The following is a 56623-nucleotide window of genomic DNA, read 5'->3' as shown; positions in this document are numbered from 1 at the left end:
GCGCGTACCGCGGGGCCGATTCCGGGGACCGTGAACCAGAGCAGGATGAACCCGGCGAGCGCCGTCACCACCGAGGAGAACGGCAGACCCCGCCGACGGCTCATACCGGGACGGGGACGGCGCAGGTGCAGTTCATCTGGGCCCGCTCGGTCCGGTTGGGACGGCGGTGCAGGATCATCGCCACCACCATCGGGGCGAAGACGACGGCGTTGTAGAACAGGTGCAGCTCCACCCGCGGCACGATCAGCTGCAGGATGCTGGTGGGGGCCGGGCGGCCGAACAGGTTGGCGGCGAACAGCGCCTGCAGCAGCAGGATCAGGTGCTCGAAGTGGTGCCAGACCTGGACGCCGAGCGAGATGTTCCACCAGGTCCTGGCCCGGCCTGTGAATCCCTTGCGGAGGATGATGAGGCCGGCCAGCATGAACAGCGCGTACCCGTAGTGCATCCACTCCGACTTGACCAGCCACGGGAAGGGCACGCCCAGGACCCCGCGCGCCTCGGGCAGCGGCCAGCCGAGCGCGTAGATCTGGATGGCCTGCGCGATGTGCTCGGCCCAGTGGGCGACCACGATGAACAGGAAGATGTTGAGGCCGAGCTTGTGGTAGCGCGTGTTGAGCGCGCCGTTCTGCACCGGGAACGAGCCCGCCGCGGCATGGGTTGCCATCGATGCCCTCCGACTCTCAGGAGTGTCACCCCATCGTTTCGTGCAGGCGAGCGCGATTCTTCTTCCAGATTGCTCCGTTAGCGCACGTTGAGAGAAGACACCCGGATCACGCCCGGGGCACGCTAATCCCCGACGAGGGGGGTTACAGATGCTGGTGTGCGTGACCGGCGGCACGGGATTCGTCGGCTCCCATTCGGTTCAGGCCCTCACCCGGGCGGGGCATCGGGTGCGGCTGCTCGCTCGCGATCCCTCCCTGGTGGACGTGGACGCCGAAACGATCGCGGACGTGGTCGCCGGAGACGTCACCGACGAGGCGGCCGTCGCCCGGGCGGTGAAGGGCGTGGACGCGGTGCTGCACGCGGCGGCCGTCTACTCCTTCGACAGCAGGCGGCACGCGGAGATGCGCCGGGTGAACACGCGCGGCGCGGAGGTCGTGCTCGGCGCGGCCCGGCGGGCGGGGGTCGGCCGGATCGTGCACGTCTCCACGGTGGGCGCGCTCTATCCGGCGCCGCCCGGCGTCATCGGCCCGACCTCTCCGGTGGGCCGGCCGCGGGAGACGTACCTGGCCAGCAAGGCGGGGGCGGAGGAGGTGGCGCGCGGCCACCAGCTGGACGGCGTGCCGGTGGTGATCACCTATCCGCCCGCGATGGCCGGGCCGGCCGATCCCCATCTGGGCGACCAGAACGCCAGGATCAGGGACGTGCTGCGGGGGCTCATGCCGATGTGGCCGACCGGCGGGTTCCCGCTGGGCGACGTCCGCGACACGGCGGAGCTGCACCTGCGCGCGCTCACCGCGCCCGACGTCGGCGGGCGGCACTTCGGGCCGGGACGCTACGTGGCCACGCGGGAGTTCCTCGGCGCGCTGCGCGAGGTGACCGGGCGGCCGCTGCGGGCCGCGTACCTGCCCGCCCGCGCGATGCTGCCCGCCGCCCGCCTCGCCGACCTGGCCCAGCGCTGGTGGCCCTGGCACATCCCCGCCCAGTACGGCGCCGTCTACACCTGCGCGGTCGCGACCCCCGTGGACGCGAGCGCCTCCACGCTCGGCGTCGAGGCCAGACCGCTCGCCGCCACCATGCGGGACACGGTGCGCTGGCTCCGCGAGACCGGGCGGATCACCGCCCGCCAGGCCGGCGCCGGACGGGCGGCCGCCCGATGACGGTCTCGCGGGAGGACCTCAGACCGTTTCCAGAACCTCCGGGAAGAGGAGTGCGAGCCGTGGGCAGTTCGGTGCGGAGGGTCAACGGCCGTGCCGTGGTGGACGTGCCCGTGCCGGAGGTCTTCACCGATCCGCCGCCGCCGGAGCCGCGCACCATGGAGCGGCTCCGGCGCGAGCACGGCGGGCTGCGCGAGCGCATCACGGCGGGCGACGCCGACGCGGCCGCCCGGCAGCGCGCGCTCGGCAAGCGCACCGCCAGGGAACGCCTCGCGGCGCTGCTGGACGAGGGCTCCTTCGACGAGCTGGACCGCTACCGCCGTACCCAGGCGCACGGCCTGAAGATCGGCGAGCACCGTCCGCACACCGACGGCGTCGTGGCCGGGTCCGGCACCATCTTCGGCCGCCGGGTCTTCGTCTACGCGCAGGACTTCACCGTCTTCGGCGGTTCGCTGGGCGAGGCGCACGCCTCCAAGATCCACAAGGTGATGGATCTGGCCATCGCCACCGGCGCGCCGCTGATCGCGCTCAACGACAGCGGCGGCGCGCGCATCCAGGAGGGCGTGATGGCCCTGCACGGCTACGGCGGCATCTTCCGCCGCAACGTGCAGGCGTCCGGGGTGATCCCGCAGATCAGCGTCATCCTCGGGCCGTGCGCGGGCGGCGCCGCCTACTCGCCGGCGCTGTCGGACTTCACCTTCATGGTCCGCGACATCGCCAAGATGTACCTGACCGGGCCCGACGTGGTGGCGGCGGTGAGCGGCCAGCGGGTCACCCACGAGCAGCTCGGCGGCGCGGCCGTGCACGCCGGGACGGGCGTGGCCACCTTCGTCCACGACGACGAGGAGAGCTGCTTCGCCGACGTGCGCTACCTGGTCTCGCTGCTGCCCGGCAACAACCTGGAGCCGCCCCCCGAAGGCCCGGCGCGCGGCGCGACCGCGGACGTGCGCCCGGCCCTGGCCGGGATCGTTCCGGTCGAACCCAACAAGCCGTACGACATGCGCGCCGTCGTCGCCGAACTGGTCGACGACGGCGAGTTCATCGAGCTGCACGAGGACTGGGCGCCGAACGTCATCTGCCTGCTGGGCCGCGTGGACGGCCAGACCGTGGGCGTGGTCGGCAACCAGCCGATGGCGCTGGCCGGCGTGCTGGACGTGCAGGCCGCCCAGAAAGCCGCCCGTTTCGTACGGTTCTGCGATGCGTTCTCCATCCCGCTGGTGACCCTGGTGGACGTGCCCGGCTTCCTGCCCGGCACCGACCAGGAGCAGGCGGGCGTCATCCGCCACGGCGCCAAACTGCTCTACGCGTACTGCGAGGCCACCGTGCCCCGCGTGTCGGTGATCCTGCGCAAGGCGTACGGCGGGGCGTACATCGTGATGGACTCGCGTTCCATCGGCTGCGACCTGGCGCTGGCCTGGCCGACCAACGAGATCGCGGTGATGGGCGCGGAGGGCGCGGTGAACGTGCTGTTCCGCAAGGAGCTGGCCACCGCCGCCGACCAGGAGGGCCTGCGGGCCGAACTCGTCACCGAGTACGCCGGGCAGCTCATGCACCCGTACTACGCGGCCGAGCGCGGCCTGGTGGACGACGTCATCGACCCCGGGCAGACCCGCGCGGCCATCGCCCGCGGCCTGGAGATGCTGCGCACCAAACGCGCCGTGGCCGTGCAGCGCAAACACGGCAACGTGCCGCTGTAGCGGTCACGCCGTCTCGATCTCGCCGATCCTGGTCAGCGACCGCGCCACCGACTCGCTGGCGGCCTGCCAGTCGTCGCCCGCGCTCACCATCAGCCCGACCAGCTGCGCCTCCACGCAGGTGTCCGCGTCGTACGGCGGGATGAGGTAGCCGCCCAGCTCCAGGGTGACCAGGCCGTGGATGGCCGTCCACATCTGGTGCGCCACCAGGATCGCGTCCCCCGGCCGGAACCGGCCGCTCGTCAGGCAGCGCTCCGCGCACTCGGCCACGTTGCCCAGCGTGTACCGGCCGTGCTGGCGGTCCTCCTCGGAGAGGGAGAAACCGGCCAGCGACGAGCCGCCGAACATCACCGCGTACAGATGCGGGTTGGCCAGCGCGTTGATCCGGTACGCCCGGCCGAGCAGGGCCATGTCGGCCACCGGGTCGTCGGTGGAGCGCACGCTGGTCAGCCGTTCCTGCAGGCGGGCGAAGCCCTCCCTGACCATCTCGCGGACCAGCCCGCTCATGCCCCCGAAGTGGGTGTAGACGGTCATCGTGGAACTGTCGGCCTCGGCGGCGATGCGGCGGGTGGAGAGCGCCTGCGGGCCGTTCTCGGCGAGCAGGCGGGCCGCGATGTCCACGAGGGCGGGCTTGGTGGCGGGGTCCGAACGTCGAGGGCTCACCTTGACATTGTTGCATAACAGCGATATCTATTAACCACAACGCTGTTATGTTTTCAGATTTCCTCTCCGGGGAGGCGTCGGTCATGACCGCATACGACGTCGAGCTTCTGGTCGAAGACCAGCTGGTGGTGGAGGGCGAGCTGCCCCGTGAACTGACCGGCTCGCTGGTCCAGGCCCTGGCCGATCCGCGCGCCCCGCACCCGCTCGCCGGCCCCCTCCTGCACACGGGCGTGCGGCTCCGCGACGGCGTCGCGCGCTGGTACCGCTCGGCGGCCCCCCTCTGCGGCAGGCCCCCGCTCGGCCCGATCCCCGCGCTCGCGCCCGCGTTCTGGCTGGGCCGATCCGACCTGCCCGACATGACCGTGGCCCGGCCGGTGCGCGACCCGCGGACCGGGTGCTGGCACACCGTCGCCACGTACCCGGAGCTGGGTTACGGGGAGCACCTCACGGCCGGGCCCGACGGCACGGTGGTGCGGGCGGCGCCGTTCGCGCTGGCCGACCCGGTGCCGTACATCAGCGGGGTGGAGCTGACCGAGCGGTACCTGGTGATGATCGAGTCGCCGATGGTCTACTCCCGGGCGGCGGCCCTGGTGGGCAACCGGGCGCCGTTCGTCGCCCGCCCCGAGCGGGCGGTGCGCGTGGGCCTGCTGCCGCGCACCGGCGACGCGGAGCCGACCTGGCTGCCGGAGGCGGTCGTGCCGGGTTCCCCGGAGAACGGCCCGGTTCTGGGCCCCGGCTGGGTGGCCGGGCGGCCGGTGCAGGTGGGGGAGTGGCTGCTGGTCTTCGGCCACCATCCGGTCGGGCGGCGCGGCGCGGCGCACGTCTTCAGGATTGCTGACCTGTCCAGCCCCCTCGCAGTGGTCCAGCTGCCGGTCAGCGTGGGTGCGAGCGACCGTGTGGCCTGGCTGCCGGAGTAGGTGCGCAAGACAAAAGGTGCGACAGCGGCAGGCCTCTCGTGACCATGAGACGGACGGGTCTTGCGACGCGAGAGGACACCGGCAATGACCGACCTGAGACTTGTGACCGCCGCGCTCACCGCCGACGGCGAGGACGTGGACCGCATGGTGGCCGACCTGCCCGCCGCCAAGTGGGCGCTGGAGACGCCCTCGCCCGGCTGGACGATCGCGCACCAGATCGCGCACCTGTCGGCCACCTTCCGGATGGCGGGCCTCGCCGCCTCCGACGGGCAGAAGTTCGCGGCGCTGGCGGCCACGCTGTCGCCCGACTTCGACGCCAACGTCCGGCACGCCATGGCGGGCTACCTGGCCGAGCCGCCCGCCGTGCTGCTCACCCGGTGGCGGGCCGAGCGGGACGGCGCCATCCGGGCGCTGGCCGCCGCGCCGCCGGACCAGATGGTGCCCTGGCTGGTCAACCCGCTGCCCCCGGCCGTGCTCGGCATGGCGGGCATGATGGAGCTGTTCGGTCACGGTCAGGACATCGCGGACGCGCTGGGCATCAAGCCGGAGCGTACCGACCGGATCCAGCTCATCGTGGCGTTCGCCATCAGGACCTGGACGTTCGGCTACCTGGCGCGCGGGCTCACCCCGCCGGAGACGGAGTTCCGGTTCGAGCTCAGCGGGCCTTCCGGGGCGCTGTGGACGTTCGGGCCCGAGGACGCGGCGAACCGGGTCACGGGGTCGGCGGCGGACTTCTGCCTGCTGGTGACCCGGCGGCGGCACCGGGACGACCTGGACCTGGCGGCCGAGGGCGCGGAGGCCGACCGCTGGATGGACATCGCGCAGGCGTACCGCGGCCCGGCCGGGGACGGTCGCCGGCCGGGGCAGTTCAGCTGACTCCGCTGAAGTCCCGGCCGAAGTGATCCTCTTCGAGCCGCCCGGTGCCCTCGGCCAGGACGTTCGCGCCTGGACCGGGGGCATCGGCGCGTATGACGTACCGGTGGGGGGCGACGGCGACCCGTACGCCGGGCAGCGCGTCCACGCAGGCGGCGTGGACTTTCCGCGGGTCGGTCCAGCGGGAGCCTGTCAGGGTCGCGACGAGTTCCCCGTCGTGCACGGCGACGTCGGCGGTTCGGGCTCCGGTCGCGTCTCTGACCAGGTCGGCGACGCTGGGCAGGTGGGCCCAGCCCGCCTCGGTGAGGCGCCAATCGGCGTCCCTGCGGGCCGGTTCGAGACCGGTGTGCTCGCCGACCTCGCCGGTCCCCATCTCGGTCGTGGTGGCTGCGCAGAGCAGGCGTTCCACCCCGCGCAGCCAGGCCAGCGCCTCCTCCGGGGGCAGGAGGGCCGAGTCCAGCAGCAGCGTGAGCCTGAGCAGGTCGCCCGCGTCGTCGGCGAAGACGAAGTAACTGCTCGTGCTGCTGTCCAGGCCCTCCAGCCATCGCCAGACGGTGCGCTCCAGCGCGGCCGGTCCGATCCTGCCCAGGCCGGCGGCCCGGGGCGGCCCCAGCTGGCGGTAGTTGAGCCAGCAGGACAGGTCGAACGAGACGCCGCGCCGGTGCTCGATCTCGCGCCGCCGCTCGGCCAGCTCGCCGGGCGGATGCGGCCCGAACCGCGCCGCCCGCGTGAGCGCCGTCCCCGACCGCCGGATCAGATCAGCCACCGATATATCCGATAACTCCACGCAGACCGGTACGTCCTGCGTGTGCATGCCGACCGCGAAGCGGGTCCTCGGGGCGATCCTGTTGCCCACGGTCAGCTGCAGGAAGGACCGGTCCAGGGCGCTGACGTGCCCGGCCACCGCGCTGATCCCCGCGAACAGCACGCCGGCCGGGCTCACGTCCAGCCGGGCGGACAGCGCCGCCACCGCCGCCGACAGCGCGGGCGAGTCGAACTGGAGATACCGCCAGCGCGGCCCCTCGCCGGGAGTCTCCCGGCGCGGCAGCATCGTCTGCGGCATCATCCGGTACGTCTCCGCGTGGAACCGCACCGCCCGCTCGCCGTGCCGCCGTCCCGCGTCCGACTTCTCCCACTCGGCCTCGTCCAGCGGGCGGTGCGCGCTGTCCGGCACCTGGGACGACGTCAGCGGCTGGGCCAGGGCGGGCGGGTGCGCCAGCAGCCCCCGCAGGTGATGGCGCACCCAGTGCCCGCCGGTCTGGTCCAGCACCAGGTGGGACGCGACCACCACCAGCTGCTTCGGCTCGCCGTCCGAGGTGACCAGCGCGAACCGGATCGGCCACTCGCCGCTCACGTCGAACGGCAGCGCCCACATCGCCGCGGCCGCCTCCGCCGCCGCCGTGGCCGCCTTCCCGGCCGCCACGACCGGCACCGTCAGCACGCCCTCGCGCAGCACCCGCTGGGCGGGCCCGCACGGCGGCGGCACGTACACGGTGCGCAGCGCGTCGAAGCCGGTCAGGAGCGCGCCGAGCGCCTCCAGCACCTCCCGCTCGCCGATCCCGCGCCGCAGCGCCCAGGTGAAGCGGAGGTTGACGCTGCTGGTGTCCGGGCCGAGCTGCTCCATCAGCGCGGACATGTGCTGCTGGGCCCAGGTCAAGGGGCCCTGGGCGACCTCGGTCTTCGCCTCGAACGTGACCTCGCGGGCCGGGAACCCGGCCAGTTCCACCGGGATCTTGCTGTGCACGGCCGCTCCTTCGCCGCAGCGCCCGCCTGCCTCCGCCGACCAGGGGCAGGAAGGGCGCCGCCGACCACCGGAGGATGCGGGATTCGTTCGAAAACTTTCGTAAACCTCGCTACATCCGGGGCGTCTTTCGCCGTGCTATTTGCTCTTTGTGAGACTAGTCACGCACAAGAACGCAGACAAGCAAGTGCCCGATATATCTCGGATTGTGACCGAAATATTTCGGGACGAATGGGCACGGCCGCGCCGTCCTGAGACGACGCGGCCGTGTGACGGCGAGCGCTAGGCGCAGGCCTTCCCGTTCAGCGTGAACAGGCCGGGAGTCGGGTTCGCCCCGCCGGCGCTGTCGCCGAGGAAGCCGAACGTGACCGTGCTGCCCGGCATGATCTTCTTGTTGTGGCTGAGGTTGGCAGCCGCCACCGACGCCCCGGTCTGCGTGATCGAGGTCAGCCAGTGGTCGGTGACCTTCTGGTCGCCGATCCACGCCCACCGCAGCGTCCAGCCGTCGATCGGCGTCGTCCCGGTGTTGGTGATCGTGGCCTGCGAGGTGAACCCGCCGGCCCACTGCCCGTGCCGGACGTAGTCCACCCGGCAGGACCCGGCCGCCGGAGCCCGGCCGTCACCCTGGTCGGCCAGCGCCGACGCGATCCAGCCGAGCGCCGAGTTCCAGTTGATGGCCACCTCGTTGGTCGCGTACGACTCGATGTGGTCCACGTAGCAAAACTGCGGCCGGCACCCCGACAGCAGACCCGACGCGTACGGATCGTCCAGGCTGGCGTTGGCGCCGCCCGCGATCGAACCCGCCGGGGGATTGGGCAGGGTCTCGTCGAGCTGGTGGCCGAAGATCCGGCTGTGCTGGTTCTGCGGGTTCTTCTCCCCCCAGCCGGTGACGTAGGAGTGGTTGAGCGCGTTCCTGCCGAAGATGTAGTCCATCCCCTGGAGGGCCCCGGCCTGGTACTTGCGGTCCCTGGTCAGGTCGTACGCGGTGGCCAGCACGATCACGTTGTTGATGATGTTGCTGTTGGAGCCCCAGAAGTAGTTGTTCGCGCCGCCCGGCAGCGGCAGCCCGTACGCCTGGGTGGCCAGCGTGGCCAGGTACGCGTCCGCGGCCGTCGCCACCGACTGGCGGATCTGCTGGCGCTCCGCGGCGGGCAGCTCGCTCGGGACGGTGGCCAGGTCCATCCGGCCCAGCGCCGCCGTGGCCGGCCAGCCGAAGCCGGTCTGGGTGAACACGTTGCCGGTGTGGTGCGGCGAGGCCCGCAACTCCGTCAGGTAGGCCGCCTCCCCGGTGGTCAGGTACAGCTCGGCCGCCGCCCAGTAGAACTCGTCGCTCACGTCGCCGTCGCTGTAGGAGCCGCCGCCGTTGCCGTCGTTCGGGTCGGCGTACCTGGCCGGGTTGGCCTTGGCGGCCGTCCAGGCGCGCTTGGCCGAGGTCAGGCACTTGGCCGCGAACGCGGCGTCGTAACGGGCGAACAGGCGGGCGCACTGCGCGGCCGTGGCCGCCAGGTTGAGGGTGGCCGCCGTGGACGGCGGGTGCAGCTCGCGCAGCTGCGGGTCGTCCTCCGGCTGCAGGGGCAGGCCGGTCCAGTTCTGGTCGTGCATCTTGTGGTGCGCCATGCCCGCCAGCGGCTTGCCGACCGGCACCTGCATCCGCATCAGGAACTCCAGCTCCCAGCGGGCCTCGTCCAGGACGTCCGGCACGCCGTTGCCGCGCTCGGGCACCCGCAGCGTGCTGTCGCCCAGCTCCGCGCCGCCGAAGCCGGTGATCGCGGTCTTGGTCCGCTCGAAGGTGTTGAGCAGCTGGTAGGCCGCGATGCCGCCGTTGACGACGTACTTGCCGTGGTCGCCCGCGTCGTACCAGCCGCCGCGCACGTCCAGGCGATAGTCGCAGACGCCCGGCTGGCAGGGCACGTCGGTGTCGCCCTGGTTGGGCGCGACGCCCAGGTGGCCGGCCGGTCGCGCGTACTGCGCGCCGAACAGCGCGCCGTCGATGGCGATGCCGCTGCGCTGGATCGCGAAGAACTGGAGCGAGTCGGAGCGCAGCTGGTCGTAGACGTCGGCGGAGATGTCGAACGGATAGCTGGTCTGGTCGTCGGCGACCAGCGTGAGGCCGGTCCCCGTGCCCGTGTAGGAGCTGAAGTCGATCGTGTGCACGTTCTGGCCCGACGCCTGGTCGACGCCGCGCGGCGTGCTGTTCCCGCTGGCCAGTACGGTGCCGCTGCCGTTCTTGAGCTGCCACGGCAGGGCCGCGACGGCGTCCGTCACCACGGTGGCGTTCTTCGGGCCGTGCGGCAGGTAGCCGACCTGGTTCACCCGGACCCGCGGCCCGGTGTCCGGCACGTACGGCGGTTCCTCCTCGCCACCGCGCAGCGACACCTCGTCCACGCACAGCCGGTACTCGGCCGCGTTGGCGCCCACGTGGAAGACCACCTGGGCCCGCTCGGTGTCCGCGCTCGCGGTGAAGGTGTACTCGAAGGTCTGGGTCTGCTCGGTCAGCGGCACCGTACGCCCGAAGAAGGAGGTGAACGGCGCGTCGCCGAGCTGCACGTTGGCGTTGACCGAGGAGCCGGGCGAGGCGGACGCCTCGAACGAGAAGGTGTAGCTGGCGCCGTTGACGAGGGGCACGTCGTTCTGCCCGATGCCGGCGTCCCACGGATTGGCCAGACCGGCCGGGACGGTGGTGCACAGCCGCCCGTCCGCGGTGCTGGTGGCGTTGGTGCCGTAGGTGAACCAGCCGGCCAGACCGTCGTCGAAGCCGCCGTTCTCCAGCTGCTCCGGGCCGCCGGCGGGCGGCTCCGCGTCGGTGTCGCTGGTCAGTGAGACGTCGTCCAGGCAGAACGTGAACGCCGAGGCGCCGCCGCCCAGCTGGAAGGTGAAGGTGCCGTTGGCCGAGTCCAGGGCGCTGTCGAACTCGTAGCTGAAGGTCTGCGGCGTGGTGGTGAGGGCCACCTCGCGGGAGATCGCGGTGCTGAACGGCGCCTCGTTCAGCTGCACGTTCGCCCGCACCGTCACCGGCGCGCTGGCGGAGGCCGTGAAGGTCAGTGTGTACGGGTCGCCGTCGGCCAGCGTGATGTCGTTGTGGCCGAGACTGGCGTCCCAGGGGTTGGCGGTGCCCCCGGGCACCTGCGCGCACAGTTCGCCGTCCACGGCCGAGATCGGGGTGTTCCCGGTGGACCACCACGGGGTGGTGCCGCTGTCGAACGTGCCGTTGTCGATGTGCTCGATGATCTCGGCGTGCGCCGAGGAGGCCGTCAGGCCGGTGAAGGTGAGTACGGCGGCCGCACAGCCCGCGACGAACGCGTGCAGGCGCCGACCAGGCGATCGGGTCACGACGGTCCTTCCAGGATCGCGTGGGAGGAATGTGGGAGCGCTCCCGCGCGAGGCTAGGGGAACTCGTGACCGCCGAGAAGACATCCCCCGGTCCTGTCCTGGCCCGGGGTGGCCGCCGGTCTTCAGCCGCAGGTCGGGCGGGTGGTCCGGCCGGGTCGCGGCGTCGGCTCGCGATCGTGGATGAACATTTCACCGCCGACCTTGCGCCGCGATCCCATTCCTCGCGGTCACTTGCATCGCGGTCACTTGCATCGCGGTCCCATTGGATCGCGGTCGCGTTGGATCGCGGTCAGTTGCATCGCGGTCGCGTTGGATCGCGGTCCTGTCGCCGCGGCATGGCGGGCATGCCGCGGCGGCCGGTCAGGGCGCCAGGCTCAGGCGCCCGACATCTTGCGGTACTTCGCGTACCGGTTGGTCGGGGGCAGCCAGATCGTGATGAGGACGGTCAGCGCGGCCAGGCCGCTCGCGAAGGCGAGGAGCACGATGAGGGAGCTGAGGTTGTCGTTCAGGGCGATCAGCATGGTCAGCAGCGAGCCGAGGGCGAACAGGGTCAGCACCACGCGGGCCCATGTCGCGGCGGAGCGCAGCGCCAGTGCCAGCAGGCCGACGATGAGGCCGGTGACGAGGAAGATGACGCCGCGGGTCGTCACGATGGAGGTGTCCACCGACTCCAGCGCCAGCTGCACCAGCTCCTCGCTGAGGCCCAGCGACTTGGCCTGCTCGATCAGCAGGTCCTCGCCGGAGACCAGGTAGATGACGCCGTTCACCAGGTTGGCCAGGGCCACGACCAGGGCGCCGATGAGGGTGATCGTGAGCGTCACCGGGGTCTTCTGCGGGGCCTGGGGCATGCCCGCGTGGCCGGGGTTCTGCTGGTAGCCCTGCTGCGGAGGGTAGCCGGGCTGCTGGCCCGGGTACTGGCCCTGCTGGCCCGGGTGCTGGCCTTGCTGGCCGTACTGGGGCTGCTGGCCGTACTGGGGTTGTTGCTGGCCGGGGTACTGGCCCTGCTGCTGGCCGGGCTGGGTGGGCTGGCCCGGCTGGTAGCGGACGGTGGGCTGTTCGGACGGGTACTGCTGCTGCGGGTACTGCGGATTCTGGGGGTACTGGGGATTCTGCGGGTACTGCGGGTTTTGTGGGTACTGAGGGTTTTGCGGGTTCACGGAGGGCCCTTTCATAGCACGACATATCCGGCATGCGTGTGGGCGTTGCCATCAAATGGGCAGCTGGGACACGCACCAAGGTGATCAGTGAATTCCCCGGACGTCGACCAGCGGGAAGATCAACGAGGCGCCGGAGGGCGCGCGACGGGTAACGCTAATACCTTGGCGTCGCCTCTGAGTGAGGTCAAGAGGCCACTTACCACCGAAAAAATATTCAGAGTGGTCCTTTCCAACAGGCGGCAGCAATGTTCTTGGCGTCCGAAATATCCGACAAATGCCGACATAAAGGTTTTGTGTGGCGGCGTCTCGGGGGTCTTGAGGGGCGTTTCCCGATCTCGGATTCCGCGTGATCGTCCGGGGTTCCCGCCGGTAGGCGCCGTGGATCATGAGTCTGGCCGGTGCCCTCCGTGGAGCGATACCCTTTTCGCTGTATGTCATACGACACGAGGGCCGTAACATATGGATTCCGTATCATCTGAGGTCGCGGTTCGCCATCGGCGGCGGCTGACTGGGGAGATCCAGGAGTCGCTCCGCGAGCTCGGCAACCAGTTGTCGCTGCTCAGCCACCACGTCGGCCTGCACGCCGGGCTCAAGGACGTGGACCTCGACTGCCTCGACCTGATCACCCGGCACGGCCCGCTCAGCCCGAGCGCCCTCGCGCGCCGGGCCGGTCTCCACCCGGCCACGGTGACCGGCATCATCGACCGACTCCAGCGCGACGGCTGGGTGGTCCGCGAGCGCGCCCCCGAGGCCTCCGACCGCCGCGCGGTCGCCGTCCGGGCACTGCCCGACCGGGACGGCGAACTGGCCCACCTCTACCAGGGCCTGAACGCCGCCATGGCGCGCATCTGCACCGGCTACGACGACACGGAACTCGAACTCCTCGCCGGCTTCCTCCGCCGCACCACCGACGCCGGCCGCGAAGCCACCGACACCCTCGCCGAAGACGACTGAAAGTCTGGTTTCTCGCCGTTATCCGGCGCCGTTGACGCAGGCGACGCTGCTCGCCGCACCGGCGCCAAGAACGGCGCTTCCCGGGACGCATGTCCTGATCGAGATTCTGGTCACGTGATTGGCGTCCGGGAATGGCGGTGCCGGCCGCCGTCAGCGGGGGTGACGCTTCTCGCCGCGCTGGCGTCGGGAGCGGTCTTTCTCGGGACGCATGATCTGAGCGAGGGTTTGGTCAGGCGATTCGTGTCCGGGGATGGCGGTGCCGGCCGCCGTTGTCGGCGGCCGGCACCTGGTGATGACTTACGCCGTGGCCACGGGTTCCTGGTTGGTCGCGGTGGTGCGGGCGGTGACGAGGACGGGGCGTTCGACCACGCCGACGTCCACGCGCAGGCCCGGCGCGAGCCGTACGGCGTCGTGGCCGGGGACGTCGGCGAGGACCTGGCTGTCGTCGGCGAGCTGCACGCGCAGGCGGGCGGTGGAGCCGCGGAACGAGGAGGCCAGGATGAGGGCGGAGCCGGACTCGGCCGGGGTGACCAGGACGGCCTCCGGCCGGACGAGCACGTCCACGAGCTCGCCGGGAGCGGTGCCGTCCACGGGCAGGAGCTTGCCGAGCACCTCCACCCGATCGCCGGTCACCCGGCCGGGCAGGTGGTTCATGGTGCCGACGAACTCGGCCACGAACGGCGTGGCCGGGCGGTCGTAGATCTCGGCGGGCGCGCCCACCTGCTCCAGGCGGCCGTCCTTCAGCACGGCGACCCGGTCGGCGACCGACAGGGCCTCCTCCTGGTCGTGGGTGACGAACACGGTGGTGATGCCCAGCTCCAGCTGGAGCCTGCGGATCTCCTCCCGGAGCGACACCCGGACCTTGGCGTCCAGCGCGGACAGCGGCTCGTCCAGCAGCAGCACCTGCGGCTTGAGCGCCAGCGCGCGGGCCAGCGCCACCCGCTGCTGCTGCCCGCCGGACAGCTGGTGCGGGTAGCGGTCGCCCCGGCCGGCCAGGCCGACCAGGTCGAGCAGCTCGTCGGCCCGGCTGTGCCGCTCGGCCACCGGACGGCCCCGCACCCGCATGCCGAACGACACGTTGTCGCGGGCGTTCAGGTTCGGGAACAGCGAGTACGACTGGAACACCATGCCGGCGTCGCGGCGGTTGGCCGGCACCCGGGTGACGTCCTTGCCGTTGATCAGCACCATCCCGGAGTCCGGCCGCTCGAACCCCGCCACACAGCGCAGCGCGGTCGTCTTGCCGCAGCCGGAGGGCCCGAGCAGCGCGATGAACTCGCCCTGCTCGACGGTGAGGTCCAGGCCGTCCAGCGCGACCGTCTGCCCGTACGTCCGCCGCAGCCCGCGGAACTCGACGGTCATGATTTCTTCCTTCCGGCCCGGGAGAGCGTGAGCAGGAGCAGCCAGATGAGGGTCAGGCTGAGAATGGAGAGCGCCACCGACAGCTGCCCGTCGTTGCCGGAGATCGTGACGATCCAGACCGGGAACGTCTGGTAGCCGAGCAGCGCGGCGATGGTGTACTCGCCGAGCACCAGCGCCAGGGTGAGGAACGCGGCGCCGGCGAGCGCCGACCGCAGGTTGGGCATGATCACCCGGAGCATCACCTGCGGCCAGGACGCGCCCAGGTTCCTGGCCGCCTCGACCAGGGTGACCACGTCCATCGCGCGCAGGCCCGCGTCCAGCGACCGGTAGGCGAACGGCAGGGCCAGCACCACGTACGCCAGGACCAGCACGAACGGGAAGTTCTCGTCCTGCAGGGAGATGAGCGTCTGCCAGAACGGCGTGGCCGCCAGCGCGTCCGCGCCCTCCCGCAGCGAGGTGCTGATGCCCACCACGTAGGTGATGGGCGGCACGATCAGCGGCAGCGTCGTGATCGTCTCCAGCACCGGCCGCAGGCCGGGCGCACCCAGCCGCACCGCCAGCATGGCGGGCAGCACGAGCACGAGAACGAGCACGATGGTGGCCGCCGCCAGCGCCAGCGACTGCAGGAAGCTCGACACGAAGCCGGGCGCCGTCAGGATCCTGCCGTACGCGCCGAGCGAGAAGCCCTGGGCCTCGTTGTACACGGTGAACGTCACCGCGATCACCATCGGCACCAGGAAGTACGCCGCCGCCACCAGCAGCACCACGCGACGGCCCCAGCCGCCGCCCGACACCGGCAGTGGACCTGCGGGGGTCGCCGCGGGGGCCGGCGTGGCGGCAGGCGTCACCGCAGCCATCGTGAGCTCCTTCGTTGCAGCGGCAGGTAGACGGCCATCACCAGCAGGGCGACGACGACCATGTCCAGGCTCAGCGCCAGCGCCACGTTCTCGAAGCCGACCAGCACGTTGCCGGTCAGCGCGTCCGCGATCTGCAGCGTCACCAGCGGCACCGAGGCGCCCACCATGGCGGCGGCCGTCGCGTACGCGGCGAACGCCCCGCCGAACAGCAGGACCACGCCGCCCAGCAGCGCGGGGGCCAGCACCGGGATGCCGACCAGCCGCCAGAACTGCCAGGTGGTCGCGCCGTTGTTCAGCGCGGCCTCCCGCCACTGCGGGCGCAGGCCCTCCAGCGCCGGCGCGATCACCAGCACCATCAGCGGGATGGAGAAGTAGAGGTAGACCAGGGCCAGGCCCCAGAAGTTGTAGAGCAGCCCCGAGCCGAGGCCCAGGCTGGTGGTGATCACGCCGGAGTTGCCGAGCGTGGCGATCCAGATGAAGGCCAGCGGCACGCCGCCGAAGTTGGCCAGCACCCCCGACACGCTCAGCACGGCCTCACGCAGCGCCGAACTCTTCGAGGTGAGCACGGCGTGCGCCAGGAACGTCCCGGTCAGCGCGCCCGCCACGGCGACCACCGCGGACAGGCGCACACTCGTCAGCAGCGTCCCCAGGTACGGCTCCCGCAGGCTCGCCGCCAGGTTGTCGAAACCGTACGAGCCGGGCTCGCCGGGCGCGCCCTTCACGGTGAACGCGCCGACGGCGAGCATCACCGCGGGGATGCCGAACGCGATGGCCACCACCAGGAGAAGGGGCACGGCGGGCGCCCACCCCTTCCCCCAGGTACGGCGGGCTTTCACGACGGTCATCCCGCGACCGCGGCGCCCCAGCCGGCCGCCAGCGCCTCCTGGGCCTTCTTGGTCTGCTCCTCGCTCGGGAACGTGGGCGTGCCGTCGACCGGGGGCAGCGCGGCCGACGCGGCCTGGTCCACCGAGCCGTCAGCGATCATCGCGGGCAGCAGCACCGGGCGGGCGAAGCCCTTCAGGTACAGGTTCTGGCCCTCGGGGCTGTAGAGGAACTCCTGCCAGAGGCGGGCCGCCGCCGGGTGCGGGGCGTCCTTGTTGATCGCCTGCGCGTACAGCTGGAAGTACTTGCCGTCGGTGGGGATGACGGTCTTCCAGTCCAGGCCCTTGGGGGCCATGATCGGCGCGTAGGCGGCGTTGTTGTAGTCCCAGTCGATGCTGATCTGGGTCTCGCCCTTCTCGATCGTGGCCGGGGTGGTCTCGACGGGGTTGAAGTTGCCGGCGTCCTTGAGCTTCTTGAAGAACTCGATGCCGGGGGTGATGTCGTCGAAGGAGCCGCCGTTGGCCAGCGCGGCCGCGTACACGCCGGCGAAGGCCGAGCCGGCCTTGGTCGGGTTGCCGTTCATCGCGACCTTGCCCTTGTACTCGGGCTTGAGCAGGTCGGCGAAGGTCTGCGGGCAGGGGTCCACCTTCTTGGCGTCGCAGCCGATGGAGACGTAGCCGCCGTAGTCGTTGAACCAGAGCCCGCTCGGCTCCTTCTGACCCTCGGGGATCTTGTCCCAGTTCGCCACCTTGTACGGCGCGAACAGCCCTTCGGCGGCGCCGCTCACCGCGAACGCCTGGCCGATGTCGAGCACGTCGGGGGCGCGGTCCTGGCCCTTGCGGGTCTTCACCGCGTTGATCTCGTCGGAGGAGGAGGCGTCGGGGGTCTCCTCCTCAATCGTGATCTTGGGGTACTTGGCCTTGAAGGCGGCGATGATCTCGCCGTAGTTGGCCCAGTTGTGCGGGAGCGCGATCACGTGGAGCTGGCCCTCCGCGTTGGCGGCCTCGACCAGCTTGTCCAGGCCGCCGAAGTCGGCCGCCGAGGTGGCGGTCCTGGCGTCCACCCCGCCGCCGCTCGGCGCGGCAGAGCCGGAGGCGCCGGTGGCGCCGGGCGCGGCGCCGCACGCGACGGCGCCGAAAATGAGAACGGCCGAGAGGCCGGCGAGGGGCAGTCGTGCAGAGGTCACAGCAGATCTCCAGATGGAACGAGTAGTGCTTCACCGGACAAACTAGGGATTGCGTCTCTTCGCTCAGTGACGCGCGCGTGAACGGGGGCGGGCGATCTGGAAACCGCTCGTACCATCCGGCCGCCCATCGGCTCAGGTCCCGGCCGTAGCGACCGTGACATGGTCTGCTTTACTGCTGGATACCGCTTGATAGTGGTCAATATCGGCCAAGAAGGTCTCCATTCGATGCCGAACATGCTGCGTACGGGGCACAAGCCACGTACATCCTCAGAATTCGGTGGCCGCGTCCAATAGCCAGGCGCCGAGGTACGCGGCGAACGACGCCCGGACAAGCACCAGAAAGCCATCGGATTCGGCAATCAGAATGATCTGCGTACGGGCCAGCAGCGTCTGCGCGCACCTGCCGGGCGGGAAAACGTCCGGGTGCAGATCGAGCGCGCAGCCGTGCGCCAGCAGGTCCCGCGCCCGGGGCCCGGTGATCCTGATCGCGGTCCGCTGCGCCGAGACGTCGACCCCGCGCGCCGCGCCCGGGCCCACGGTCAGCCACTCGTCCGGGCCGAGCCACACGGTGGTCGTCTCGCCGTCCGTGACCGCCGTGCCGGGCGGGGTGAGCGGGGTCCCGGTCCGGACGTTGACCTGGGTCAGGAACGGTGCCTCGGCCAGGCGCAGCCCGTCGAACTCGGCTTCGAAGCCCGCCAGCGGGCTGCGGCGCACGGGCGCCTCGAAACCGCCGGCCGGGGGAGCCGCGGTCTCCGTCTCCGCGCCGTCGCGGCGGGTGTTGCCCGGGTCGTAGAGGACGGACGAGGTCACGTCGGCCGCCACGCCGGAGCGGGTGGTCAGCGTGGTGTGCGTGCCGGACACCAGGGCGAGGGCGAAGGTCCTGCCGAGGGCGGCGCTGGGGTAGCTGGACGTGACGTGGCCGGCCATCCGGTCCCCGGCCAGCAGGGCGGCCCCCTCCGGCAGCAGGGCCTCGGGATCGCGGGGGAGCAGGCCGACCAGGCGGCGGCGGTCGGGCCGGGCCGTGTCCCGGCGGGTGAAGGAGCGTTTGCCGAGGAAGTCGGGCTTCTTCTTGGAGACGATCCACTCCATGCCCAGGTCCTGGGGCGTGGTGGTGCCGTCGGTGTCCTGGCCGACGATCGGGTAGCCCTTCTCGGCCCGCAGCACGTGCATGGTCTCCGTGCCGTACGGGGTGACGTCCCGGGACATGACGGCTTCCCAGAGGCTCAGGCCGTACCAGGAGGAGACGTTGATCTCGTAGGCGAGTTCGCCGGAGAAGCTGATGCGGCAGACCCGGGCGGGGATGCCCGCGACCTCGGTCTCGCGCCACGTCATGAACGGGAAGCCGGCCCTGTCCACCGCGAGGCCGGGGGCCAGGTCGCCGAGGACCGCGCGGGAGCCGGGGCCGACCAGGGCCACCGTCGCCCACTGCTCGGTGACGGAGGTGCAGGTGACGCGCAGGTCCGGCCATTCGGTCTGGAGCCACTCCTCCATCCAGTCGAGCACGGCCGCCGCGTTGCCGGTCGTGGTGGTGATCAGGTAGTGGTCCTCGGCGAGGCGGATGGCGGTGCCGTCGTCGAAGACCATGCCGTCGGGGCGGCACATCACGCCGTACCTGATGGAGCCGACCGCGAGGGAGCTCATCAGGTTCGTGTAGAGGCGGTCCAGGAACTCGGCCGCGTCGGGGCCGATGACGTCGATCTTGCCCAGCGTGGAGGCGTCCATCGCGGCGACGTGCTCCCGCGCGGCCCGGCACTCGCGGAGCACGGCCGCCGCCATGTCCTCGCCCGCCCGCGGGTAGTACCAGGGGCGTCTCCACTGGCCGACGTTCTCGAAGAGCGCGCCGCGGGCGGCATGCCAGTCGTGCAGCGCGGTGATCCGCACCGGGTCGTGCAGGGCTCCCCGGTCCCGCCCGGCCAGCGCCGCGAACGACACCGGCAGGTACGGCGCCCGGAACGTGGTGACGCCCGCCCCGCCCGGCGCGACGCCGGTGGCGTGGGCGACCAGGGCCGAGGTCAGCGCGCCCGAGGTCTTGCCCTGGTCGTGCGCGGTGCCGGCGGTCGTGTAGCGCTTGACGTGCTCGACCGAGGTGAGGCCCGCGCCGGTGGCACGCCACACGTCGGCCACGGTCACGTCCCGCTGGAGGTCCACGAAGTGGCGGGAGTAGTCGCCGGCGGGCACGAACCAGAGCGGCTCCCCACTGCCGTGGCCGAGGTCACCGCCGGCCGCGCCGACGACCTCGACGGCCTGCGGCGACTCGCCGGGCACGAGCGCGCCGAGGCGCTCGTCGTAGCGCAGGGTGCCGCCGGACTGGCTGAACAGGTGCACGACCGGGTTCCAGCCGCCCGACACCAGCAGCAGGTCGGCGGGCAGTTCGCGCGTGCCGACCAGTACGGAGGCGACCTCGCCGTCGCCGCGCGCCTCGGTCACCAGTTGCCCGGCGAGGACCTCGATGCCGGCGGCCCTGGCCCGGTCCGCCCAGTCCTGTGCGGGTTCCGGGCGGGAGTCGGCGATCGCGGCGATCGTCAGGCCGGCCGCCGCCAGGTCGAGGGCGGTGGCGTACGCGCTGTCGTTGGTGGTGAAGACGACCGCGCGGTGGCCGGGGAGCACGCCGTACCGGTGGAGGTAGGTGCGGGCGGAGCCGGCGAGCATGACGCCAGGCAGGTCGTTCCCGGCGAAGGCGATCGGCCGCTCGTGCGCGCCCGTGGCGAGGACCACACGCTTGGCGCGGATCCGCCACACGCGCTCCCTGGCCAGGTCCGGGGGCGCGTCGAGGCCGAGGTGCGCGGTCCTGCGCTCCACCGCGACCAGGTAGTTGTCGTCGTAGTAGCCGACCACGGTGGTGCGCGCCAGCACCCGGGTCTGCGGACCTGTGCCCAGCCCGTGGGGGTCGGGCGCGGAGTACGCCCTCGTCCGGTCGGCCGCCGGAGGTCCCGAGTCGGCGATGATCACGCGGGCTCCGGTGCTTTCGGCCGCTCGGGCCGCCGCCGCGCCGGCGGGACCCGCGCCGACCACCAGGACGTCGCAGTGCGCGTGGACCGCGTCGTAGCGGCACGGATCGGGCCGGTCGGCGAGGCGTCCGCGCCCGGACAGGCTCCGTGCCACCAGCCCGTCGTAAAGCTCCGTCGTGGTGGCGAGCACCATCGGCTCGGGGAAGGGTTCCTCGATCTGCACCACCGCGTTGGGCTCCTCGGCCCCCGCGGAGAAGATCCCCCGGGGGCGGCCCAGCAGGGTGCTCGTGCCGACCCGGCGCACGCCGTTGGCCAGCAGCGCCGACGCGAGCGTGTCGCCGGGATGCCCGTGGTACTCCCGGCCGTCGAAGACGAACCGGAGCGTCCGCGACCGGTCGATGTTCCCCAGCTCCGGGTGGCGGCTCATGGGGTCACCGGCCGGGGCTCGCCGGGGAGATAGACGTGCTTAATGCGATTACTCCGGGTGTCCCGTACGACATTGAACCAGCGGCGGCATCCCGCCGAATGACTCCACCGTTCGGCGAAATCCCCCTCCGGATTCTCCCGGAAGAACAGATACCGCCCCCACTGCTCGTCGGAAAGCGCCGAGGGGTCCTCCGGATAAGCCACGTGAGCCTGCCCCCCGTAATGAAACTCGACTTCGTCACGCGCCCCACACCAGGGGCAGGGAATCAGGAGCAACACGTGCCTCCGCGGAAAGAACAGGGTTTTGCCGGGAGAACGGATTCGCCGGTGTCGTTCACCTGAGCGTCACCGTCGGCGGCCATCGGCGGCGTCATCGGCGTGGTTTCTCCGTGGGAATCTCGGGGGTATCTCGGGGGCATCTCAGGAGGTTTCTCTGGGGGGGCTCTCAGTGGGCCACGGCGGCGGCGCCGTGCTCGTCCACCAGGGCCCCGGTGGTGAACCGGTCGAGGGTGAAGGGCGCCACCAGCGGGTGGGGTTCGTCGTGGGCGATCGTGTGGGCGTAGCACCAGCCGACGCCGGGGGTGGCCTTGAAGCCGCCCGTGCCCCAGCCGCAGTTGAGGTAGAGGTTCTCCACCGGACTCAGCCCGATGACGGGCGACGCGTCGGGGGAGACGTCCACGATCCCGCCCCACGTCCTGAGCACGTGCGCCCGCGCGAACACCGGGAACAGTTCGAGCGCGGCGGCCATCTGGCGTTCGATGATGTGGAACGCCCCCCGGCGGCGGTACGAGTTGGCGGCGTCGATGCCCGCCCCCATGACCAGTTCGCCCTTGTGCGCCTGGCTCACGTAGACGTGCACCGCGTTCGACATGACGACCGTCGGGTGCACGGGTTCGAGGAGCTCGGAGACCAGCGCCTGGAGCGGGTGCGTCTGCAGCGGCAGGTCGATGCCGGCCGTCGCGGCGACCACCGAGGTGTGCCCGGCGGCGGACAGCGCGATCCGGTTCGCGGCGATCCGTCCGCGTACGGTGTCGACCGCGACCGCCCGGCCGCCGCTCACCTCGATCCCGGTCACCTCGCAGTGCTCGATGAAGTCCACGCCCAGGGCGGAGGCGGCCGTGGCGAGCGCCCAGGCCACGTTGTCGTGCTTGGCGATGCCCGCGCGCGGCTGGTAGGTGGCGCCGAGCACGGGGTACCGCACCTCGGGGCTGACCTCCACGATCGGGCAGACCTCCTTGACCCCGGCCGGGTCCAGCCACTCCGCGTCCACGCCGTTGACCCGGTTGGCCTCCACCCGCCGTACGCCGTCGCGCACGTCCTGGAGGCTGTGCGCCAGGTTGAGCACGCCGCGCTGGCTGAACAGCAGCGGATAGCCGAGGTCCTCCTCCAGGCCCTCCCAGAGCTTGAGCGCGTGCTCGTAGATGCCCGCGCTCTCGTCCCACAGGTAGTTGGACCGGATGATGGTGGTGTTCCTGGCCATGTTCCCGCCGGCCAGCCAGCCGCGCTCCAGCACCGCCACATCCGTGATGCCATGATTTTTCGCGAGATAGTAGGCGGTGGCCAGGCCGTGGCCGCCCGCGCCCACGATGACCACCTCGTAGGACTTCCGCGGCTCCGCCGACCGCCACAAACGATCCGGATGCATCATTGCCTCTCTATCCGCGCAGGCGTTCCATGGCCGGATCGAACAGGGGCTCCGCCGCGACGACCGCGTCCACCAGCTGGTCGAAGTAGCCGATCCGCACCGCCGTGCCCGGCACGGACAGCTCGGCGGGCAGCCAGGCGTACGCGATGCCCCGGCCGATCGTGTAGCCGTAGGCGGCGCTGGTGACGTAACCGGCCGGTCGGCCGTCGTGGTAGACGGGCTCCTTGCCCATGACCGTGGTGTGCCCCTCGTCCAGCAGCAGGCAGGTCAGCTTCCTGCGCACCGACTCCTTGCGTTCCAGGAGCGCGTCCCTGCCGATGAAGTCGCCCTTGCCCAGCTTGACCGCGAACCCCAGGCCCGCCTCGTACGGATCGTGCTCGAAGGTCATGTCCGTCCCGAAGGAGCGGTAGCCCTTCTCCAGCCGCAGGCTCGCGAACGCGCCCCGGCCCGCCGCCACCGCGCCCTCCCGCAGGAGCGTGTCCCACAGCTTGAGCCCCATGTCGGCGCTGGTGTAGACCTCCCAGCCGAGTTCCCCGACGTACGACAGCCGCAGCAGGGTCGCCGGGACATTCCCGATGTATCCCCGGGCGGCCCGGAAGTAGCGGAGCGCGGTCAGGTCCACGTCCGTGAGCGGCTGCACCAGCTCCCGCGCGCGTGGCCCCCACACGCCCAGGCAGCAGGTGCCCGCCGTGACGTCGCGGACGAACACGTCGGCCGGGCGATGCCGCTCGAACCAGTCCAGGTCCAGCTCCCCGTTCGCGCCGACCTGGTAGCGGTCCGCGCCCAGCCTGGCCACCGTGACGTCGCTGCGGATCCCGCCGTCCACGTCCAGCAGCAGGCAGTACGTCACGGACCCGACCGACTTGGCCACGTCGCCGGTGGTCAGCCGCCCCAGGAACGCCGTCGCGCCGGGGCCGCTCACCTCCAGCCGCTTCAGCGCGGTCATGTCGTAGAGGGCGACCCCCTCCCGGGTGGCCCTGGCCTCCGCGCCGACGATGGGGGACCAGTACCGGGAGGCCCACGCGTCGGGGGTGACGGCGGGGGCGGGGAGCGTCTCGTTGGCGGCGTACCAGTGGGGGCGTTCCCAGCCGGAGGCCTCCAGGAAGTACGCGCCGAGTTCGCGCTGCCGTACGTGGAAGGGGCTGGTGCGGAGCGGGCGGGGGTCCTCCATGGGCTGGAGCGGATGGATGATGTCGTAGACCTCGACGTAGTTCTGGCACCCGCGGGCCACCACGTACGCGGGGGCGAGCTGGTGGGGCTCGAACCGGTTGACGTCGCATTCGTGCAGGTCCACGGTGGAGTGCCCGTCCACGAGCCATTCGGCCATCGCGCGCCCGACGCCCGCCGAGTGCGTCACCCACACCGCCTCGGCCACCCAGAAGCCCCGGACGTCCCGGGACTCGCCCATCAGCGGCATGTTGTCGGTGGTGAAGGAGAAGAGCCCGTTGACCCCTTCCTCCACCTTCGCGTTCCGGGTGGCGGGCAGCAGGGACTGCGTCTCGGTCCAGGCGTCGGCGAAGTCGTCCGGGGTGAAGGCCAGCAGCGAGGGCATCACCTCGGCGGCGTCCACGGACAGGATGTCGTCGGCGGAGACGGGCATCGGCCGGTGGCCGTAGTAGCCGACCCCGAGCGTGCCGTTCCGGTCGCGGTAGTAGAGGTCTGCGTCCTGGTGCCGCAGGATCGGCAGGCTCGCGGTCGCGTCCGCGTCCAGTTCCGGCAGCCTGCCGGTCCACGCGAGCTGGTGGGCCAGCGGCGTCAGCGGCAGCTCCATGCCGGCCATGCGCGCCACCCGGGGACCCCAGATCCCCGCACAGCAGACCACGATATCCGCTGATATTTCGCCCTGGTCGGTGAGGACGCCGGTGACCCGCCCGTCCGCGGAGAGCACGTCCAGGACCTCGTGCCGGGGGAGCACCCGCACACCCCGGGCCTGCGCTCTGTCCAGCTGCGCCGCCACCGCCGGCACGGCCAGCGCCAGCCCGTCGGTGCGCAGGAACAGCCCGCCGAGCACCCGCTCGGGGTCCAGCAGCGGATGCCGGGCCGCGCACTCGGCCGGGCTCAGCAGCTCCGCCTCCAGGCCCCACGCGGTGGCCCACCCGTGCCGCCGGCGCAGCTCCCGCAGCCGCTCCGGCGTGGTGGCCACCTCCAGGCCGCCGACCTGGAGGAACGTCCCCAGCTCGACGAACTTCTCGACCGTGTAGCGGGCCATCTCGGCCATCGCCTTCGAGCCGTTGGTCTGGAAGACCAGCCCGGGAGCGTGCGAGGAGGAACCGCCGGTCGCGGGCACGTCGCCCTGGTCGACCACGGTCACGTCGGTCCAGCCGCGCAGGGACAGCTCGTCGGCGAGCGCCGCGCCCACCACACCGGCGCCGATGATGACAACGCTCGCCATAGCCACCTCCGCTGTTGCAATATGCGCAACTGACCGCGTTTGCCGCAACAAGCGTCCCGTGCTGCTCAAATGGTGTCAAGCAGCACGGGACAGCCCGTGCTCAGCTGGTCGGCAGCCAAGCCTTGATCTTGGCCTCGTTGTCGGCCGCCCACTTCGCGGCGGCCTCGGCCGGGGCCATCTTGTCCTCGGAGATGTACTTCGCCACCAGGTTCTGGTCGTCGTTCGTCCAGGTGAAGTTCTTGATCAGCGTGTACGCCGGGCTGCCGGAGTCCGCGAACCTCTTGCTCACGATCTTGTCCAGCTCGTACAGCGGGTAGTCGCACGCCACCTTCGCCGCGTCCGCGTCACAGCCGTCCGTGTACGCGGGCAGGTTGATCTTCACCAGTTTCAGCTCGGACAGGAACCACTGCGGCTCGTAGAAGTAGCCGATGACCGGCTTCTGCTCCTTCTCCGACTGCCGGAACGCGGTGATCAGCGCCGCCTCGCTGCCGGCGTAGACCACCTTGTAGTCGAGCTTGAGGTTCTTCACCAGCGCCTCGTCGTTGGTGACGAAGGACGGGTCGCCGTCGAGCAGCTGGCCCTTGTCGCCGGACTCGGAGGTCTTGAACAGCTCCGCGTACTTGTTCAGGTTCTGCCAGTCGGTGATGTCGGGGTACTTGGCCGCCATCCAGGGCGCGACGTACCAGCCGATCACGCCCTTGTTGCCGGTCAGGCCCGCGTCCACGGCGGTCTTCTGCTCCTCGATGTACTTCTTCTTGAGGTCGTCGTGACCCCAGTTCTCCACCACCGCGTCGACTTCGCCGGTCCCGAAGCCCTGCCAGGCGACCTCCTCCTTCAGGTCCTTCTTGACGACCGTGCAGCCGAGGTTCTTCTCGGCCACGTGCGCGATCACGGCCGCGTTCGCCTCGTACCCGACCCAGGGGTTGATGGCCAGGTTGAGGGTCCCGCAGGCCGCGCCGGACCCGGCCGCTCCGGTGCCGGGCGCGGCGCTGGGCGCCTCGCCGACCTTGGCCCCGCCGCATCCGGTCAGGATCAGCGCGGCCCCGGCCACCAGAGCTATTCGTCGAATTGCCATTAGTCCTCCTTGATCACCCCGAGTCGATCCGTTCTGGCCTGGGCCGCCCGTGTCACACGGTCCAGGACGATTCCGAGCACGACGATGGCCAGCCCCGCCGCCAGGCCCTTGCCGCGCAACTGGTGCTGGGAGAACCCGGCGACCACGTCGTAGCCCAGCGCCCCCGCGCCCACCAGGCCGCCGACCACGACCATCGAGAGCACGTAGATCAGCCCCTGGTTGGCGGCCAGCGCGACCGCGCCGCGCGCCATCGGCAGCTGGACTTTGGTGATGACCTGCCAGGGGCTGGATCCCGCCGAGCGGGCCGCCTCGACCGTGGTGGCGGGCACGCCGCGGATGCCCTCGGCGACCAGCTTGATCGCGACGGGGGCGGCGAAGACGACGGCCGCGATGATGGCGGTGAACCTGGTCGGCCCGAACAGGCCCAGGATCGGCACCAGGTAGACGAAGGCGGGCATGGTCTGCCCGGCGTCCAGGACCGGCCGCAGCACCGCGTCGGCGCGGTCGCTCCTGCCGATCCACACGCCGGCGGCCACGCCCAGCGCCATCACCAGCAGGGTGGCCACCAGCGTGGCGGCCAGCGTGACCATGCTGTCCTGCCAGAGCCCCAGCCCGATCAGGGCGGCCAGGCCCACCGCGGCCGTGATCGCCGCGCGTACGCCGCCGACCAGCGCGGCGATGGCCACCCCCGCCGCGAACACCAGCCACCACGGCGACCCGGCCAGCAGCGACTCGAACGGGTTGAGCAGGCCGTACGTGACCAGGTTCTTGAGCGCGTCGGTGAACCCGGCCAGGCTGTCCTGCACCCAGGCGCTGGCCGCGTCCGCCGCCCGCCGGACGTAGGACCCGATGTTCGCCTCGGCCGGGAACACCGCCGCCCACACGTATGTATAGGACAGGTAGCTCAGCACCGCCGCGATCCCCAGCGCGACCGTCACCTCTACCCGCCGGAAGAAGGCCGATATTTCACGTCCTGTACGGCGCTGCGCCTCCACCCGCCGGCTGGCCGCCGTGGTCGCCCGGTCGAGCACCACCGCCATGATCACGATCGCCAGCCCGGCGTTGAAGGCCGCGCCGATGTCCAGGGTCTGGAGCGCCTTCAGTACGGTCTTGCCCAGCCCCGGCGCGTCGATCAGCGCCGCGATGGTGGCCATGGAGAGCGCCGCCATGATCGTCTGGTTGACGCCGACCACGATGGTGCGCCTGGCCAGCGGAAGCCGTACGTGCCGGAGCGACTGCGCGGCCGTGGCGCCCAGGGAGGCGCCGGCCTCCAGTGTGACGGGGGAGACCTCGCGGATGGCGTGCGCGGTGATGCGGATGGCGGGCGGGATCGCGTAGATCATCGTCGCGATGGTCGCGCTGGCCGGGCCGATCAGGAAGAACAGGGTCAGCGGCGCGAGGTAGACGAACGTGGGCATGGTCTGCATGAAGTCCAGCACCGGCGTGACGAACCGGTTGAACCGGTCGCTCAGCCCGGCCCAGACCCCCAGCGGGATGCCCACGGCCAGCGAGTACGCCACCGCCGTGAGCGTCAGCGCCAGCGTGTCCATGCTCTCCGCCCAGAGCCCCAGCAGCCCGAACGACACGAACCCGGCCACCGTCAGCAGCGCCACCCGGATGTTCCCGAACAGGTACGTGATCGCCGCCGCGAGCGCCACCACGCCCAGCCAGCCGAGCAGCGGCACCGGCCGCCCGAACGACGGCTGGCTGATCAGCGCCTGCACGAAACGCACCGACTCGTCCAGGACGAGCCGGATGTAGTTGACGAAGTACAAGAAGAACGGATTGCTGTTGCGGTTGTCGTCGACGGTGTCCCACGCCTCGTTGGCGCCTTCGTGCAGGGGCGTCAGCTCGGCCCCGCCCAGCGGGAGGGTGTCCCGGCCGGACAGCAGGGCGTGCCCGAGCACCCAGGCGGCCAGGACCGCGCCGATCAGGTAGCGCCGGGCGGGCAGGCGCGCGGTCACGGTGAGGGCGGTCATCGCGCGATCATTTCCAGGATCTCGGCGCTGGTGACCACCCCGAGTAACGCGCCGTCGCGGACGACCCGGACCGGCCGGTCGGCGGAGAGCACCACGCGCACGGCGTCGCGGATGACCAGGTCGGGATCGAGTTCCGGGCCGTCGAGCGGCTCGCCCTCCATCGCGTCCCGCATGATCCAGCGCAGGGTCAGCACGTGCGAGCGGGGGACGTCGCTGACGAAGTCGCGCACGTAGTCGTCGGCGGGCGCGCCCACCACCTCGTCGGCGGTGCCCATCTGCACCAGCTCGCCGTCCCGCATGATCAGGATGCGGTCGCCCAGCTTGAGCGCCTCGCTCAGGTCGTGGGTGATGAAGACCATGGTCTTGCCGACCTCGCGGTGCAGCCGGATGACCTCGTTCTGCATCTCCCGCCGGATCAGCGGGTCCAGCGCCGAGAACGGCTCGTCGAACAGGAGCAGGTCGGGATCGACGGCCAGGGCCCGCGCCAGCCCCACCCGCTGCTGCATGCCGCCGGAGAGCTGGTCCGGGTAGGAGTTCTCGAATCCGGTCAGACCGACCAGCTCCAGCACCTCGCGGGCCCGCTTGTACCGCTCCGCCCGCGCGCTGCCCCGGATCTCCAGCCCGAACGCGACGTTGTCCAGCACGCAGCGGTGCGGCAGCAGCCCGAAATGCTGGAACACCATCGCCAGCCGGTGCCGCCGCAGCTCCCGCAGCCGCCGCTCGTCGGCCCTCCGGATGTCGTCGCCGTCGAAGAGGATCTCGCCCGAGGTCGGCTCGACCAGCCGGGTCAGGCATCGGACCAGCGTCGATTTGCCCGACCCCGACAGTCCCATGACGACGAAGACCTCGCCGGGCCGGACCGTGAAGGACACGTCGCGGACGGCGGCCACGCAGCCCGTCGTCTCCTTCAACTCCTGCCGCGACAGCGTGGTGCCGACGGCACGTTCCGGCCGGGGCCCGAAAACCTTCCACAGGCCGCGTACGTCGAGGACGGGCTGATCTCTCATGGGCACCTAGGGTTTGCGATAGAAGGGGGTGTGCTGAGGGGCTAGGGGGGTGTTGCCGAGAATGAGGTCGGCCGCCTTCTCGGCCAGCATCATGACCGGGGCGTAGATGTTGCCGTTCGTGACGTACGGCATCGCGCTCGCATCCACCACACGAATTCCATCCAAACCGTGCACCCGCATGGTGGCCGGGTCAAGCACGGACATCTCATCCAGGCCCATGCGGTTCGTGCACGACGGGTGGAGCGCGGTCTCCCCGTCCCTGGCCACCCAGTCCAGGATCTCCTCGTCGGTCCGTACGTCCGGGCCTGGCGAGATCTCCCCGGTGCTGAACGGCTTGAGCGCCGGCTGCTCCAGGATCGACCGGGCGACCCGTACGGCCTCCACCCATTCGCGGCGGTCCTGCTCGGTCGAGAGGTAGTTGAAGCGCAGCGCCGGGTGCCGCCGGGGATCGTTGGAGCGGATCTTCACCGATCCGCGGGCGTCGGAGTACATCGGCCCCACGTGGACCTGGTAGCCGTGGCCGCCCGCCGGCGCGGAGCCGTCGTACCGTACGGCGAGGGGCAGGAAGTGGAACATCAGGTTCGGGTAGGCGACCTCGTCGTTGCTCCGGACGAACCCGCCCGCCTCGAAGTGGTTGGTCGCGCCGGGCCCGCTCCGCAGGAACAGCCACTGCGCCCCGATCCACGGCCGATGCCGATATTTCAGGTACGGCTGCATCGACACCGGCTGGCCGCACCCGTGCTGGATGTACACCTCCAGGTGGTCCTGGAGGTTCTCGCCCACCCCGGGCAGATGGTGCACCGGCGTCACGCCCGCCTCGCGCAGTTCGTCCGCGTTGCCCACGCCGGAGAGCTGGAGCAGCTGCGGCGAGTTGATCGCGCCCCCGCAGAGGATGATCTCCCTGCCGCGAACGCTCTCCCCGTCGCATTCCACGCCGACCGCCCGGGTGCCCTCGAACAGCACCTTCGTGACGAGCGCCCGGGTCCGTACCGTCAGGTTCTTCCGCTTCCGCGCCGGGTCCAGGTACGCCCGCCGGGCCGACCACCGCCGCCCGTTCCGGATGTTCCGGTCGAACGCCGCGAACCCCTCCTGCCGGAACCCGTTCACGTCGTCCGTCAGCGGATATCCGGCCTCCTGCACGGCCTCGAAGAACGCCGGGAACAGCGGGCTCGACACCGGCCCGCGCTCCAGCACCAGCGGCCCGTCGTGCCCCCGGAACTCCGTCCCCGGATCCCCCAGGCAGTTCTCCATCCTCCTGAAGTACGGCAGGCAGTGCGCGTAGTCCCAGGTCTCCATGCCCGGATCGGCGCCCCAGCGCTCGTAGTCGAGCGGGTTGCCCCGCTGGAAGATCATCCCGTTGATGCTGCTGGATCCGCCGAGCACCTTGCCGCGCGCGTGGTAGATCCGGCGGTTCCGCATGTGGGGCTCGGGCTCGGACTCGTACTTCCAGTCGTAGAAGCGGCTGCCGATCGGGAAGGTCAATGCGGCGGGCATGTGGATGAACACGTCCCACGGGTAGTCGGGCCTGCCCGCCTCCAGCACGAGCACCCTCGTCCCGGGATCGGCCGACAGCCGGTTCGCCAGCGCACACCCGGCCGAGCCGCCGCCAACGATGATGAAGTCATATGTCATGACCCCTCCACTTTTGCCGAATCGTAGCGTCATACGCACCACGTTTCACTAGTAGCAACAGAGATTTAATCGATCGTGATCGACGGCTACAGTTGCGCCATGGGCAACGAAAGCGGGGGCGTGCAGTCCGTGGACCGCGCCATCTCCGTGATGGAGATCCTCGCCCGCAAGGGCGAAGCCGGCGTCAGCGAGATCGCGGCCGAGATCGAGGTCCACAAGTCCACCGCCTTCCGGCTGCTCGGCGCCCTCGAAGCGCGCGGCCTGGTCGAACAGGCCGAGGACCGCGGCAAGTACCGCCTGGGCTTCGGCCTCATCCGCCTCGCCGCCGGCGTCGACACCCAGCTCGACATCGCCCAGCGCGCCCGCCCCACCTGCCAGCGCCTGGCCGAGGAACTCGGCGAAACCGTCAACATCGCCGTCCTCCGCTCGGTCTACGCGGTCAACCTGGACCAGGTCAGAGGCCCCTCCGCGGTCACCGCCCACAACTGGGTGGGCCAGCTCACCCCGCTCCACGCCACCTCCAGCGGCAAGATCCTCCTCGCCCACGCCGACCCCGCCCTGCTCTCCCAGATCACCTTGGAACGCTTCACCTCGCGCACCATCACCACGATCCCCGACCTGGAAAAAGAACTCACCACCGCCCGAACCCGCGGCTACGCCACCACCCTCGAAGAACTGGAGGAGGGCCTGAACGCGGTCGCGGCCCCCGTACGCTCCTTCCACGGCGAAGTGATCGCCGCCGTCAGCGTCTCCGGCCCCGCATATCGCCTCACGGAACAGCGCGTCCACGATATGGCCCCCACCTTGATAGGAGGTGCCACGGAAATCAGCACCCGCCTCGGCCACAGCTCCTCCTAGCCCGCCGGACAGCGGTCTGCCCTGTTCGACATGCGGGGGTGAGGTCCGCGGTCGCTTCGCGGGAGCGGGCGGAGCCCCGAAGCCGTTTCGCGGGAGCGATGTGGAGTTCGGAGGCTGTTGCGGAGGCGGAGTCCCAGGGGCATTCGCGGGGGCGGGGCGGAGCCCCGGGAGGAAACAAAGGGTGGGTGGGTGGGAGAACCACCTAGCCGATCTTTTCGAGCACCCACTCGTGGAAAGCTCCGATGTGATGTTCGCTCGGCACCAGAACCCCTCCTTTGGCGTACAGGCGGGAGCTCATTCGGGGCTGGCAGCGTTCGCAGGCTTCGAAGTCCTGTTCGTTGACCCGGTGGAAGAGTTCGACGGACTTGTCGAGGTCCTTGCCAGAGGCGACCACGTCGGCGGTGTAGAGCCAGTCGCACTCGACGATCGTGCGGTCGGCGGCCAGCGGGTACATGCGGTGCAGGATCACATGGTCGGGCACGAGGTTGATGAACACCTGCGGCTTGATGGTGATCGCGTAGTAGCGCCGATCCTGCTCCTCGGCCAGTGACGGAATCCGGTCGAGACCCGGCGACCCGTCGACCGTGAACCCCTGGATGTCCTCGCCGAACAGCGCGCCATGCCCGACGTAGTACTGCGCCGCGTACCCGTCCGCGAACTCGGGCAGCACCTCGACCAGCTCCGGATGGATGGTCGCGCAGTGATAACACTCCATGAAGTTCTCGACGATCAGCTTCCAGTTGGCCTTCACGTCGTAGACGATCCTGCGCCCGAGCCCCAGCGCGTCCGGCGAGTAGTTGTCGATCAACTCCAGCGCCCCGAGCCGCTCGGTCACCGCCCCCATCACCGTCTCCTCGAACGACGGCGGCTCCTCGGCCAGACACACCCAGACGTACCCGAGCCACTCCCGCACGTGCACCCTGGCCAGCCCGTACGCCACCCGATCCAGATCCGGCATGGCCGACATGTTCGGCGCCGCGACCAGCGTCCCGTCCAGGTCGTAACTCCACGCGTGGTACGCACACGAGAACGCCCGCTTGACCGACCCCGACTCCTCCACGCACAACGTCGCCCCCCGATGCCGGCACACGTTGAAGAACGCCCGCACCCCACCCCGGCTACGCGTGATCAGGATGCTCTCCGTCCCCACCTGCACCGTACGGAACGCCCCGGGCGTCCCCACATCCGAGGACCTGGCCGCGCAGAACCACATCGCCTCGAAGATCTCCCGCTGCTCCGCCGCGAAGATCTCCGCATCGGTGTAGTAGCGGCCGGGAAGGGTGGGAATCACGCTGCTCACCGCTTGCACCCCTGTTTCGCGAAACGGAACATCATGCGCTATGCGCAACAGCGTGAAGCCGCCCGAATCGGATGTCAAGGGTTCAACCGGGTCACATCGGTCTCATGAGACCCTCACTCGAACAACGAATGCCCGTCCCCGCGCTCTCTTCTCTTCCGTTCCACCACGACCAGGTTGACGATGGAGATCAGCGCGACGACCCCGAGCGCGACCGCCGCCACCCACCATCCGGCCAGCCACGACAGCGCCCCGAGCGCGATACAGACCACCAGCCCGAACGTGGCCAGCGCGATGCGCAGGTTGAGCGCCGACTCCGGCCGCTCCATGGTCGGCGAGACCTCCGACCAGAAACGATCCCGGATGCGATGCGTCTTGTTCATTCAGACTCACCTCCAAAAGTCACATCCGAAATGTCACGTTGTACGACACCAGGTGATACCCGCCTCCGGCCCCTCGCCAGCTGGTGAGCGACCCGTTGTGCGCCAGCCCGTCGGCCGCGACCGCCAGCACCTCCTCGTCGCTCAGCCCTTCGAGGATCTGCCGGAGGAACAGCACCACCGCGTCGTGCGCGACGATCAGCACCCGCCGGTGCCCGTCGCCTTCGATCTCGGCCACCACCTCCCGCAGCCGCGCCGCCACGTCCCGGAACGATTCCCCCTCAGGTGGTCTGTACCCCAGCGGATCCCGTTCCTCCGCCCGGGCCTCCGCCGGAAACCGTTCCCGCACCATCCACGGCGTCTTGTGACTCAGCTGTCCGCGATCCCGGTCCTTGAGCCGGGGGTCGACCCGATGGCAGGGCCGCTCCGGGAGCCGGCTCTCGATCCGCTGCCAGGTCTGCGCGGCCCGCAGATACGGCGAGCACCACACCATGTCCGGCGCCTCGCGGGGACCCAGGCCCGCGATCCATTCGCCGACCGCGTTCGCCTGGCGGTGCCCCAGCTCGGTCAGGCCGATCGCCATGTCGTCACCGGGGATCACCGTCGCCGGGTCCTTCTCGGCGGCGAGGTACGCGGCGTTGGACGTGCTCTGGCCGTGGCGTACGGCGTACACGAACTCGACCGGTCCGGATCGTGCGGCATGCGGGCAGTTCATCTGGCCTGACCTCCTCGTCGATAGAACGCGGAGGGCCCTGCCGCCCATTTCGAAAGCCCTGATGTCTAGGGTTCGAGGCAGGCCGGGATGGAGTCCGAACGCCCGGTGGGCCGCTGGGTGTGCCCGGCCGGATCGTAGATCTTCACCCACCGCACGGACGCGAACTGCTTCAGCGTGGGGTTGATCTCGTTGGCGACGGTGAAGGTGGAACCACCGCTGGAGCACCCGCCGGTGAGGTAGACCCGCGCGACCCCGTTATTGATCGTCACCTTGCTGAACCCCGTCGCCCCCGACCCCACGAAACGCAATCCCGCCGCGGCCTCACCCTGTGTCGGCCCCGCGAACAGCCGCTGCAACACCGCCGCCGCCGTCCCCGGCACCACCACAGGCCGCACCACACCCCGCACGTACGGCGTGCGCCCCGCATTGAAGTTCAAACTGTTCAGGAAGTACGCCTTCGCCCGCACAGTCCGGTACGGCGTGGCGATGTCCACCACCACCCGGCTCGGATTCCGCAGCGTGTACAGCCGGACGGCCGACTTCTTCGCGACCCCGACCCCGAACGACAGCACCGCCTCGAAGTCCCCGGTGTTGACGACCTGGATGATCCCCGGCAACGCCAACGTCCGGCGCGTGGGGCCGTACGTGGTGTTCCCGCCGGCGTGCCCGGTCGCGCCACCGAACCGCACCAGCAGCCGCGCGTTCCCGGCGACCGCGATCGGCAGCCCCGATCCGTCCCCCACGAGACCGGCCACGTACCGCACGCTGCGCTGCGCCGGGAGCCCGCCCCGGAACTGGAACACGAGCCGGTCCAGCCCCGGATGATGGGCGGCCCTGATCGCGACCAGCGTCGGAACCACTGCCTGGGCGTTCGCCGGAACACTGAACCCGGCCGCCACGAGGACACCCGCCGTGAGTACGGCGGCGAAAGCACGTAAGGAGACCACACGTAAAGAGACCATGCGACACGTCCGATCCTTCGTCTCCCATGGTGACGGGCCGCCACGCGAAGTCAACAGCCCCGGAAAATCCGGATGAGCCCGCTTGCCCCGCCTGGATAGGCTGCGAGGATGAGCACCAAGGACCTCCAGGTCTCCGACGTCCTCGGCCGTTTCCTCGTCAACGGCCGCCTGGTGAGCATGCCCGCCAAGCACGCCAGACGCCGCATCGTCCTGGACCACATCGCCGGCTCCTTCGAACCGGGCGTCCGCTACCCGGAAGCCCAGGTCAACGAGATCCTGCGCGCCTTCCACGACGACTACGCCGCGCTCCGCCGCTACCTGATCGACGGCGAGTTCCTCTCCCGCGAGGACGGCGTCTACTGGCGCAGCGGCGGCACCGTCGTCTGATCCGCGAGCGCCGACGGGGTTGGTGAAAGTCGTAATCCGGATATTCCGGTCGCGATAGCATCCGGCGCGTGCGACAGAAGCAGCCCGTTGTCCTCGCCGCCCCCAGTGTTCTCAGCGTCGTTCTCGGCGTCGTTCTCGGCGTCTTCACCCCGTTGCTCGTGCCGCAGGCCGCCATGGCCGCGCCGGGCAACCCCGCCGGAGGCGCGTACGTCCCGGCGGAGGCGCGGGCCGTCACCACCTCGCGGCCGGACAGGGTCGTCGGGAACGGCACACCCGCCAGTTGCACGTCCAGGGCCGTGGTCGCGGCCGTCGCCAAGGGCGGCGTGATCACCTTCAACTGCGGCCCGCGGCCGGTGGTGATCCGCATGACGGCCACCGCCAAGGTCCGCAACACCAGCGCGCGGGTCGTGCTGGACGGCGGCGGCAAGGTGACGCTCAGCGGCATGGGCCAGCGGCGCATCCTCTACATGAACACCTGCGACAAATCGCTGGTGTGGACGACCTCGCACTGCGACAACCAGAGCCGCCCGCAGCTGGTGCTCCAGAACCTGACGTTCGCCGACGGGAACGCGACGGGGGAGAAGCTGGAAGGCGGCGGCGGAGCCGTCTTCGTCCGGGGCGGACGGGTGAAGGTGGTCAACTCCACCTTTATAAGGAATCGCTGTGACTCGACCGGGCCCGATGTGGGCGGGGCGGCTCTGCGGGTGCTGAGCCAGTACCGGAACCTGCCGGTCTACGTGGTCCGCAGCACGTTCGGCGGGGCGAAGGGCCAGGGCGGCGTCTGCTCCAACGGGGGAGCGGTGAGCAGCATCGGCGTCTCCTGGGTGATCCTCAACAGCGTCATGTCGTACAACAAGGCGATCGGCAGGGGAGCGAACCCGGCCAGAGGCGGCACGCCGGGCGGCGGCAGCGGCGGCGCCATCTACACGGACGGGAACCGGTTCACCGTCCGGGTCGCCGGATCGGTCATCCAGAACAACACCGCCCGGGAAGGCGGCGGCGCCGTCTTCTTCGTCAGCAACGACATGACCGGGACGCTGCGGATCGAGAAGTCCCGGCTGCGGAACAACCCGAGCGCGGGGTTCGAGACGCGCGGATTCCCCGGGATCTTCTTCAAGGGAGCTGGGAAGCCGCAGGTCGTCGCGTCGACGCTCAGGTGATCTGGCTACGGCTCCGGGAGAGGCGGTCGGCCAGGCGGATCGGTTCCGGGAGGCGGAAGGCCGGGGTCGTACGGAGCACGTGGGCGCAGGCGTTGTCGAGGCTGACGCGGTGGCCCTGGGAGACGTAGACCGGTTTGACGTGGTCGCGGGTCCGGAGGGCGCGGCCGACCGTGTCCTGGCCGAGGGTGATCGGGGTCCAGCTGCCCCGGGCGGGGGCGGGGTCGTCGCAGGCGCCGACGAAGGCGGTCTTGGCGACGCCGATCGTGGGGAGGCCGGTGAGCACGCCCAGGTGGCAGGCGAGGCCGAAACGGCGGGGGTGGGCCAGGCCGTACCCGTCGCAGATGAGCAGGTCGGGGGTGACGCTGAGCCGGTCGAGGGCGGTCAGCAGCGGCGGAAGCTCCCGGAACGCGAACAGCCCCGGGATGTACGGAAATTTCGTTTTTTCGCGGGATGTTGCTTGGTCCACGATCCGCAGGGTCTCGTCGAGGACGACGACGGCGCCGGTCACCTCGTCCCGGTCAGGGGCGTACCCGACGTCGAGCCCGGCGACGAGGCCGACGACGGGCGGCCCGGGGTCGGTGAGGTCGACGAGCGGCCGCAGGCGTTCCTGCACGGCCTCCGCTTCGGCGACCGTGGTCGGCCAGTGGTTCATCCGGCGGCCTCCGAGACGGTGTCCATCCGGTACAGTCTGCCGCCGCCGCGAGGCGGGCGCGAGCCGTGGCCGGGCACGGCGCGGCATGATCACGTGAGACCCGCCGGGAGCCGAGAACACCCCACGACATGTCCGTTATGTATGGATATTCCGTAGATGCTAGCTGCGCGACACACGCAGTCCATCTCGCGGCATGGACGGGTTCACCGCCCCGGACTCCCTTTCACACGCGTCACACCAATATTTCGCCGGGAACCCGCTAGGGCGTAACCCGAGGTCGTCAGCCTTTCGCTGCTGCCTCGCCCGCCCTCCGGCGAGGGGCCCTCGTGAAAGGCCGTGCAACCGTGCCCAAGCTGTCGGCCTGGTCCGGCGTCGTCGTCCTCCTGCTGACGGTGGCCGGAGTTCTCCGCGTCCAGGACGCCGCCGCGGCCGGCACCCGGATAGCCGACGTGCCCTACACGTGTGGCGGAAAGGGCGCCGAACTCGACGTCACCTTGCAGGCGCCCACGACGGCGTTTGTGGCGGCTGGTGCGGCCCTCCCCGGCCGCCGGATTTGGAGGCGGACATGAACACGTCCGGGAAGCAGTCACCGGGGCACGAGCGTCAGCCGGCCGGGTGGTCGGCCCGGCGCCGACGGAGCGCCGTCGCGCCGGCCTCGGGACCGCTGGGGCCCGTGCGCCTGGTCCTGATGCTGGGGACCGTGGCGGCGGTCGTCACCGCGCTGGTGGGGGTCGTGCTGGCGGCCTCGGAACCGAGCGAACTGGCCGTCCGGAAGTCGCTCGGGGTGGTGAATCCGCCCGGACCCGCGGGAGTGCTGAGCTTTCCGAACGAGGTGGGGCCGGGCGGGCCCGGGGCGGTGCTGACCGCGGCCGTCGCCGACGCCCCGCCGCCGGAACCGGCGGGGCCGCCCGCCGCGCCCGTCGGGGAGGCCAATCCGACCAGGCTGGTCATCCCCGGGATCAAGGTGGACGCCCCGTTGCGGGCGGTCGGGGTGACGGCCCGGCGGGAGATCGAGGTGCCGCCGCTGTCGGCCCGCAATCTGGCCGGGTGGTTCAAGTACGGTCCGACCCCGGGTGAGGCGGGGCCGGCCGTCATCGTGGGCCACGTCAACACGCGTACCGGACCCGCGGTCTTCCAGCGGCTGCGCGAACTCGCGCGCGGGCACCTCGTCAGGATCGGGCGGGCGGACGGCTCGGTCGTGACGTTCACCGTGGACGGCGTCGAACAGGTCTCCAAAACAATGTTCCCGACCGAGCGCGTGTACGGCGACACCGCCCATCCCGCGCTACGCCTCATCACCTGCGGCGGCGTGTACAACAGAAAAACGCACAGTTACACCGACAATCTAATCGTCTATGCCACGCTCACATCTGTGACATTTAATTAACATTGCTAATTATTTTTTGATCAGGGTTTCGGTTAATCGGTTTTGGGTGGTCATTGATGATGAGGGTGCGGCACAGACGGCTGGCGACCCTGGGAATCGCGCAGATCTGGCTCGGGGCGGCACTGGCCGTGGGCGCGGTCGCCGCGACCCCGCCGAACGCGGTGACCGCCCGGGACGTGACGGCGGGGACGCTGACGATCGGCCTGGCGGCCCTCGCGGACGCGGACACGCGGGTGTCCGTCGACGGCGGCGCGGAACTCACGCCCGAGGGCGGGGTCCGCTTCCACGCGGCGGGCGGCGCGTTCGACCCGGCGACGGGCGACGCCGAAGTGGAGTACGAAGGGTCTGTCCGTCTCGTCGACGGCCCCCGGACGGTGGTCGTCAGCCGGCCCTGGCTGCACATCGACGGCCGCGACGCCGTGGTACGCGCCGAGCGGGTGACCACGGTCGCGGACCCCACCCCCAGGCCCTCCCCGACACCCACCCCGACACCCACCCCGACGCCGAGTCCGTCCGCCGAGCCCAGCCTCAGCCCGTCCCCGTCCCTGCTCACCGACCCGCCCGCCACCACCGACCTGGTACGGCTGGCCGTCGGCGCCCCCCACCTCAGCGGCCTGACCGTGAGCTGGACCGGGACGGCCACGGCGGCGACCCCGTCACCGAGCGCCGGATCGACCCCCGGGCCGACGGCGACGCCCGGCTCCACCCCGTCCGAAACCGCGACCGCGACCCCAACCGGTAGCCCTTCGGCGAGCACCCCGCAGGCGGCGCGCCTGTCCGCCCAGGACGTGCCCGCGTCGGTCTCGGTCCTGCTCACCCTCAGCCAGGTCGTGCAACCCGACGCCCACCTGCTGCTCACCGAGTCGAGCACCCCGAGCCCCACGCCCAGCACCTCCGCCGGCGGCTCCGGGAGCCCGAGCGCGAGCGCGTCGTCGACCCCGTCCCCCCGCCCCTGTCCCACACCTTCGGCGAGCGCGTCCGCCAGCGCCTCGGCGTCGGCGAGCGCGTCGGCCTCCGCGAGCGCCTCGGCCAGCGCGTCCGCCAGTGCCTCGGCCAGCGCCTCCGCGAGCGCCTCGGCGAGCGCGTCCGCCAGCGCGAGCGCCTCCGCCAGTGCCTCCGCCAGTGCCAGCGCGTCGGCGAGCGCCTCCGCCAGCGCGAGCGCGAGCCCGTCCCCCAGCGCCTCCCCGTGCGTGTCCCCGTCCCCGTCGCGCTCGCCCTCCGCCTCGCCCTCCCGCTCCGGCGGCGGCACCACGCCGTCCCCCTCGCTCAGCCACACCCCGAGCAGGTCCACGTCCACCTTCTACGAGACGGTCACCGCGGTCCCGGCCGGCGACGACGAGGAACTGCCCAAGACCGGGGACGGTTTCGTCGCCCCGCTGACCATGCTGGGCGCGTTCCTGGTCGTGGGCGGCGCGTTCACCCTCCGGGCGGCCAGGCGCGGCGGTTACGTCACGGGCGAGCTCTGACGGTGGTCACCGGTCAGACGGCCCCGCCGTACCAGCACCGGCAGGACGACGACCTCTGGGAGCCGCCGTCGAGGCGGCTCGCCAGGGGCGCGGGCGAGCTGATGGTCACGCTCGGCGTCATCGCGCTGCTCTTCGCCGCCTACGCCGTGTACGGCAAGGCGTGGCGGATCGAAGCCGAGCAGCGCCTCGTGGACGAGCGCCTCGACCGGATCTGGACGGCCGCGAACGCGCCGTCCGCCCCGGCGCCCGGCCTGCCGCTCGCCCGCCTGCACATCCCGAAACTGGACAGGAGATGGGCCGTCGTCGAAGGCGTGACCCAGGCCGACCTGCGCAAGGGCCCCGGCCACTATCCGAAGACGGCCCGCCCGGGGGAGATCGGCAACATGGCCGTGGCCGGGCACCGCATTCCCTCGGTCTTCTGGGACCTCGACCGGCTCCGCACCGGGGACACGATCGTCGCGGAGACCCGGAACGCCTGGTTCGTGTACCGCGTCACCGGGCACCGGGAGGTGCTGCCGAGTTCGGTCGAGGTCGTCGCCCCCACGCCCAACCGCCCGGGAGTGCCCCCGGAACGGGCGATGCTCACCCTGACCACGTGCAACCCGAAGCTCCAGAACTGGCAGCGCCTGGCGGTCTTCGCGGAACTCGCCCGCTCCCAGGCGAAGACGGACGGACGGCCCCCCGAGCTGGAGCTGAAGAAATGATCTATCCCTGGATCTGGGACAAGCTGCCCGGCGGCCGGCTCACCAGGACCGTGTGCGCGATCCTGCTGCTCGCGGCCGCCGGAGGCTTCCTCTGGTACGTGCTCTTCCCGCTGGCCGACTCGCTCTTCGGCCTCGACGAGGTGACCGTGGAACCGTCAGCGGGCCAGCCGTAGGTAGAGCTCCTCGGTCAGGTCGGTGGCGCGGTCCCAGGAGTAACGCCGCAGGACGTCGTCGCGGCGGGTCAGCGCTCCCGCGCGCTCCCGTTCCCGGTCGGCGAGCACGTGCGCGAGGGCTTCCCGCAGCCCGGCCGGGTCGCCGGGGCGGAAGATCCGGCCGCCGGGCCCCTCCGCGGCGATGATCTCGCGGTGGCAGCCGAGGCCGCTGGCGACCAGGGGGAGGCCGTGCGAGGCGGCCTCCAGCAGGGCCAGCGGCAGACCCTCCAGGTGTGAGGGTTGCACGTACACGGCGGCGTGGTGGTACAGCGCGGCCAGGTCGTCGCCGTACACGTAGCCGAGCAGGTGGATGCGCGGGTCCCGGGCGGCCAGCTCGCGCAGGCCGGCGACGTACGCGTCGGTGTAGGCGGAGCCGCCGGCGACGGCGAGCCGAACATCGCCCGGCAGCCGGCTGAACGTCCGGAGCAGCAGGTCGACGGCCTTCTCCGGGACCAGCCGGCCGACGAACAGGATGTAGCCACCGGGCCGCAGGCCGCGGGCCAGCACGGGTTCCGGGCTGATGTCGTCGGGCGGGCGTTCGACACCGTTGGAGATGTAGGTGGCCGCTTCGCCGTACTCGTCGGTGATCTCCCGGGACACGCCGATCACGGCGTTCGGGACCCGCCGGCTCATCCACCGCCCGGCGCGCAGGACGCGCTGCGCGAGACCGCCCCATTTGGCCCGCAGGTCGTCCCAGCCGTGGATCGTCTGCACCACCCTGGAGCCGGTCAGGTAGCGCGGAACCGGCGCGAACAGGCCGGGTCCGAGGGCGTGGTAGTGCACGATGTCGTGGCGTCCGGCGGCGGCCAGGGTGGACGTGAGGCTGTGGGTCAGGGCCTCCATGTGCTTGGTGCCGATCGTGGGCAGGTGGCGCAGGCGGATGCCGTCGAGGCGGTCACGGCGCTCGCCGGAGTAGTTGCCGCGGCAGTACACGGTGACGTCGTGGCCGCGGGCCGCGAGCCGCCGGCCGAGCTGGGCGACGTGGTGCTCGATCCCGCCGTACGTGGCGGGCAGGCCACGCTGGCCGATCATGGCGATGCGGAGCGCACGTCCCGGGCGCCCGGCGGTGGTCGTTGAAGTAGAAATCTTTACGGCACGCATGGACGGCCCCTATAACAACGCAAATAACGCGCTTCCGGGCTGGACGCTAAGGAATCGCCGTCTGGGCGAAAAGGGGTGGCGGTGGTATTCCCGCACTCTTAACGTCCGGTTGGCCTCTTCGTCCCGCTCGCCGGAGGGCAACCCGTTCGTTTACCTGGAATTCATTATCAGGAGCACTCGCGTTGGTGCTAAGCGCACTGATTCGTAAGCCAATAAACAGGTATAAATATCCAGCCAATCGGATATAGCCATATCTCATGACCTGGCGGGGGTCTGATGAAACCGTCCACGACAACCCCTCTCGTCGCCACCGGTCTCCTGCTGGCGTCGGTGATCACGCCGCTGCCCGCCGTCGCGGCGGCCCCGGCCGTGGTGATGAGCGAGCCGGTCACGGGAGCCTCCGTCAAACCCGGCCCGATCGCGCTGCGGGGCACGGCGACGGACGACGCCGGCGTCACCGAACTCTGGCTCGGCATCCAGGACCGGGTCACGCTGCTCTGGTGGCACCCGGACGGCACCTGGGGCGCGTTCGCCCGGGTCCCGGTGACGATCGTGCCGGGCGCCTCCGCCACCTGGGCGTACGACTGGACCGCGGCGGTTCCGGGCGACTACGGGGTGACCGTCTTCGCCAAGGACGCGGACGGCGCGGTCACCTCCACCTGGCGCGCGTTCACCGTCGACAACGTCGCCCCCGACGCCGACTTCACCCAGCCGTCCATCAACGACGAGGTCTTCGGCGTCCGCCCGCTCACCTTCACCGGCTGGGCCTCGGACGATCGCAAGATCGGCGACGTCGGTTTCGCGGTGAGCGACCGCACCACCGGCCAGTGGTACCGGCCGGACGGCACCTTCGGCGACTACCACCGCTACCCGACCTCGCTCACCTCCACGGGGGACAAGACCGCCACCTGGCAGTTCACCTGGACGCCGCCCCGCGCCGGGCAGTTCTCCCTCCAGGCCGTGGTACTGGACAAGGCGGGCAACCCCGACGCGTCCCTGCCGTTCCGGCGGATCAACGTCGACAACGTCGCGCCGGACACCGTGATCGCCGCCCCCGCCTCGATCGACGCGAGCACGCCGCTCGGCACCCCGGTCACCCTCAGCGGCAGCGCCACCGACGACTACGGGGTGACCGGCCTCTGGCTGGCCGTCCAGGACCAGGCCACCCGCTCGTGGCTGCGGCCGGACGGATCGTGGGGCGCGTTCGCCCGGGTGCGGATCCCGGTGGACCGCTCCGGTTCCCCCACCACGTCCTGGTCGTACGCCTTCCGCCCGCCCGCCCTGGGGGCCTTCGTGGTCCAGGTGGCCGCGATCGACAGGGTCGGTCTGGTCGACCAGGACAAGCCGTACCGGGTGGTCACCGCCGTGGCGCCGCCGAGCCCCTCACCGAGCCCCTCACCGACACCTTCGCCGACGCCGAGTCCCAGGCCGAGCCCGAAGCCCACGCCGAAACCCACGCCCAAGCCCACCCCGAAGCCCACGGCGACCGTGATCCACAAGCCGCAGTGCGGGTGGGTCTTCCACCGATCGAGATGGCAGTGGGCGTGCGAGTGACCTCCGAGCCGGTCGTCGTCCTGCACATCGCCGGGGCCGGCCGCAGCGGCAGCACCCTGTTCGGGAGCCTGCTCGGCCAGCTCGGCGACTGCTTCGACGTCGGCGAACTCGGCTATCTGTGGGACCGCGGACTGCGCCAGGACGGCAGGTGCGGCTGCGGCAGCCGGGTCCGCGCCTGCCCGGTCTGGCGGACCGTGCTCCAGGAGACCTTCGGCCCGGACGGCCCCGGGGAGGCGGAGGTGGAACGCCTGGCGCGCTTCCATCGCGCCACCTCCCGGGGCCGGGACGTGGCCTCGCTCTGGTTACGCGGCCGCCTCCGGGAGGAATCACCCGAATACCGGGAGATCCTCGCCCGGCTGATCCGTGCCGCCGCGTCCGTCTCCGGCCGCCGCGTCGTGGTCGACTCCACCAAGCCCGTGGCGTACGGGCGGCTCCTGGACGATCTCCCGGGCGTCGAGCTCCGCGTGATCCACCTGGTCCGCGACCCGAGAGCCGTGGCGTGGTCCTGGCTCCGCCGCAAGAAGGGCACCGGCGCCGACACCATGCGCACCCGCCCGGTCCTGACCACGGCGGCCATGTGGAACCTGGGCAACCTCGCGGCCGCCGGCAGCTGGGCGGCCGACCCCGGCCGCTACCTGCTGATCCGGTACGAGGACCTCATCCGGGAGCCGGTCAGGTGGCTGCGCGCCGCCGCCGGGCTGGCCGGGATCACCGACGCCGAGCTCCCGCCGATCGCCGGCTCGACGGTCCGGATGAGCCCCACGCACACCGTCGCCGGCAACGTCGGCCGCCACGACTCCGGCGAGATCGAGCTGCGCCTGGACGCCGAATGGTCCCGCGCGCTGCCGCCGGCCAAACGCCTGCTGGTCGAATGCGCCACCTACCCCCTCCGGAACCGCTACGGCTACCGGAGCGCCCGGTGATCCGCGGGCGGCGCGCCGCCGCGCTCGTGCTGCTGTTGAGCGCGGTCACCGGATGCTCGACCTCCGCGGCACCACCCGGCCCGGTTCCCGCCACCGCCAAGGTCGGCAGTCCGTTCGGCCTCAAGTGGGACGGCTACCAGCATCCGCCCAGGTACGACGCCGACATCGGCGCGTACGCGGGCGGCGCCACCTTCCACGACATCGTCTGGTGCGCGGTCGAACCGGACCGGGGCACCAGGAACTGGGCGCTGGACGACCGTGTGGTCAGCGACCTGCTCGCGGTCCGCTACCACGTGATGATCAGGATCAGGATCGGCACGTGCTGGGCCACCGGCGACCCCGCCGATCCCGCCCCCCGCGCCGCCGCCTCCCGCCCGCCCGCCGACCTCTCCCGCTACGAGGCGTTCGTCGAGGATCTCGTCCGCCGGTACGCCGCCAAGGGCGTACACCAGTACGCGATCGAGAACGAGATCGACGCGGAGAACTTCTGGGCGGCCGACCCGGCCGCCTACGGCGAGGTCGGCCGCGCGGGCGCGGCGGCCGTCCGGCGCGGGGACCTCACCGCGATCGTCACCGACCCCGGGCTGTCCAGCTCCAGCTACGGCATCGCGGTGGCGCGGGCCGACGATGTCGGCGCGCGCCCGGCCGAGGCCCTGCGCGTCTACGCCGCCTACTACGCCCGGCGGGGCACCGGGCGGTTCCCCCCGGCCGCCGACCTGGACGGCCTGCGGGCCGCCTTCGGCACCCCGGCGGGCCGGCGGGCCATCGCCGCCCACCAGACCGTGCGCGAGTTGGGCACGGACGGCGTCTTCGACGTCTACCAGCTGCACTACTACGACCCGTGGGCGCTGCTGCCGGAGATCCTCGACTACATCAGGCGCGACCTGCCCGCCGCCACCCGGGTGGAGGCGTGGGAGGTCGGCACGTTCTGGCCCGGCCCGGACTACGACGAGGACACGCACGGCACGGAGACCGCCAAACTGGTCGTCACCCTGCTCGCGGCCGGTGTGCGCCGAGTCGTGTACCTGCCGCTGTACTACCGTCCCGGCACGATCGCCCCGCGCGAGACCTGGCGCGGCCTGTACGGCGCCGACGACAGACCCCGCCCGGCCAAGACGGTGTTCGACCAGCTCAGGCTGCGCACCGCGACGGGCAGGTGGGGTCCGCTGGACCTGCGGGGGGTGGCCGGGGGCGTCGTCGATCTGGGGGACCGCACCGCCTTCGTCGTGTGGAGCGCGGACGGCTCGGTGGTGCCGCTCGCGTTCGGCGAACCGGTGGGCGCGGCCGAGGTCGTCGCGCTGCCGTCGGGAAAGCCCAGAACCTGGGGTCCGGGACCGCTCCACGTCGGTTCCGACCCGTTGCTCGTCACCCTGCCCACCCCGTTCGACCGCGCCAAGCGGTGGCTGGAGTCCCCATGAGTCTCGTCCGGGCCGGGTCCGCGCGCGCGGCCGCCGGCTGGATCGCCGCCTTCGCCGCGGCGGCGGCGCTGGCCGCCTACAGCGGGATCGCGTTCGCCGTGGGGGAGCCGAGGGGGACGGTGGTCATCCCGGTGGCCGTCGCGCTCAGCCTGGCGCTCGGCCTCATCGCGCTGACCCGGTTCTTCGTCTTCGTCCTGATCGTGCTCGGGGTGCGGGCCAGCCTGGACGCCACCAAGCTGGCCGGGTCCATCAGCCCGTCGGGTGGCGGCGAGACGGCGGCCAGCTGGCTCGATCCCTCGTCCATGCTCGGCGCGCTCTTCATCGTCGCCGGGCTGGCCTGGCTGGTCGCGCAGGGCCGCCGGGCCGAACCGGCGCCCCGGCTCCTGCCGGTCGCGGCCGGCCTGTTCCTGGTGGCCTGCGTGCTGAGCGCGCTGGGGTCGCTCTCCCTCGGCACGAGCGCCGGGGAGGTGGTCCGGATCGGCGCCGTGCTCGTCATGATCTTCGTGGTGGAGCGGCTGGCCGACCAGGACCCCGCCCGGATCCCGCAGCTGCTGATCGCGGTCTTCGCCGCCGCCGTGCTGCCGTCGCTGGTCACCGTCCAGCAGCTGCTCACCGGTGACGGGCTGGTCGAGCTGAACGGCTCGCTCCGGCCGCACGGCACCTTCTGGCATCCGAACGCGCTCGGCATGTTCTGCCACGTACTGATCATCGCGGGTGTGGCGATCTTCCCGCATGCGGGGCGGAACGCGAAGATCGCGATCGGTTCGGTGCTCGCGCTGGCCGGGGTCGCCCTGCTGGGCAGCGGCGCGCGCGGAGCGATGATCGCCGCGCTGGCCGGCCTGGTGGTGGTCGGGCTGCTGCAGAACCGGCGGCTGCTCGTCGGGCTCGGCGCGCTGGTGGTGGCGATCGTGGTCGCGGTGCCCGCCGTGGCGGACCGGTTCGCCGATCTCGCGGAGACGCGGACCGAGGGCGGACTGGAGGCCAACTCCCTGGTCTGGCGATTCGATCACTGGAGTCAGGCGCTGGATCTGCTCGGGCTCAATCCGGTCACCGGCACCGGGCTGGGCACGACGCGGCTGCTCATCTACAAGGAGGTCCACAACGACTACCTGCGGGCCCTGGTGGAGAGCGGACTGCTCGGCCTGGTGACCTATCTGGGGCTGCTGGCCGCGCTGGTGATCACCGCGGTTCGCGCGCTGCGGGCCACCGGGCCGGCCGGCGGGCTGGAACGCGGGTGCGCGGTGGCCTTCGCCGGGTGCGTGATGGCGCTGCTGGTCTCCGCGATCTCGGACAACGCGATGACGTCGGTCGTGGTCATGTGGTACTTCGCGGTGTTCGCCGGCATCGCGGCTCGACTCGGAGTGAGGGCGGCCCGATGAGGATCCTGCACGTCAACAAATTCGTCTACCGCCGTGGCGGGGCGGAGTCGTACATGCTGGATCTGGCCGGGCTGCAGGCCAGGCGGGGGGACGAGGTCGCGTTCTTCGGCATGGCCCATCCCGAGAACCTGCCGACCGGCTACGACCAGCATTTCCCGAAATTCATCGACATGAATCCGATGCCGCGGGGGCCGATCTCCAAGGTGCGCGGGGTCGGGCGCATGATGTGGTCGACCAGCGCGCGGCGGGGCATCGCGCGGCTGATCCAGGAGTTCCGGCCGGACGTCGCCCACCTGCACAACATCTACCACCAGCTCAGCCCCTCGGTGGTGGCCGCGCTGCGCGACGCGGGGGTGCCGATGGTGATGACTCTGCACGACTACAAGCTGGCCTGCCCGTCCTACTCCTTCCTCGACCACGGCCAGATCTGCACCGCCTGCGTGGACGGCGGCATGGGCGAGCCCATCCGCCGGCGGTGCAAGGACAACTCGCTGGCCGCCAGCATCGCCGTCGCCACCGAGACCTGGCTGCACCGCCGCTTCGGCGCGTACGACTCGGTCGGCGTCTTCATCAGCCCCAGCAAGTTCCTGGCCGGGCAGCTGACCAGGGCCGGGATCTACGCCGACCGGCTCCAGGTGCTGGACAACTTCGGCGACCCGGCCTCCACCGCGGCCAAGACGGTGCCGGGCGGCCCGCTCGTGTACGCCGGGCGCCTGCACCAGGGCAAGGGCGTGGACACCGCCATCCGCGCGGTCGGCCTGCTCGGCGCGCAGGGCCGCCTGGTCGTCGCCGGCGACGGACCGGAACGGGAGTCCCTGGAAGCCCTGGCCAGGCAGGTCGCGCCCGACCGGGTCACCTTCCTCGGGCGGCTGCCGCGCGAGGAGGTGCTGGACCTGATGCGCTCGGCGACCGCGCTGGTGCTGCCGTCGCGCTGGTACGAGAACCAGCCCATGACGATCCTGGAGGCGTTCTCGTGCGGGGTCCCGGTGATCGGCACCGCCATGGGCGGCATCCCCGAACTGGTCACCGACGGCGCCACCGGCCGCCTGATCGCCGCCGACGCGCCGATGGAGCTGGCCTCCGCCGCGCTGGCCCTGCTCCGCGACCCGGTGGGCGCGCTGGCGATGGGCCAGTCCGCGCGCTCCCTGGCCATCCGCAGGTTCGTGCCGGAGGGCCACACCAACCGGCTGCGCGAGTTCTACGCCGAGGCGGCCCGGCTGACCAGGAAGGCGTCATGACCGCCGGCCAGGACCAGGACCTGGGACGCCGGATCAGGCAGCGGTTCATCGGCCGCCCGGACTCGGTCAACACGAAGCTGCGGACCCGCCGCTTCCACCTGCTGCTCGAACGTTTCCCCGGCCTGGCCGACATGGAGGTGATCGACCTCGGCGGTTCGGTACGCACCTGGACCCGTGCCCCCGCCCGACCGGCCCACGTGCACCTGCTCAACCTCGAACCGCCGGTGGACGACGCGCCCGACTGGATCACCGTCCAGCTCGGCGACGCCTGCGACCTGCCGCGCAACCTGGCCCACCGCAGGTTCGACCTGGCCTTCTCCAACTCGGTGATCGAGCACGTGGGCGGCCACGAGATGCGCCGCCGGTTCGCCGCCAGCGTGCACCAGCTGTCGGAGCGGCACTGGGTGCAGGCGCCGTACCAGTACTTCCCGCTGGAGCCGCACTGGCTGTTCCCGCTGTTCCAGTTCCTGCCGCTGCCGCTGCGGACGGCGGTCGCCGCCCGGTGGCCGCTGTCCTGGGGGACGCGGCCGAGGACCCGGGCGGAGGCGCTGCCGAAAGTGCTGGAAATCGAGCTGATGACCCGCACCCTGATGCGTTATTACTTTCCCGACTCCGACCATCTCTCCGAACGCCTCTTCGGGCTGCGGAAATCACTCATCGCCGTACGCGATTAGCCCGCCGGCTCGTGCGGAAGGACCTCGACGACACCCGCGGGGTCCTTTGCCGATTTCGACTCCCGGTCCAGGGTGTAGGCGAAAGTCCCGGCCGTCGTGAAAGTGTGGCTGAATACGTCTCCGGGTTTCAGCGCGCCCGACGGCGGCGTGCCGTCGATCAGCCGTACGGTCACCTCGCCGCCCGAGTCGTTCCGCCAGGCGACCGCCTCCCCGACACCGGAGACGAGCAGCTTCGGCACCGCTCCGGTGCTGGTTATCCGTACCTCGTGGCCGAAGGCGGCGGCGGTGTTCACGGGGGCGGGGGTCGTGGCGGCGGGCGCGGCGGGCGCGGGGGAGCAGGCGGTCGCGACGGCGAGAGCCGTACCGATGACCAAGAGCTTTCTCATGGGATGGCAGTGTCCGCACCGCAGATGCATGCGGGGCCGACGTGAAATGCCAGGGCGGTAAACGGCAGGGGAAGATAAACACCCGATCGATAGTCCTGAAATGTCGCCTGAAAGCAGGGTATTCGTTTCCCTTTCCGTCGTTCCGGGTTTGTTGGCGGCGGGTGGATCTTTGGCAATATCGCCCGTGTCAGTAAGGCCGAGAGGATAGAGGGTTCCATGTCCACCGAAATCCAGTCAGTCACCCGGGGGCGGCTGCGCCGCCTGGTCCGGCGCATGGGCGCCGTGGCCGTGGCCGCGGTCACCGTGACGGCGCTCGCCACCCCCGCCTGGGCGCTTCCCGACTTCGCCGACGGCAAGATGAACAGCATCATCCGGGGCTCGGGTTCCGACACCACCTTCTTCGCCATGCAGGCCATGGACGCCGCGTTCAACGGCTCGCCCGGTTGTGAGCTGGTGGTGCCTCCGGCGGTGCCGCAGTACACCTGCCTGGCCGACCTGCCCACCACCGTGCAGACCGAGAACTACGACCACGAGGTGGCCGTGAGCCAGTTCCCGCAGGGGTCCTCGGCCGGGTTGCGCCAGCTCTGCCAGCAGAACGACAGCCTGGCCGGCGTCTCCCCGGTGAGCTACGCGCGTTCCTCGTCCTCGGTCAGCAGCATCCCGTCCCAGTGCAACGCCGGCGACCAGCTCCGCTACGTCGGCTGGGCCAAGGACGCCATCGGCATCGCCAAGTGGCTCGGCGGCGCCTCCGGCCCGGTCACCAACCTGACCCACGCGCAGCTCCAGGAGATCTTCCGGGACGTCTCGGGTGACGGCTGCGCCGAGGACTGGGGCGACTTCGGCGGCACCCCCGGCACCCCGATCAAGGTCCACGGGATCCAGACCAGCTCCGGCACCTACGCCACCATCACCTCCTTCCTCGGCGGCGACGCGAACGCCTGCGTCGCGGCCACCGGCGGCCTGGTCCTGTTCGAGAACGACTGCACCGAGATCAACAACCTGCCCGCCGCCGACAAGGGCGCCTCGCTCTGGCCGCTCTCGTTCGGCAAGTACACCACCGGCGCCGCCAACTGCACCGACGCCGCCACCGACCTGATCAGCGTCGGCGGCATCACCGCCACGCCGACCACCATTCAGAACGGCACCTACCAGTACAACCGGACGCTGTACAACGTGTACCGCCGCGGCGGCCCGGGCTGGATCGAGGGCTACATCGGCGAGAACGGCTGGATCTGCAAGCCGAACGCCGTGCACAGCAAGAAGCCCGGCGACACCAACCCCGGCATCGCCAACCCCAACGTCGACCGCAACTGGGGTCTCGCGGTCGACAAGGTCATCACGGACGCGGGCTTCGTCAAGGTCAACCCGACCGGCAACAAGTGCAACTTCGTGAACTTCAACTAAGCCATTCCCCCAAGCCGGACCCGGTGGGCTCGCCGGGTCCGGCTGCCCCGTTCCCTCCGGAGGGTCTTCGGTGCTCAGCTTCGTGGTCGGAACCGGCCGGTGCGGGTCCACGCTGGTGCACGAGGTGCTGGCCAGGCACCCCGACGTCGGCTTCGTCTCGAACCTGGACGACAGGTACGCCCGCCTCCCCGCCTCGATCCGGCGGCGCAGCGGCGTGATCTACCGCAGGACGCCGCCCTGGCTCAACGCCAAGGGCCGGCCCCGGTTCGCCCCCTCCGAGGGCTACCGCGCGCTGGCCAGGGAGGTCGGTCCCGCGCTCGTGGACCCCGAGCGCGACCCGCGTGGCGAGGACGTCACCCCGTGGCTGGCCGGGCGGCTCCGCGCGTTCTTCGACGACCGCGCCGCCGCCGAGGGCAGCCCGCACTATCTGCACAAGTTCACCGGCTGGCCCCGTACCGGCCTGCTGCGGGAGGTCTTCCCGGCCGCGAAGGTCGTGCACATCGTCAGGGACGGCCGGGCCGTGGCCAACTCGTTCCTCCAGATGCCCTGGTGGCGCGGCCATCTCGGCCCGTCCGGCTGGCATTTCGGTCCGCTGCCCGCCGAGTACGCCAGGGACTGGGAGGACTCGGGACGCTCGCAGGTGCTGCTGGCCGGGCTGGCCTGGAAGCTCCTGCTGGACGCGTACGAGCGGGCCAGGACGGACGACTGGCTGGAGATCCGCTACGAGGACGTGCTCGACGACCCGCGGAAGCACTTCGGGATCATGCTCGACTTCCTCGGCCTGCCCTGGACGCCGGCCTTCGAACGGGGCTTCCGCCGCCACACTTTCACCGGCTCCCGCGCGGAGGCCTACCGGCGTGACCTCACCGCCGCGCAGCTCACCCTGCTGACCGGTGCGCTCCGGACGCATCTGGAAGCGTGGGGTTACCCGGTCTGACCCGCAGCGTCCGCGCCGGGACCCCGCCCGCCACCGTGCCCGGCGGCACGTCGCGGGTCACCACCGCCCCGGCCGCCACGATCGCCCCGCGTCCGACGGTCACCCCGCGCAGCACGGTCACCCCGTGCCCGATCCACACGTCGTCCTCGATGACGACGCCGGCCGTCTCGATGCCCTGCCCGATCATTAGCGCCGCCGCGTCGCCGGCCCGATGGTCGGTGTCCCGGATGGACACCGCCTGCGCGATCATCACGTTCGCGCCCACCACCACGGAGTCGTTGACGCCGATCACCGAAAGGCTCCCGACGAAGGAGTTCGCTCCCAGGACGAACCGCCCGCCGCCCTGGATGATCACCGACCCCTCCAGGTGGGCCCGGGGGCCGAGCTCGATCCTGAGCATGTCGGCGCGGGCGCGGCCGTCCCTGAACCAGAACGGCCGCAGCTTGACCGGCCCCCAGACGCTGCTGGTCGGGTGCATGCGCACGAACGGCGCGTACCGCACCCGGAACAGCAGCGTCCAGCAGCCGATTCCGGCCAGCCGCCAGGCCCGGTACCAGCCCCGCACCATGGCCAGATAGGCCGGATACATGCTCAGACCCGCTCGGGCAGCTGCTGGGGGGCCGGAGGGAGCAGCTCCTCCTCGTCCCGGTCCCGGCGGCCCGTCCGCAGCAGCTCGCGCAGGCCGAGGGCGACGATGGCCAGCAGCACCCCGACGCCCGCGCCCATCGCGCCGGCGCGGATCATGACGGGGGCCTTCGGGATCGCCTCGGCCTCGGTGGTCAGCGGCACGATCGAGGCGCGCGCCTGGGACAGCCGGCCCTCCACCTCGCGGAGTTTGGCGTAGGCGTCGATGAGGGAGCGGTTGGCCTGGTCGGCCCGGTTCTGCAACATCATGAACGGCACCACCTGCGTGGCGATCGCCTTCTGCTCGGCCTCCCGCTCGCGCAGCGCGCGGGCGATCACGCCGCGCCTGCGGTTGCCGGACGGGGCGATCAGCTCGGTCTTCAGACGGGTGATCTCGCCGAGCAGCACCCGGTAGCGGTCGGGCACCAGACCGCCGGTGGCCATCGCGTCGGAGACCGCCTCGGCCCGCTCGTCGGCGGCGGCCTGGGCGCCGTCCACGTTGCCGCGGGCGCGCTCGATGTTGGGGCCGAGCAGCTCGTTGGCCGCGGTGACGGCCGCCGCGCTGGTCACCTTGGGGGCGGTGGCCCGGTCGTCGCCGGTGAACACGACCTGGACCACGTTGCCGCGCTCCTTGTCCTGCGACGGCCGTTCCGTGGTGAGACCGGCCCGGATGACGGCCACGTCCACGCCGGTGTCGCGGGCCACCGCGTTCACGACCGAGGGCGAGTTGATCAGGCTGCGGAAGGTGGCCACGCTCTGCTCGGCGGTGGCCGCGCTGGCGGTGTCGGAGGGCGCCGGGATCTGCAGTTCGGTGACGTGCCGGTAGGTGGCCGGCTGGATCGCCGCCCAGCCCAGGCCGCCGCCCGCCGCGACCAGCGGCACCAGGAGGAGCGGCACGAGGATCCCGCGGTGCCGCCGGCCGTACGCGTTGAGTTCCATGGAGGTTCCTTGAGGAGAGGGTGGGATGTGAAGCAGGGTCCGGAACTGGGCGATCCACAGGATCAGCCCGGCGAGGTGGGCGAGCCCCAGGCCCAGGACGGCGCCCGCCGCCCCCGCCAGGGAGGCCCCCGCCACGCTCGAAGCGATGTAGAGCGGAACCAGCAGCAGGCGCACCACGGCGCTGCGCCGGGCGTCGCCGAGCGCCCGCAGGCCGACCACCGGGCCGGTGATCGCGGCGATGCCGGTGTAGAGCAGCGCCTGCGCGAGCAGCACGTCCTCGGCGATCGACCAGGTCTGCCCGACCAGCGCCCGGCCCCACGCGTCCGGGATCAGCAGGACCACCGCCGAGTAGCCGAGGGAGAGCAGGACCAGCAGCCCCGACTGGGCGAACACCGCCGCCCGCAGCGCCGCCGCCGACCTCCGGAACGCGCCGACCGCCTGCGGGATCGCGACCAGGTATCCGGCCTGGAGCACCACGTTCAGCCCGCCGAAGAGCACCTCGGCCGCCCGGATCGCGGCCAGCGCGGGCAGCCCGCCCACCCAGCCGACCGCCAGCAGGGTCAGATTGCGCCCGCCCGCCCGCGCCGCGAAGTCGACCGTGTAACTCGGCAACAGGTCCCGGTGCTCCCGCAGCCACCGGCCCGCCCGCCACGGCGACGGCGCCAGCCCGGCCTGTACGGCCCCCGCCACGCACGCCACCAGCGCCGCCGCCCCCCACGCGGCCACGAACCACCCGACCTGCGGCCGGTCCGCCGCCATCACCCCGCCCACGCAGGCCACCTGCGCGAGCGCCCACACCAGGTCGTTGACGATCGCCTGGCCCGGCCGTCCCGCCGCCAGGAAGACGAACCGCCAGGCGTCCTTCAGCAGCAGCGCGGGCAGGAAGAGCCCGAGCGGCACCACCGCGTCCGCGATCGCGCCGCCGGCGGGCAGCGCCACCGCCACCATGCCCAGGCCGCCCGCCACGCCGATGACGATCGCCACCCCGGTGGACCGCCGCGCGCCCTCCCGGTGCGCGTCCCCCGGCACGTGGCTGTACCTGACCAGCAGCGGCTCGCTGGCCACCGCCCGGGACAGCCCCACCGCGACCAGATAGAGCGTGTACGCCACCGCGAACGCCCCCAGCGTCCACGGATCCACCTCGCGGGCCACCACGACGGTCAGCGCGACGTTGGTGGCGCTCGCCACGGCCTGGTCGGCGAACCCCGCCAGCGACTTCAGCCCGTTCCTCGCCATGTCAGGGCGTCTCAGTACGTCGAGGGGATCAGCCGGGCCAGCGCCTCGAACCAGAGCAGTCCGGCGGCCAGCAGCGGCGGCGTGGTGATCAGATACGCGGAGGTGCGCCGCCACCGGCGGTAGAGCTGGATCGTTCCCGCCAGCAGCGCGAACAGGGCGGCGCCCCAGCCGAGCGCGGGCCACCAGGCGGTGGTGTCCCGCCCCAGCCCGAGCTCGTCCGCCTTGGGCTGCGACGGATCCACGGTCTTGAGCGAGGCCGGCAGGCCGTCCAGCCGGGACACCACGGCCAGCCGGCCGCCCTGCCCGCCGTTCTCCGCGGTGGTGAGCAGCGTCAGCCGGTTGACGAAGGTCTCCTGGCCGAGGAAGTCGTCGTGGCCGGTGCCGGCCTCCTCCACCAGTTCGACGGTGAAGGTGAACCGGCCCTCCTGGGTCGTCGCGATGACCTTGTCCCCCGGGACCATCTCGGCCAGCCGGTCGAACGGGCTGCCGTAGAGGGCGCGGTGCCCGGCCAGGACGGCGTTGCCCGACTGCCCCGGCATCGGGGCCGGGCGGTAGTGGCCGACGGCAGCCCGCAACTCGGCGGTGCCGGTGCCCTGGACGACGACTTCGCGCAGGCCCAGCTTCGGGATCTCCAGGAGGGCGATCGGTTTCCCGCGGGGCGGGATCGCCGTGAGGTCCTTGTCCGTGGCCTGGGGGGCGGCGGCGATCGTGGCGGCGGCGGTGAAGTCCTCGTTGAGTTCGTCCAGCATGATGCGCTGGTTGCGTTCGTACATCAGGTGGCCGAACCAGGACGCGTACCAGGAGAAGGCGAGCAGCAGGACGCCCATGATGGTGATCGCGCTGATCGCGGCCCGGCCCATGCGCTTGATCTCGTCGGGGAGGCCGCCGAGGGTTTCCGCGACGCTTCGCCGCTTCCGGACGGGCGGGGCCGTCATCGGCGGCGGCCACGCCGCGGGCATCACCGGCGTCCCCACCGGCCGGCCCGCGGGCTGCGGTGTCGGTTGCGGTATCGGTATGACCGGTTGCGCGGGCGCCATCACGAACTGGCCGGGCGCGACCTGGATCCAGGACGCCGCGCCCATCGGCGGATACGGCTGCGGATATGGCTGTGGATACGGGTAGGGCGCGGTGGCCGGGGTTCCGCCGAGGCGGAGCAGGGCGCTGTCGTAGCGGATGCGCAGGCCGGTGGTGTGCTCGCGCAGCGACTCGTCGTCCCGGGGGGCGGCGAGTTCCAGCTGGCCCAGCAGGACCGAGGCCGAACCGGCGATCACCAGCGCGTTGGCGTGCTCGTGCGGGGCCATGCCGCTCGCCGCGCGCGCGACACTGGCCTCCAGGCGTTCGATCGTGCGGGCCGCCGTCTCGACGGCGACCGACAGCGCAGGGTCGTTCGCGGTCATGCCGGAGTGCCTGTCCCGCCCGGATTCTGCTGCGGGGCCGGTTCCGGCCGGCGGCGGGCCTGGAGCACCTGCCAGTACTGGTAGCCGCGCCACGATCCGCCGACCATGACCCCGAGCAGTCCCAGCACCAGGAGCACGCTCAACGGCACCACGGCCGCACCCTCCGGGATCTTCCCGGCGCGTACGGAGCCTTCGTCCTGCACGAGGTTGACGGGTGCGTCGGAAGGGGTCTCCGAGGGCAGGGCGCCGCCCGTACCGGGATCGGTGGGAGACGGGTCGACGGGGACGTCGCCGGGCGTTTCCACGACCGGATCGTCGTCCGCTCCACTGTCGTCACTTCCGCCGCCACCAGATCTGTCCCCACCGGATCTGGGGGAGTCGTTCCGCTCGCTGGGCGTGGAGGAAGGGCGCGCGGGCGGGCTCGGCGTCACGGTGACGCGCACGGTGACCCGCTCGCCGTCACGGATGTCGGCGTCGTCGACGGGAGCCTGCCGCTCGCCGGTCTCGGTGAAGGTCCGGCCGTCGTTGTCGCCGCCGTCGACCTGGGAGCCGCCATCGGCCCCGTCGTCGTCGTCATCGTCGTCGGCCGGCGGCGTCGGCGTGCTGGAGGAGGTCGGCGTGGGCGACGGAGAGGGGCTCACGCCGGTGGCCGACTCGAGGTCCTCGGCGATGGCCAGGGACTGCTCCCGGAGGGCGTCCGGCAGTTCGGCCCCGCCCAGTTCGGCCACCTTCGCCTGGGCCGCGTCGCCGACGACGTAC

Annotated in this window: 50 protein-coding genes (2 of these 50 cut by a window edge); 21 read left to right on the top strand and 29 right to left on the bottom strand. The window is 71.4% G+C overall.

What is annotated here, in order from left to right; all coding sequences use genetic code 11:
- Both Aph01nite_RS00965 and Aph01nite_RS00960 read right to left on the bottom strand, forming a co-directional pair.
- Nucleotides 1–104, bottom strand: partial view of a hypothetical protein gene (locus tag Aph01nite_RS00965; protein ID WP_204038752.1) — the 5' end (the start) only. 334 nt of this gene lie to the left of the window's left edge; the window shows 104 of its 438 coding nt (coding positions 1–104); it begins with the start codon at nucleotides 102–104; its stop codon lies beyond the left edge, outside the window.
- Nucleotides 101–664: a hypothetical protein gene (locus Aph01nite_RS00960; protein WP_204038751.1), complete on the bottom strand. Its 564-nt coding sequence runs from the start codon at nucleotides 662–664 to the stop codon at nucleotides 101–103. Before Aph01nite_RS00960 ends, Aph01nite_RS00965 begins: the two co-directional genes overlap by 4 nt.
- Before the next feature lie 148 nt (nucleotides 665–812).
- Here Aph01nite_RS00960 and Aph01nite_RS00955 point away from each other — a divergent pair, with 148 nt between their 5' ends.
- Nucleotides 813–1820, top strand: coding sequence for an NAD-dependent epimerase/dehydratase family protein (locus tag Aph01nite_RS00955; RefSeq protein WP_204038750.1), 1008 nt, complete (start codon nucleotides 813–815; stop codon nucleotides 1818–1820).
- Nucleotides 1821–1975: 155 nt separating this feature from the next.
- Complete coding sequence (locus tag Aph01nite_RS00950) at nucleotides 1976–3514, top strand: acyl-CoA carboxylase subunit beta (protein WP_204038798.1); 1539 nt, start codon at nucleotides 1976–1978, stop codon at nucleotides 3512–3514.
- A 3-nt stretch (nucleotides 3515–3517) separates the two neighbouring features.
- Here the strand turns inward: Aph01nite_RS00950 and Aph01nite_RS00945 are convergent, their stop codons facing one another.
- Nucleotides 3518–4174 carry a TetR/AcrR family transcriptional regulator gene (locus Aph01nite_RS00945; protein WP_204038749.1) on the bottom strand — a complete coding sequence of 219 codons (657 nt, stop codon included), beginning with the start codon at nucleotides 4172–4174 and terminating at the stop codon, nucleotides 3518–3520.
- Between the two features lie 83 nt (nucleotides 4175–4257).
- Between Aph01nite_RS00945 and Aph01nite_RS00940 the strand changes: the two genes are divergently transcribed.
- Both Aph01nite_RS00940 and Aph01nite_RS00935 read left to right on the top strand, forming a co-directional pair.
- Nucleotides 4258–5091 (top strand): carotenoid oxygenase family protein, encoded by an 834-nt coding sequence (locus Aph01nite_RS00940; RefSeq protein ID WP_204038748.1) that lies wholly within the window; start codon nucleotides 4258–4260, stop codon nucleotides 5089–5091.
- A gap of 84 nt (nucleotides 5092–5175) precedes the next feature.
- A complete protein-coding gene (locus tag Aph01nite_RS00935; RefSeq protein ID WP_204038747.1) occupies nucleotides 5176–5967 on the top strand; it encodes a TIGR03084 family metal-binding protein in 792 nt (263 codons plus the stop codon).
- On the opposite strand, the gene Aph01nite_RS00930 is transcribed toward Aph01nite_RS00935, so the two are convergent.
- From Aph01nite_RS00930 to Aph01nite_RS00920, 3 genes are all read right to left on the bottom strand, one after another.
- Nucleotides 5960–7708: a condensation domain-containing protein gene (locus Aph01nite_RS00930; protein WP_204038746.1), complete on the bottom strand. Its 1749-nt coding sequence runs from the start codon at nucleotides 7706–7708 to the stop codon at nucleotides 5960–5962. The genes Aph01nite_RS00935 and Aph01nite_RS00930 overlap by 8 nt on opposite strands.
- A gap of 279 nt (nucleotides 7709–7987) precedes the next feature.
- Nucleotides 7988–11035, bottom strand: a complete 3048-nt coding sequence (locus Aph01nite_RS00925) for a glycoside hydrolase family 9 protein (RefSeq protein ID WP_204038745.1) — start codon at nucleotides 11033–11035, stop codon at nucleotides 7988–7990.
- 374 nt (nucleotides 11036–11409) lie between these two features.
- Nucleotides 11410–12192 carry a hypothetical protein gene (locus tag Aph01nite_RS00920; protein WP_204038744.1) on the bottom strand — a complete coding sequence of 261 codons (783 nt, stop codon included), beginning with the start codon at nucleotides 12190–12192 and terminating at the stop codon, nucleotides 11410–11412.
- 459 nt (nucleotides 12193–12651) lie between these two features.
- On the opposite strand from Aph01nite_RS00920, the gene Aph01nite_RS41965 reads away from it, so the two are divergent.
- A complete protein-coding gene (locus Aph01nite_RS41965) occupies nucleotides 12652–13146 on the top strand; it encodes a MarR family winged helix-turn-helix transcriptional regulator (protein WP_204038743.1) in 495 nt (164 codons plus the stop codon).
- 297 nt (nucleotides 13147–13443) lie between these two features.
- On the opposite strand, the gene Aph01nite_RS00910 is transcribed toward Aph01nite_RS41965, so the two are convergent.
- The 12 genes from Aph01nite_RS00910 to betA all read right to left on the bottom strand — a co-directional run bounded on the left by Aph01nite_RS00910 (nucleotide 13444) and on the right by betA (nucleotide 30474).
- Complete coding sequence (locus Aph01nite_RS00910; RefSeq protein ID WP_204038742.1) at nucleotides 13444–14505, bottom strand: ABC transporter ATP-binding protein; 1062 nt, start codon at nucleotides 14503–14505, stop codon at nucleotides 13444–13446.
- On the bottom strand, nucleotides 14502–15362 hold the full coding sequence (locus Aph01nite_RS00905; protein WP_204038741.1) for an ABC transporter permease: 861 nt from the start codon (nucleotides 15360–15362) through the stop codon (nucleotides 14502–14504). Before Aph01nite_RS00905 ends, Aph01nite_RS00910 begins: the two co-directional genes overlap by 4 nt.
- On the bottom strand, nucleotides 15350–16207 hold the full coding sequence (locus tag Aph01nite_RS00900; protein WP_204038740.1) for an ABC transporter permease: 858 nt from the start codon (nucleotides 16205–16207) through the stop codon (nucleotides 15350–15352). Before Aph01nite_RS00900 ends, Aph01nite_RS00905 begins: the two co-directional genes overlap by 13 nt.
- A complete protein-coding gene (locus Aph01nite_RS00895) occupies nucleotides 16204–17370 on the bottom strand; it encodes an ABC transporter substrate-binding protein (RefSeq protein WP_204038739.1) in 1167 nt (388 codons plus the stop codon). Before Aph01nite_RS00895 ends, Aph01nite_RS00900 begins: the two co-directional genes overlap by 4 nt.
- Before the next feature lie 267 nt (nucleotides 17371–17637).
- Nucleotides 17638–20745, bottom strand: a complete 3108-nt coding sequence (locus Aph01nite_RS00890; RefSeq protein ID WP_204038738.1) for a 2Fe-2S iron-sulfur cluster-binding protein — start codon at nucleotides 20743–20745, stop codon at nucleotides 17638–17640.
- Entirely contained in the window at nucleotides 20742–21020 is a 279-nt protein-coding gene (locus tag Aph01nite_RS00885) for a sarcosine oxidase subunit delta (protein ID WP_204038797.1), read from the bottom strand. The genes Aph01nite_RS00890 and Aph01nite_RS00885 overlap by 4 nt, the downstream gene beginning before the upstream one ends.
- A gap of 169 nt (nucleotides 21021–21189) precedes the next feature.
- A complete protein-coding gene (locus tag Aph01nite_RS00880) occupies nucleotides 21190–22392 on the bottom strand; it encodes a sarcosine oxidase subunit beta family protein (RefSeq protein WP_204038737.1) in 1203 nt (400 codons plus the stop codon).
- 7 nt (nucleotides 22393–22399) lie between these two features.
- Nucleotides 22400–24781 carry a GcvT family protein gene (locus Aph01nite_RS00875; RefSeq protein ID WP_204038736.1) on the bottom strand — a complete coding sequence of 794 codons (2382 nt, stop codon included), beginning with the start codon at nucleotides 24779–24781 and terminating at the stop codon, nucleotides 22400–22402.
- A gap of 100 nt (nucleotides 24782–24881) precedes the next feature.
- Nucleotides 24882–25856, bottom strand: a complete 975-nt coding sequence (locus tag Aph01nite_RS00870) for an ABC transporter substrate-binding protein (protein WP_204038735.1) — start codon at nucleotides 25854–25856, stop codon at nucleotides 24882–24884.
- Nucleotides 25856–27835 (bottom strand): ABC transporter permease, encoded by a 1980-nt coding sequence (locus Aph01nite_RS00865; RefSeq protein WP_204038734.1) that lies wholly within the window; start codon nucleotides 27833–27835, stop codon nucleotides 25856–25858. Before Aph01nite_RS00865 ends, Aph01nite_RS00870 begins: the two co-directional genes overlap by 1 nt.
- A complete protein-coding gene (locus Aph01nite_RS00860; protein WP_204038733.1) occupies nucleotides 27832–28842 on the bottom strand; it encodes a quaternary amine ABC transporter ATP-binding protein in 1011 nt (336 codons plus the stop codon). Before Aph01nite_RS00860 ends, Aph01nite_RS00865 begins: the two co-directional genes overlap by 4 nt.
- A 6-nt stretch (nucleotides 28843–28848) precedes the next feature.
- The gene (gene betA / locus Aph01nite_RS00855; RefSeq protein ID WP_204038732.1) at nucleotides 28849–30474 is read right to left on the bottom strand and encodes a choline dehydrogenase; all 1626 of its coding nucleotides are present in this window, start codon (nucleotides 30472–30474) and stop codon (nucleotides 28849–28851) included.
- Nucleotides 30475–30573: 99 nt separating this feature from the next.
- Between betA and Aph01nite_RS00850 the strand changes: the two genes are divergently transcribed.
- Complete coding sequence (locus Aph01nite_RS00850; RefSeq protein WP_204038731.1) at nucleotides 30574–31332, top strand: IclR family transcriptional regulator; 759 nt, start codon at nucleotides 30574–30576, stop codon at nucleotides 31330–31332.
- Nucleotides 31333–31534: 202 nt separating this feature from the next.
- On the opposite strand, the gene Aph01nite_RS00845 is transcribed toward Aph01nite_RS00850, so the two are convergent.
- The 4 genes from Aph01nite_RS00845 to Aph01nite_RS00830 all read right to left on the bottom strand — a co-directional run bounded on the left by Aph01nite_RS00845 (nucleotide 31535) and on the right by Aph01nite_RS00830 (nucleotide 34686).
- Nucleotides 31535–32632, bottom strand: a complete 1098-nt coding sequence (locus Aph01nite_RS00845) for an aromatic ring-hydroxylating oxygenase subunit alpha (protein ID WP_373872253.1) — start codon at nucleotides 32630–32632, stop codon at nucleotides 31535–31537.
- A 113-nt stretch (nucleotides 32633–32745) separates the two neighbouring features.
- Nucleotides 32746–33012 (bottom strand): DUF6343 family protein, encoded by a 267-nt coding sequence (locus Aph01nite_RS00840; protein ID WP_204038730.1) that lies wholly within the window; start codon nucleotides 33010–33012, stop codon nucleotides 32746–32748.
- Nucleotides 33013–33031: 19 nt separating this feature from the next.
- Nucleotides 33032–33724 (bottom strand): histidine phosphatase family protein, encoded by a 693-nt coding sequence (locus tag Aph01nite_RS00835; RefSeq protein ID WP_204038729.1) that lies wholly within the window; start codon nucleotides 33722–33724, stop codon nucleotides 33032–33034.
- Between the two features lie 65 nt (nucleotides 33725–33789).
- Nucleotides 33790–34686, bottom strand: a complete 897-nt coding sequence (locus Aph01nite_RS00830) for an AMIN-like domain-containing (lipo)protein (protein WP_204038728.1) — start codon at nucleotides 34684–34686, stop codon at nucleotides 33790–33792.
- Between the two features lie 108 nt (nucleotides 34687–34794).
- On the opposite strand from Aph01nite_RS00830, the gene Aph01nite_RS00825 reads away from it, so the two are divergent.
- Nucleotides 34795–35073: a DUF2087 domain-containing protein gene (locus tag Aph01nite_RS00825; RefSeq protein ID WP_204038727.1), complete on the top strand. Its 279-nt coding sequence runs from the start codon at nucleotides 34795–34797 to the stop codon at nucleotides 35071–35073.
- A gap of 68 nt (nucleotides 35074–35141) precedes the next feature.
- On the top strand, nucleotides 35142–36233 hold the full coding sequence (locus tag Aph01nite_RS00820) for a hypothetical protein (RefSeq protein ID WP_204038726.1): 1092 nt from the start codon (nucleotides 35142–35144) through the stop codon (nucleotides 36231–36233).
- Here the strand turns inward: Aph01nite_RS00820 and nfi are convergent.
- Complete coding sequence (gene nfi / locus Aph01nite_RS00815) at nucleotides 36226–36885, bottom strand: deoxyribonuclease V (RefSeq protein ID WP_204038725.1); 660 nt, start codon at nucleotides 36883–36885, stop codon at nucleotides 36226–36228. The genes Aph01nite_RS00820 and nfi overlap by 8 nt on opposite strands.
- A 326-nt stretch (nucleotides 36886–37211) precedes the next feature.
- On the opposite strand from nfi, the gene Aph01nite_RS00810 reads away from it, so the two are divergent.
- From Aph01nite_RS00810 to Aph01nite_RS00790, 5 genes are all read left to right on the top strand, one after another.
- Nucleotides 37212–37454 (top strand): hypothetical protein, encoded by a 243-nt coding sequence (locus Aph01nite_RS00810; RefSeq protein ID WP_204038724.1) that lies wholly within the window; start codon nucleotides 37212–37214, stop codon nucleotides 37452–37454.
- The gene (locus tag Aph01nite_RS00805; protein ID WP_204038723.1) at nucleotides 37451–38272 is read left to right on the top strand and encodes a class F sortase; all 822 of its coding nucleotides are present in this window, start codon (nucleotides 37451–37453) and stop codon (nucleotides 38270–38272) included. The genes Aph01nite_RS00810 and Aph01nite_RS00805 overlap by 4 nt, the downstream gene beginning before the upstream one ends.
- Nucleotides 38273–38337: 65 nt before the next feature.
- Nucleotides 38338–39738 (top strand): hypothetical protein, encoded by a 1401-nt coding sequence (locus Aph01nite_RS00800; RefSeq protein WP_204038722.1) that lies wholly within the window; start codon nucleotides 38338–38340, stop codon nucleotides 39736–39738.
- A gap of 2 nt (nucleotides 39739–39740) precedes the next feature.
- A complete protein-coding gene (locus Aph01nite_RS00795; RefSeq protein WP_204038721.1) occupies nucleotides 39741–40442 on the top strand; it encodes a class E sortase in 702 nt (233 codons plus the stop codon).
- On the top strand, nucleotides 40439–40615 hold the full coding sequence (locus Aph01nite_RS00790) for a hypothetical protein (RefSeq protein WP_204038801.1): 177 nt from the start codon (nucleotides 40439–40441) through the stop codon (nucleotides 40613–40615). Before Aph01nite_RS00795 ends, Aph01nite_RS00790 begins: the two co-directional genes overlap by 4 nt.
- On the opposite strand, the gene Aph01nite_RS00785 is transcribed toward Aph01nite_RS00790, so the two are convergent.
- Nucleotides 40598–41686, bottom strand: a complete 1089-nt coding sequence (locus Aph01nite_RS00785; protein WP_204038720.1) for a glycosyltransferase family 4 protein — start codon at nucleotides 41684–41686, stop codon at nucleotides 40598–40600. The genes Aph01nite_RS00790 and Aph01nite_RS00785 overlap by 18 nt on opposite strands.
- Before the next feature lie 345 nt (nucleotides 41687–42031).
- Here Aph01nite_RS00785 and Aph01nite_RS00780 point away from each other — a divergent pair, with 345 nt between their 5' ends.
- From Aph01nite_RS00780 to Aph01nite_RS00755, 6 genes are read left to right on the top strand one after another with little or no spacing between them, the layout of a single operon-like run.
- Nucleotides 42032–43309: an Ig-like domain-containing protein gene (locus Aph01nite_RS00780; RefSeq protein ID WP_204038719.1), complete on the top strand. Its 1278-nt coding sequence runs from the start codon at nucleotides 42032–42034 to the stop codon at nucleotides 43307–43309.
- Nucleotides 43294–44232, top strand: a complete 939-nt coding sequence (locus Aph01nite_RS00775; protein ID WP_204038718.1) for a sulfotransferase — start codon at nucleotides 43294–43296, stop codon at nucleotides 44230–44232. Before Aph01nite_RS00780 ends, Aph01nite_RS00775 begins: the two co-directional genes overlap by 16 nt.
- The gene (locus Aph01nite_RS00770; RefSeq protein ID WP_204038717.1) at nucleotides 44229–45650 is read left to right on the top strand and encodes a hypothetical protein; all 1422 of its coding nucleotides are present in this window, start codon (nucleotides 44229–44231) and stop codon (nucleotides 45648–45650) included. The genes Aph01nite_RS00775 and Aph01nite_RS00770 overlap by 4 nt, the downstream gene beginning before the upstream one ends.
- Nucleotides 45647–47029, top strand: coding sequence for an O-antigen ligase family protein (locus Aph01nite_RS00765; RefSeq protein WP_204038716.1), 1383 nt, complete (start codon nucleotides 45647–45649; stop codon nucleotides 47027–47029). The genes Aph01nite_RS00770 and Aph01nite_RS00765 overlap by 4 nt, the downstream gene beginning before the upstream one ends.
- Nucleotides 47026–48267 carry a glycosyltransferase gene (locus Aph01nite_RS00760; RefSeq protein WP_204038715.1) on the top strand — a complete coding sequence of 414 codons (1242 nt, stop codon included), beginning with the start codon at nucleotides 47026–47028 and terminating at the stop codon, nucleotides 48265–48267. Before Aph01nite_RS00765 ends, Aph01nite_RS00760 begins: the two co-directional genes overlap by 4 nt.
- Nucleotides 48264–48941 carry a class I SAM-dependent methyltransferase gene (locus Aph01nite_RS00755; RefSeq protein WP_204038714.1) on the top strand — a complete coding sequence of 226 codons (678 nt, stop codon included), beginning with the start codon at nucleotides 48264–48266 and terminating at the stop codon, nucleotides 48939–48941. Before Aph01nite_RS00760 ends, Aph01nite_RS00755 begins: the two co-directional genes overlap by 4 nt.
- Here Aph01nite_RS00755 and Aph01nite_RS00750 read toward each other — a convergent pair.
- Nucleotides 48938–49327: a cupredoxin domain-containing protein gene (locus Aph01nite_RS00750; protein WP_204038713.1), complete on the bottom strand. Its 390-nt coding sequence runs from the start codon at nucleotides 49325–49327 to the stop codon at nucleotides 48938–48940. The genes Aph01nite_RS00755 and Aph01nite_RS00750 overlap by 4 nt on opposite strands.
- Nucleotides 49328–49543: 216 nt before the next feature.
- Between Aph01nite_RS00750 and Aph01nite_RS00745 the strand changes: the two genes are divergently transcribed.
- Nucleotides 49544–50731 (top strand): substrate-binding domain-containing protein, encoded by a 1188-nt coding sequence (locus Aph01nite_RS00745; RefSeq protein WP_204038712.1) that lies wholly within the window; start codon nucleotides 49544–49546, stop codon nucleotides 50729–50731.
- Nucleotides 50732–50801: 70 nt separating this feature from the next.
- Entirely contained in the window at nucleotides 50802–51668 is an 867-nt protein-coding gene (locus tag Aph01nite_RS00740) for a sulfotransferase family protein (RefSeq protein WP_204038711.1), read from the top strand.
- Here Aph01nite_RS00740 and Aph01nite_RS41960 read toward each other — a convergent pair.
- The 4 genes in view from Aph01nite_RS41960 to Aph01nite_RS00720 are tightly spaced (at most 11 nt apart) and all read right to left on the bottom strand, a layout consistent with a single transcriptional unit that may run on beyond the window.
- Nucleotides 51610–52257, bottom strand: a complete 648-nt coding sequence (locus tag Aph01nite_RS41960) for an acyltransferase (RefSeq protein ID WP_275418169.1) — start codon at nucleotides 52255–52257, stop codon at nucleotides 51610–51612. The genes Aph01nite_RS00740 and Aph01nite_RS41960 overlap by 59 nt on opposite strands.
- Nucleotides 52258–52259: 2 nt before the next feature.
- Nucleotides 52260–54467, bottom strand: coding sequence for an MATE family efflux transporter (locus Aph01nite_RS00730; RefSeq protein WP_204038710.1), 2208 nt, complete (start codon nucleotides 54465–54467; stop codon nucleotides 52260–52262).
- A gap of 11 nt (nucleotides 54468–54478) precedes the next feature.
- On the bottom strand, nucleotides 54479–55864 hold the full coding sequence (locus Aph01nite_RS00725; RefSeq protein ID WP_204038709.1) for a sortase: 1386 nt from the start codon (nucleotides 55862–55864) through the stop codon (nucleotides 54479–54481).
- Nucleotides 55861–56623, bottom strand: the 3' end of a protein-coding gene (locus tag Aph01nite_RS00720) for a hypothetical protein (protein WP_204038708.1). It continues 1772 nt past the right edge of the window; 763 of the gene's 2535 nt are visible here — the last part of the coding sequence; its start codon lies beyond the right edge, outside the window — the gene reads right to left on this strand; its stop codon occupies nucleotides 55861–55863. Before Aph01nite_RS00720 ends, Aph01nite_RS00725 begins: the two co-directional genes overlap by 4 nt.

Source organism: Acrocarpospora phusangensis, assembly GCF_016862995.1.
GTDB classification, from domain to species: Bacteria; Actinomycetota; Actinomycetes; order Streptosporangiales; family Streptosporangiaceae; genus Acrocarpospora; species Acrocarpospora phusangensis.
The sequence above is the reverse complement of the archived record's forward strand: the minus strand, read 5'-3'. Positions and strand labels throughout refer to the sequence as shown.

Bases quoted from the DNA above. Each gene is read 5' to 3' on its own strand.
- Aph01nite_RS00730 (WP_204038710.1), bottom strand. From the start codon at position 54,467: ATGGCGAGGAACGGGCTGAAGTCGCTGGCGGGGTTCGCCGACCAGGCC.
- Aph01nite_RS41960 (WP_275418169.1), bottom strand. From the start codon at position 52,257: ATGTATCCGGCCTATCTGGCCATGGTGCGGGGCTGGTACCGGGCCTGG.
- Aph01nite_RS00725 (WP_204038709.1), bottom strand. From the start codon at position 55,864: ATGACCGCGAACGACCCTGCGCTGTCGGTCGCCGTCGAGACGGCGGCC.
- Aph01nite_RS00760 (WP_204038715.1), top strand. From the start codon at position 47,026: ATGAGGATCCTGCACGTCAACAAATTCGTCTACCGCCGTGGCGGGGCG.
- Aph01nite_RS00940 (WP_204038748.1), top strand. From the start codon at position 4,258: ATGACCGCATACGACGTCGAGCTTCTGGTCGAAGACCAGCTGGTGGTG.
- Aph01nite_RS41965 (WP_204038743.1), top strand. From the start codon at position 12,652: ATGGATTCCGTATCATCTGAGGTCGCGGTTCGCCATCGGCGGCGGCTG.
- Aph01nite_RS00785 (WP_204038720.1), bottom strand. From the start codon at position 41,686: ATGATCGGCCAGCGTGGCCTGCCCGCCACGTACGGCGGGATCGAGCAC.
- Aph01nite_RS00835 (WP_204038729.1), bottom strand. From the start codon at position 33,724: ATGAACTGCCCGCATGCCGCACGATCCGGACCGGTCGAGTTCGTGTAC.
- Aph01nite_RS00745 (WP_204038712.1), top strand. From the start codon at position 49,544: ATGTCCACCGAAATCCAGTCAGTCACCCGGGGGCGGCTGCGCCGCCTG.
- Aph01nite_RS00870 (WP_204038735.1), bottom strand. From the start codon at position 25,856: ATGGCAATTCGACGAATAGCTCTGGTGGCCGGGGCCGCGCTGATCCTG.
- nfi (WP_204038725.1), bottom strand. From the start codon at position 36,885: ATGAACCACTGGCCGACCACGGTCGCCGAAGCGGAGGCCGTGCAGGAA.
- Aph01nite_RS00905 (WP_204038741.1), bottom strand. From the start codon at position 15,362: ATGGCTGCGGTGACGCCTGCCGCCACGCCGGCCCCCGCGGCGACCCCC.
- Aph01nite_RS00900 (WP_204038740.1), bottom strand. From the start codon at position 16,207: ATGACCGTCGTGAAAGCCCGCCGTACCTGGGGGAAGGGGTGGGCGCCC.
- Aph01nite_RS00805 (WP_204038723.1), top strand. From the start codon at position 37,451: ATGAACACGTCCGGGAAGCAGTCACCGGGGCACGAGCGTCAGCCGGCC.
- Aph01nite_RS00950 (WP_204038798.1), top strand. From the start codon at position 1,976: ATGGAGCGGCTCCGGCGCGAGCACGGCGGGCTGCGCGAGCGCATCACG.
- Aph01nite_RS00860 (WP_204038733.1), bottom strand. From the start codon at position 28,842: ATGAGAGATCAGCCCGTCCTCGACGTACGCGGCCTGTGGAAGGTTTTC.
- Aph01nite_RS00880 (WP_204038737.1), bottom strand. From the start codon at position 22,392: ATGATGCATCCGGATCGTTTGTGGCGGTCGGCGGAGCCGCGGAAGTCC.
- Aph01nite_RS00955 (WP_204038750.1), top strand. From the start codon at position 813: ATGCTGGTGTGCGTGACCGGCGGCACGGGATTCGTCGGCTCCCATTCG.
- Aph01nite_RS00840 (WP_204038730.1), bottom strand. From the start codon at position 33,012: ATGAACAAGACGCATCGCATCCGGGATCGTTTCTGGTCGGAGGTCTCG.
- Aph01nite_RS00850 (WP_204038731.1), top strand. From the start codon at position 30,574: ATGGGCAACGAAAGCGGGGGCGTGCAGTCCGTGGACCGCGCCATCTCC.
- Aph01nite_RS00935 (WP_204038747.1), top strand. From the start codon at position 5,176: ATGACCGACCTGAGACTTGTGACCGCCGCGCTCACCGCCGACGGCGAG.
- Aph01nite_RS00865 (WP_204038734.1), bottom strand. From the start codon at position 27,835: ATGACCGCCCTCACCGTGACCGCGCGCCTGCCCGCCCGGCGCTACCTG.
- Aph01nite_RS00875 (WP_204038736.1), bottom strand. From the start codon at position 24,781: ATGGCGAGCGTTGTCATCATCGGCGCCGGTGTGGTGGGCGCGGCGCTC.
- Aph01nite_RS00910 (WP_204038742.1), bottom strand. From the start codon at position 14,505: ATGACCGTCGAGTTCCGCGGGCTGCGGCGGACGTACGGGCAGACGGTC.
- Aph01nite_RS00765 (WP_204038716.1), top strand. From the start codon at position 45,647: ATGAGTCTCGTCCGGGCCGGGTCCGCGCGCGCGGCCGCCGGCTGGATC.
- Aph01nite_RS00890 (WP_204038738.1), bottom strand. From the start codon at position 20,745: ATGAGCCGCCACCCGGAGCTGGGGAACATCGACCGGTCGCGGACGCTC.
- Aph01nite_RS00830 (WP_204038728.1), bottom strand. From the start codon at position 34,686: ATGGTCTCTTTACGTGTGGTCTCCTTACGTGCTTTCGCCGCCGTACTC.
- Aph01nite_RS00780 (WP_204038719.1), top strand. From the start codon at position 42,032: ATGAAACCGTCCACGACAACCCCTCTCGTCGCCACCGGTCTCCTGCTG.
- betA (WP_204038732.1), bottom strand. From the start codon at position 30,474: ATGACATATGACTTCATCATCGTTGGCGGCGGCTCGGCCGGGTGTGCG.
- Aph01nite_RS00750 (WP_204038713.1), bottom strand. From the start codon at position 49,327: ATGAGAAAGCTCTTGGTCATCGGTACGGCTCTCGCCGTCGCGACCGCC.
- Aph01nite_RS00825 (WP_204038727.1), top strand. From the start codon at position 34,795: ATGAGCACCAAGGACCTCCAGGTCTCCGACGTCCTCGGCCGTTTCCTC.
- Aph01nite_RS00790 (WP_204038801.1), top strand. From the start codon at position 40,439: ATGATCTATCCCTGGATCTGGGACAAGCTGCCCGGCGGCCGGCTCACC.
- Aph01nite_RS00960 (WP_204038751.1), bottom strand. From the start codon at position 664: ATGGCAACCCATGCCGCGGCGGGCTCGTTCCCGGTGCAGAACGGCGCG.
- Aph01nite_RS00755 (WP_204038714.1), top strand. From the start codon at position 48,264: ATGACCGCCGGCCAGGACCAGGACCTGGGACGCCGGATCAGGCAGCGG.